The sequence below is a fragment of the Ramlibacter sp. genome, from assembly GCF_036383835.1.
In the GTDB taxonomy this organism is placed as follows: Bacteria; Pseudomonadota; Gammaproteobacteria; order Burkholderiales; family Burkholderiaceae_C; genus Ramlibacter.
On sequence record NZ_DASVNN010000074.1, the window covers coordinates 1 to 50735 of the forward strand.

Below are 50735 nucleotides of genomic sequence, written 5' to 3' on the forward strand. Positions count from 1 at the left end.
AGCGCGCTGGTCGCGCCGATGGAGATCCCGGCCGCGGCCGAAGTGCCGCCGGAGCGGCAGAGCTGGATGGAACGGCTCAGCGCCGGCCTGCGCAAGACCGGCAGCAGCATTTCGCAGGTCTTCACCGGCGCGCAGATCGACGACGCGCTCTACGAAGAGCTCGAGACGGCGCTGCTGCTGGCCGACACCGGAGTGGCCGCCACCGAATTCCTGCTCGGCGAAGTGAAGCGCAAGGTCGCCGCGTCCGGCGCCACGCGCCCGGTGCAGGCCAAGAACATCCTGGTGGACGCCCTCACGCAGCTGCTGCGCCCGCTGGAGAAGCCGCTGGAGATCGGCGAGCAGGTGCCGACGGTGATCATGGTCGCGGGCGTCAACGGCGCCGGCAAGACGACCTCCATCGGCAAGCTGACCAAGCACCTCGCCGACGACGGCGAAACCGTGCTGCTCGCTGCGGCCGACACCTTCCGCGCGGCGGCGAAGGAACAGCTGGCCGTCTGGGCGGACCGCAACAAGGTGGAGATCGTCAGCCAGGAAGGCGGCGATCCGGCGGCTGTGAGTTTCGACGCGGTATCCGCCGGCAAGGCACGTCGCAAGGACGTCGTGATCGTCGACACGGCCGGCCGCCTGCCGACCCAGCTGCACCTGATGGAGGAACTGCGCAAGATCAAGCGCGTGGTGACCAAGGCCGACGCGAGCGCGCCCCACGAGGTGCTGCTGGTGATCGACGGCAACACCGGCCAGAACGCGCTGCAGCAGGTGAAGGCCTTCGACAACGCGCTGCAACTCACCGGCCTGATCGTCACCAAGCTCGATGGCACGGCCAAGGGCGGCGTGCTGGCGGCGATCGCGAAGGAGAAGCCGGTGCCGGTGTATTTCATCGGCGTCGGGGAGAAGCTGGAAGACCTGGAGACCTTCAGCGCGCGGGAGTTCGCGCTGGCGCTGCTGTCCTGACTGCCTTCGGCTGAACGCTGGGGTTGCACCCCAGCCTACGGTTGCACACGTCCCTCGTAGGCTGGGGTGGAACCCCAGCATCGGCATCACATGGCCAGCTGCCCGCCCGCGATCGCCGGCGGCGTGACCTCTTCGCGAACCCACGCCGCATAGGCCTCGCTCGCCCGCATCGTCACCGCCACGAACTGCGGCACGTCGTACGGATGCTTGTCGCGAAACAGCGCCTGCAGCGCCCGCTCGCACTGCGGCACGGTCTTGATCGTGAGCCGCACTTCCGGGTCCTCGCGGTCCTGGCCCTGCCAGCGGTAGAAGGAGGTCAGCCCCTCTTCCAGCTGCACGCAGGCGGCCAGGCGCTGCTGCAGGATGTCGCGGGCGAGGGCCTGCGCATCCGGGAGGGAGCCGACGGTCGTCGTCACCGCCAGGATGTCGCAATCTTTACAGTCTTCCATGCTCCGGCCTCCCAGAATCCGCGCATTGTCAGCCGCCAGGAGCGCCCCATGTCCACCCTGACCGATGCCGGTTCCGCCGCCTCCCCGCGCAAGATCGACCAGCTGCTGGCGCACTACGGGGAAAGCCACCGGCACCCGACCAACGAGAAGATCCACTTCGTGGCGATCCCGCTGATCATGCTGAGCCTGCTGGGCCTGCTGTTCGCCATCCATCCGTGGGTGGCCTACGGCTTCGTGCTGGCCAGCTGCGTCTACTACGCCCGGCTGTCGCTGGTCTGGCTGGCGGCCATGGCGGTCGTGTCGATTGCCATGCTGGCCTTGGTCCACGCCATGGGTGGGCGCGTACTCATCATTTCGGCGGCGATCTTCGTCGCGGCCTGGATCGCCCAGTTCGTCGGCCACAGGATCGAAGGCAGGAAGCCCAGCTTCTTCGAGGACTTGCAATACCTCTGGGTCGGCCCCATGTTCGTGCTGAGCAAGCTGTTCCTGAAGCTCGGCATCCGCTGGTAGGCGGCGCTTTCCGGGGCAGCCCGCCCCAGCCGGCGCCGACTACGCCCCTTCGGCCCGTGCGCCTACGGAACCCTTTGCTTAGCAGTCTGTCCAACAGAGTGCTAATATTTTCACGAGCAAAAGGAGTTTCCGGTATGTCCTCATCCCTTGGAGCCTCGGGTACCACGGCATTGGCGGTCGCCAATCCCTGGGCCGTCGTTCCTTCGCTGGGCAACCTGGACGCATACATCTCGGCGGTCAATCGGCTGCCGATGCTGACGGCGGAGGAAGAGCAGGAGTTCGCCAAGAAATTCCGGGAAGAGAACGACCTGGAAGCCGCCGGAAAGCTGGTGCTGTCGCACCTGCGCCTGGTGGTCTCGGTGTCCCGCAAGTACCTGGGCTACGGCCTGCCGCACGGCGACCTGATCCAGGAAGGCAACATCGGCCTGATGAAGGCCGTGAAGCGCTTCGATCCGAACCAGGGCGTGCGGCTGGTCAGCTACGCCCTGCACTGGATCAAGGCGGAGATCCACGAATACATCCTGAAGAACTGGCGCATGGTGAAGGTGGCCACCACCAAGGCCCAGCGCAAGCTGTTCTTCAACCTGCGCTCGATGAAGCAGGGCTTCAAGGACGACGAGGACGCGCAGACGCACCGCGAGACGCTGACCGACGCGCAGATCGAAGTGATGGCCCGCCAGCTGAACGTCAAGCGCGAGGAAGTGATCGAGATGGAGACGCGCATGTCCGGCGGCGACGTCGTGCTCGATCCGGGCCCGGCCGACGACGGCGAGGAGGCCTACGGCCCCATCGCCTACCTCGCCGACGCCTCGCACGAGCCCACCGCGGAACTGGAAGGCCGAGAGCGCGACGCCATGGCCACCGACGGCATCGCCGCGGCCCTGGAGGAGCTCGATCCGCGCAGCCGCCGCATCGTGGAGGAGCGCTGGCTGAAGGTGAACGACGACGGTTCCGGCGGCATGACGCTGCACCAGCTGGCGGCCGAATACGGCGTGTCGGCCGAGCGGATCCGCCAGATCGAAGTGGCGGCCATGAAGAAGATGAAGAAGGCGCTGGCGGCCTACGCCTGATCCGCGCCTCGCATCCCAGGACAAGCCCGGCCTCCGCCGGGCTTTTTTTGTTGTTCCCTGGCCGCGTTCCGTCGCCCCGGCGGTGACAGCTCATCCATGGCCCTGCAACAATCAGTGCCCATGAGAAGGGGGCTCACAAGCGCCATCGGCGCCCTACTGATTTGGTGCGCCCTTTTGGGGGCCGCGACGGCGTCCCGTGCGGACGACGTTCCGCCGCGCCCGGCCCTTTTGCAACTGGCCGGCCAGTCGGTGATCCACCTCAACGGCAAGAGCCTGGCGTGGATGGACGACGGCGGCGGCGCGCGGGTCGAAGACCTGGAGGCGGGCGGCGACAAGGTGATCTGGCGCACGCGCAAGCGCGACTACCAGGCCCACCTCGACGGCGGCGCGCTGTGGATCCAGTTCGAAGCCGCCGCTCCCGCGGGCGAGCACTGGTACGTGGAAGTCGGCGGCTCCGTCTACGACAGCGTCAAGCTGTTCTACCGCGACGCGGGCGGCCGCTGGGTGGTGCAGGAAGCAGGCACCCAGCAGGAAGTCGCCCAATGGGCCGTGCCGGGCCGGCTGCCGACCTTCGCTCTGGCCGCCAGCGGCGCCGCGCCGGTGCGCTACTGGCTGCGCGTGGGCGACGAACGCGCCGACTTCTCGTCGCCGGTGACGCTGTTCCGGGAGGATGCGCTGCAGGCCAGCCGCGAGAAGGAACAGTTCCTGTTCGGTGCCTATTTCGGCCTCGCGGCGCTGGTGACGGCGGCTGCCATCGTCGTCGGCACCGTCTTCCGCGACAAGGGCTTCCTCGCCTTCGCGCTCTACACCGCGCTGCTGGTCGCCGGCCAGCTGGGACGCGTGGGCGTCGGCGCGCAATACCTCTGGCCCGAGTGGCAGATCTGGAACAACACGGTGCTGGGCCTGTGGCCCGGTGCCGCGGCCGCGGCGGCGCTGTGGTTCACCAAGGTGGTCACCAATCCGAGGCGGCTTTCGCGCACGCTGGACCTGGCCGTCTGGGGGGTGCTCGCGGCGGTGCTGGCCGGCGTCGCGCTCGACCTCGCGGTCGCTTCGCGCCTGACCATGACGCTGGTGCTGTCGCTGACGTCGCTGGCCCTGGTGGCGATCTTCGGCATGCTGCTGTGGGGCTGGGTCGACGGCGAGGACCGCCACCTGCGGCTGGTGGCGATCGGCTTCCTGCCGGTGCTGCTGATGGCGCTGTTCCCGCTGGCGCGCGGCTTCGGCCTGGTGCCCACGAGCGTGCTGACGCGCTTCGGCCTGTTCTTCGGCGCGGCGCTGGAGCTGCCGCTGATCTACTACGCGCTGAACATGCGCCTGATGGCACGGCGCGAGAGCGAACTGCGCGCCAGCGCGCTGTCCCGCACCGACGCCCTCACCGGCCTGCCGCACCGGCAGGCGCTGGTGGAGCGCCTCGACACCAGCCTGGCCCACGCCCGGGCGCAGAAGCAGAACTGCGCCTTGCTGGGCGTGCGCATCTCCAACCTGGAGGCCATCGCCGAGGAGTTCGGCAAGGAAGCCGTCGAGAAATCGCTGGTGATCGCGGCGTCGCACCTGCGCCGCTGCGCCGTCGGTTACGACATGGCCGCCCGGGTGGGCGAGCGCGAATTCGCGCTCCTGGTGGAAGCGCCCGTCACGCGGCAGGCCGTGACCTCGCGCGCGCAGCAGGTGGTGGCGAGCGGCCTGCGCCAGATGGAGTCGCTGCCCTCGGCGCTGACGCTGAAGTTCCACGTCACGGCCGCCATGCTGCCCGATCCGCAGCACGATGGCGCCGCCACCCTGCAGTGGGTCCACGAAGGCCTCGACGCGATCGAGCCGGACGCGCGCAAGCTGATCAAGCCGTTGAACTTCTAGCCGCCGCCGGCCGGCCATCGGCCTGGGCGCGGAACGGGGCCTCAGGCCTTGAGCAGCAGCCGGATGTCGTCGGCCAGCGCCTGCGGGCCGCTGCCGTAGCGCGAGTAGAGGCGCAGGCGTCCCTGCGGGTCGTAGACGAAGCTGGAGGCCGAATGGTCCATCAGGTAGATGCCCGGCTTCTTCGTCTCGACCTTCTTGTAGTAGACCTTGAAGTCCTTGGCGACCGCCGCGGTCTGCTCCGGCGTGCCGCGCAGCGCGATGAAGTCGGGACCGAAGTTGCCGACGTAGGCCTTGAGCACTTCGGGCGTGTCGCGCTCGGGATCCACCGTGACGAGCACCGGCTGCACCTTGTCGCCGTCGGCGCCGAGCAGCTTCTTCGCCTGCGCGATCTCGGCCAGCGTCGTCGGGCAGGCGTCGGGACACTGCGTGTAGCCGAAGAAGACCACGACCACCTTGCCGGCGAAGTCCTTGACGCTGCGCATCTTGCCGTCGACGTCGGGCAGCGGGAAATCCCGGGCGTAGTCGGCGCCGGTGATGTCCACCGCCTTGAACTGCGGCTTGCTTTCCGCGCAGCCGGCCAGCAGCGCGAAGGATCCGAGGGAGAGGAGGGCTTGGCGTCGCAGCATGGTCTTCAGAAAGGAAGGTAGTGGTCCAGCAGCAGCGCCGCGAACAGCGCGCTCAGGTGGATCAGCGAAAAACGGAAGGTCTGGCGCGCGAGCGCGTCGGAGTACTCGCGCCAGAGGCGGAAACCGTACCACGTGAAGCCCGCGCTGAGAACCAGAGCCGCAACCAGGTAGGTCCACGAGCTCATGCCGTAGGCGAAGGGCATCAGGCAGGCCGCGAACAGCACGATGGTGTACAGAAGGATCTGCAGCCGGGTGAACTCGTTGCCGTGCGTCACCGGCAGCATCGGCAGGCCCGACTTGCGGTAGTCCTCCACGCGGTACAGCGCCAGCGCCCAGAAGTGCGGCGGCGTCCACAGGAAGATGATCAGGAACAGGATCAGCGCCTGCGGCCCGACGTCGCCCGTCATCGCCGCCCAGCCGAGCACCGGCGGCATGGCGCCCGAGGCGCCGCCGATCACGATGTTCTGCGGCGTCAGCGGCTTGAGGATCACCGTGTAGACCACGGCATAGCCGATGAAGGTGGCCAGCGTCAGCCACATGGTGAGCGGATTCACCCAGGCGTACAGGATCCACGAACCGAGCCCGCACAGGCCCGCGGAAAAGAGCAGCGTCTGCCAGTCGCCCAGCTCGCCCTTGGCGGTGGGGCGCCAGGCAGTGCGGCGCATCTTGGCGTCGATGCCCTTCTCCACCAGGCAGTTGAAGGCGGCGGCGGCGCCGGCCACCAGCCAGATGCCCAGGCAGGCGATCGCCGCCACGCGCACGTCCCGCCAGGCCGGCACGCCGGGGACGGCCAGCACCATGCCGATCAGCGCGCAGAACACGATCAGCTGGATCACGCGCGGCTTCATCAGCGCGTAGAACTGGCGCACGATGCTGACGTTCATGCGCGCACCTCGCGCGCGGCCACGCTGTGCACGTTCAACGCTTTGTCCGCGCGGCTCTCGCGCAACGCCCAGGTGAGCGCCACGATGAGGGCGGCGGCACCACCGGTGTGCGACACCGCGGCCACCAGCGGCCAGCCGAGGACGACGTTCGACAGGCCGGTGGCGAACTGCCACAGCGCCAGGCCCGCGATCACGCGCGCGCTCGAACGGAGAGGCCCATTGCGCAGCTTCCACGCGAGCACGCCCAGCCCGACGAACACCAGGTAGGCGGTCAATCGGTGCACGTAGTGGATCGCGGTGAGCGCCGCGAGCGTCACGTGCTCGCCCGCGCCCGTCTTGCCCAGGTCGCGCCAGGGTTCGAAGCCCTCGCGGAAGTTCATCGCGGGCCACCACGCGCCCTGGCAGGTCGGGAACTCGCTGCACACCAGCACCGCGTAGTTGGTGCTGGTCCAGCCACCCAGCGCGACCTGCAGCCACACCAGCGCGAAGGCCGCGAGCAGCCAGGCGCGCGCGGGCGCCGGGATCGTCACCGGCCCGCTGCGGCGCTGCGCCTGCCGATAGGCGACGGCCTGCATGCACAGCAAGGCGAGCAGCACCATGCCGCCGAGCAGATGCATCGTGACGATCGCGGGGAACAGCTTCATCGTCACCGTGAGCGCGCCGAAGGCGCCCTGCAGGCACACCCAGGCCAGGGTCAATACCGGCCAGAACGAACTGACCGGCAAGCCCCGCTTGCGCTGCATCCACGTCGCGAGCGCCAGCGTCGTGATCAACACGCCGACACCGGTGGCCAGGTAGCGGTGGACCATCTCGACCCAGGCCTTGCCGTGCGTCACGGGTCCGGTGGGCATCGCGGCTTCCGCCGTGCGGATCTCGTGCAGCGCGCCGATCGGGCTCGCGTTGCCGTAGCAGCCGGGCCAGTCGGGACAGCCGAGGCCGGAGTCGGTCAGCCGCGTGAAGGCGCCGAACAGCACGAGGTCGAAGGTGAGGAACAGCGTCAGCACCGTGAGCGCCGCGAGCCGCTGCGCGGGCGCGGCCTGCCGGTTGCGCAGCCACACCCAGGCGAGCGGGCCGGCGGCCACCGCGATGCCGAGCAGCGCGACGCGCAGCACGGGTGCGAAGTCGTACAGGGCTTGGGCTTGCATGTCTCAGTCCAGGGCCGCCGCGGAACCGGCTTTGCCGGGCCGCTGGGGGCGCCCCCTTGAGGGGGAGGCGCCGAAGGCGCTTCGGGGGTGGGTCATCTCCCTTCCTTGTCCCAGCCGGCGGAAGCGCGCATCAGCCGCTCAAGGTCTTTGCGCGTCTTGGCGGCGCTGACAGTGTCCTGCCCCGCCGGGAAGCGCATCATCCAGTGGCCCATGGGGTCGATCACGTAGAGATGGTCGGGGAGCTGGTGGCCGCGCGCCGGCGCGAGCCATTGCGCGAGCGGCTCGCCCTTCACGCGCAGCACCGTCGCCTGCTGCAGCGCCGGCTTGAGGGAGTCGCGCACCGGCGCGTCGTCGGGGATCAGCCAGACCCAGTCGAGGCGGTCCTTGTCCTTGCCGAGGCCTTCGCGCAGCTGGCGCTGCAGGTACAGGTGGCGCTCGCACGGCGCGTCGCAGCCGCCGCCGGCCACGCTCACCAGCAGCCACTGGCCCTGCAGCGAGGGCAACGCCACCGGCTTGCCGGCGAGGTCGGTCGCGATCACCGAAGGCATGGGGCGCTGCGGGTCGATCAGCTCGCCGTAGTTGCGGCGGCCTTCCGGCCGGACGACGTAATACATGAAGTACGAGGCGATCACGGGGGCCGCGCACACGAGCATCACCGCCAGCATCTTCCAGCGGCCCGTGCGCGTGCGCTGCCCGTCGGCCATGGCGGCACCACCCGGCTCGGGCAGGGAGTGCACCGTCAGCCCGAGCGGCTGGTCAAGCGCGCCGGGCTTGGCGGCGGGGGAGGACGAGTTGGAACCAGACATACAGGATGGCGATCAGCGCGGCGATGGCCCACCACTGGAAGGCGTAGCCGATGTTCTTCTCGGCGCCGCTGGCAGCCTGCGGCCATTGCCGCAGGAGCCCTTCGGAGGGCGCTCCGGCCTGCTGCACCGACAGCGGCAGCAGGGGCAAGCCGGTTTCCGCGCGGAACCGGTCCAGGACGAGATTCTGCCGGATCGGCCCCGTCTCTTCCGTGTCGAAGTCATAAAGCTTGGCGGGCGGCGGGGCCAAGCGGCCGCGGACTTCCACCGCGCCGGCGGGCGTCTGCACCGGCGGCAGCTGCTCGCGCTTCGCGAAGTTGCGCTGCGCCCATCCGCGCTGCACCAGGATCGCGTCGGACCGGCCTTCCAGGCGCAGCGGCGTGACGACATAGAAGCCGGGCACCGCGTTCATCTGCCGGTTGTCGAGGAACACGGTGCGATCGGCGAGCCACTCGCCGCGCAGCACGATGGTCCGGTGCAGCAGCGATTGCGGGTCGCGCGCGGCCGCCGGCAGGTCGGCCGCCGACAACGCCGGCATGCGCTCGCGCGCGGCGATCGCGTCGTGCAGCGCATTGCGCTGCTGGGCCCGGCCCCATTGCCAGAAGCCGAGGTTCACCGTCAGCGCGATGGCCGCCAGCGCCGCGAGGGCGATCACGATCCGCTTCAGCATGCCGCGAAGCCCCCGCCGATAATCGCGGGAATGAAATACTTCGTGGCACTCGGCTTCCTCGCCATCATCGCCAGCCTCGGCTCGGCGCTGTACTTCATGATGAACGACGGCAAGGACGGCAAGCCCAAGACGAACCACATGGCCCGCGCGCTGGCGTTCCGTGTCGGCTTCTCGATCCTGCTGTTCCTGTGCATCCTGCTGGCCTGGAAGCTCGGGTACATCCACCCGACGGGCATTCCGCTGAAGTAGTCCGGTTTCTCAAGGACAAAGGGCCGCTCGCGCGGCCCTTTTCGTTTTCCATCATCCCCGCGAAGGCGGGGACCCAGGGCGCCCTGGCTTCCCGCCTCCGCGGGAATGACGATGCGTGCGTTACAGCCAGTACACCAGCGTGTACAGGAACAGCCACACCACGTCCACGAAGTGCCAGTACCAGGCCGCGCCTTCGAAGCCGAAGTGGCGGTCCGGGGTGAAGTGGCCCTTCATCAGGCGGATGGTGATGAACAACAGCATCAGCATGCCGACGACCACGTGGAAGCCGTGGAAGCCGGTGAGCATGAAGAAGGTCGAGCCGTAGGCGCCGGAGGTGAGCTTCAGGTTCAGCTCGCTGTAGGCGTGGAAGTACTCGTAGCCCTGCACGAACACGAAGGTCAGGCCCAGCAGCACCGTGGCCCACATCCACATCACCGTGGGGCCGCGCTTGCCTTCGCGCAGCAGGTGGTGCGCGATGGTCAGCGTGACGCCGGAGGACAGCAGCAGCGCGGTGTTGATCGTCGGCAGCCAGAACGGCGTCATCGTCTGGAAGGGCTCGACGATGCCGCCGGGCGATGCGGTGGCGCCGGCCTGCACGCTGGGCCACACGGCCTTGAAGTCGGGCCACAGCAGCGCGTTGTCGACGCCGCCGAGCGCGGGCACCGAGTGCGAGCGCATCCACCACAGCGCGGTGAAGAAGGCGCCGAAGAACATCACTTCCGAGAAGATGAACCAGCTCATGCTCCAGCGGAAGGACAGGTCGATCTTGCGGCCGTACTGGCCGGTCTCGCTTTCGCGGATGGCGTCGCCGAACCAGCCGAACAGCACCCAGAACAGCCACAGCAGGCCGAAGGCCACCGACCACTTGCCCCAGTCGACCCCGTTGATCCAGTTGGCCGCGCCGAAGATCACGAAGAACAGCCCGAACGCCGCGAACGCCGGGTGGCGCGAGGGCTGGGGCACGAAGTAATGGGGCGTGGTCCCCGGTGCGCTAGAGCTCATTTCGACTCCTGTACCTATTCCTAATTCTTGACGACCCAATTGACCAGGACGACCAGCCCGACCACGAACATCACGACGACGCCCAGCGCCACGGAGATGATCTGGAAGGGGCTCAGCTTGCCCAGGTCCTCCTCATATGCACTCTTCTTGCGGATGCCCAGGAACGCCCACAGCACCGCCTTGACAGTGCGGATCACGCTCATCCCGGCGCCCCCGTCCTCACTGCCGCCGTCGGCGCCGCCGGCGTCTTCGCGCCGACCTCGAAGAAGGTGTACGACAGCGTGATGGTGGTCACGTCCTTCGGCAGCTTCGGGTCGATGACGAATGCCACCGGCCACTCCTTCTTCTCGCCCGGCTCCAGCGTGTACTGGTTGAAGCAGAAGCACTCCAGCTTGTTGAAGTGCGGCGCCGCGTTGCGCGGGGCGTAGCTCGGGATCGCCTGCGCGGCCATCTTGCGGTCCTGCACGTTCTGGAACTCGTACATGACGGTGGCGAGCTGGCCGGGGTGGACCTGGATGGAGGCCTGCGCCGGCTTGAACTGCCACGGTCCGCGCGCGTTGGCGTCGAACTCCACGGTGATCGTGCGGCTGGCGTCCACCTGCGAATTGGCGGCGGCCTTCGAGGTGCCCGGCACCTGGCGCTCGCTCACCGCCAGGATGTTGATGCCCAGCGCCTCGCAGACGTGCTTGTAGATCGGGATCAGCGCATAGCCGAAGGCGAACATGCCGGCCGCCACGACGGCCAGCTTGCCCAGCATCTTCCGGTTCTCGGCGCCGCGACCCATCTACTTCCCCAGCAGGACCATCTTGACGATGAAGCCGACGAAGAACACCAGCGCGATGGACGCCAGGATCAGCGCCAGGCGCAGGTTGCCCTTCTTGCGGTCTTCGTCGGCCATTGTCACTTCCCTCAGTGAGCGGCCTTGGGGTTCTCGTGCATCACGCGGGCGTCGAGCACGCGCGTGGCGGTCGGGTCCAGGCGCGGGGGCGTCTCGAAGGTGTGGAAGGGCGCCGGCGACGCGACTTCCCACTCCAGGCCCTCGGCACCCTTGCCGTCCGGATCGTTCCAGGGGCGCTGCGGGGCGGCGGCGCCGCGGCCGCGCATCGTGGGCAGCACCACGAAGAAGAAGAAGTACACCTGCGCAAGGCCGAAGGCGAACGCGCCCACCGAGGCCACCGCGTTGAAGTCGGCGAACTGCATCGGGTAGTCGGCGTAGCGGCGGGGCATGCCGGCCAGGCCCAGGAAGTGCATCGGGAAGAAGGTGACGTTGAAGGCGATCAGGGTCCACCAGAAGTGGATCTTGCCGCGCGCCTCGTTGTACATCACGCCCGTCCACTTGGGCGACCAGTAGTAGAAGCCGGCGAACAGCGCGAACAGCGAGCCCGCCACCAGCACGTAGTGGAAGTGCGCCACCACGTAGTAGGTGTCCTGCAGCAGCAGGTCGATCGGCGCCATGGCCAGGATCAGGCCGGTGAAGCCGCCGATGGTGAACACGAAGATGAAGCCCACCGAGAACAGCATCGGGGTCTCGAAGGTCATCGAGCCCTGCCACATGGTCGCGATCCAGTTGAAGATCTTCACGGCCGTGGGCACCGCGATCAGCATCGTCGCGTACTTGAAGAACAGCTGGCCGGTCACCGGCATGCCGGTGGTGAACATGTGGTGCGCCCACACGATGAACGACAGGATCGCGATCGAGCTGGTCGCGTACACCATCGAGGCGTAGCCGAACAGGCGCTTGCGGGCGAACGCGGGCACGACCTGGCTGACGATGCCGAAGGCCGGCAGGATCATGATGTAGACCTCGGGGTGGCCGAAGAACCAGAAGATGTGCTGGTACATCACCGGGTCGCCGCCGCCCGCGGGGTTGAAGAACGTCGTGCCGAAGTGGCGGTCGGTCAGCGTCATGGTGATCGCGCCGGCCAGCACGGGCATCACGGCGATCAGCAGGTAGGCGGTGATCAGCCACGTCCACACGAACATCGGCATCTTCATCAGCGACATGCCGGGGGCGCGCATGTTGAGGATGGTCACGATGATGTTGATCGAGCCCATGATCGAGGAAGCGCCCAGGATGTGCATCGCGAAGATGCCGGCGTCCATCGACGGGCCCATCTGCAGCGTCAGCGGCGCGTACAGCGTCCAGCCGGCGGCGGGGGCGCCGCCGGGCATGAAGAAGGACAGCACGAGCATGAGGCCGGCAGGAATCATCAGCCAGAAGCTGAAGTTGTTCATGCGGGCGAAGGCCATGTCCGGCGCGCCGATCTGCAGCGGGATCATCCAGTTCGCGAAGCCCACGAAGGCCGGCATGATCGCGCCGAACACCATGATCAGGCCGTGCATGGTGGTGAACTGGTTGAACAGCTCGGGGTTGACCAGCTGCAGGCCGGGCTGGAACAGCTCGGCGCGGATGCCCAGGGCCAGCACGCCGCCGAACATCAGCATGAAGAACGCGAACAGCAGGTACAGCGTCCCGATGTCCTTGTGGTTGGTCGCATAGACCCAGCGGCGCCAGCCGGCGGGCGCGTGGTCGTGGTGGTCGTCGTGGCCGTGGGCGTGGCCGTGCGGGTCGAGAACTGCGCTCATGTGTTCCTCTGTTCTTTCCTCTGCCCGATCACTTGCCGCGCTGCGCCAGCACTTCGGCGGGCTGCACGACCTGGCCGGTCTTGTTGGTCCAGGCGTTCTTCGTGTAGCTGATCACGGCCGCGAGGTCGGTGTCCGACAGCTGCTTCCAGGCGGGCATCGCGCCCTTGCCGTTCAGCACGATGTGGATCTGCTTGGCCTTGTCGGCGTCCTGCACGATGGGAGAGCCGTCCAGCGCCTTGATCGGGCCCGCGCCCTTGCCGTTCGGCTGGTGGCAGGCGGCGCAGTTGGCGGCGTAGACCTTCTCGCCGCGGGCGGTGATGTCGCCCAGCGTCCAGACCTTGGCCGGGTCGTCCTGCTTGGCGGCCATGACCTTCTTCTGCTCGCCGGCCCACTTGACGTATTCGTCCTGCGTCACCACCTTCACGTGGATCGGCATGTAGGCGTGCTCCTTGCCGCACAGCTCGTAGCACTGGCCGTAGAAGTCGCCGGTCTTCTCGCTGCGGAACCAGGTGTCGCGCACGAAGCCGGGGATCGCGTCCTGCTTCACGCCGAACGCCGGGATGCCCCAGGCGTGGATCACGTCGTTGGCCGTCGTGATGATGCGGACCTTCTTGTTGACCGGCACCACCAGCGGGTTGTCGACCTTCAGGAGGTAGTCGTTCGGCACGGCGCCGGTGGCGCCTGCGTTGGAGATCTCGCGGTGCGTGGTGTCCAGCGTGGAGAGGAAGCTCACGCCCTGGGCGTCGCCGCTCAGGTAGTCGTAGCCCCACTTCCACTGGTAGCCGGTGGCCTTGATGGTCACGTCGGCGTTGGAGGTGTCCTTGGACGCGACCAGCACCTTGGTGGCCGGCAGCGCCATGACGATCACGATGATGAAGGGGATCAGCGTCCAGATCACTTCCACCGTCACCGACTCGTGGAAGTTGGCGGGCTTGTGGCCGACCGACTTGCGGTGCTTCCAGATGGAATAGAACATCACGGCGAACACCAGGATGAAGATCACGGTGCAGGTGATCAGCATGAACCAGTGCAGCCACGACTGCTCCACGGCGATGCGCGTGGCCGCGGCATGCAGGTTGAGCTGGCGCACCGCGGGGCCGCCGGGAAGGTCCTGCACCTGGGCTTGCGCCGCGCCGGCCAGACCAGCCGCGGCTACCAGGAGCGCCGCGATCTTCGATTCACTCTTCATCGTTTTCAGCCTCAAGCCTTCCAAAAAACCGTCCCGCGGACCGCCTCACGCCTCGCGCAGGGCCCTGCGGAGCTCCTGCGCCAGCATCGGCCGCAACTCCGGCCGCAGATAACGTCCCACGCTCACCCGCCGGCCCTGCCCCGACACCTCGATCAGGGACCGGTCGTCCGCGGCCGGCTCCACGCGGACCCAGTCGCGGTTGAACTCCGCCCGCTCCAGGTGTCCGGCGTTCTCCAGTTCCACCACCAGCCTGCCGCCCTGCAACAGGATGTGCTCGCGGTCGGCCGCGTGGCGCGCGTAGGCGAAGAAGGCGGCACCCACGGCCAGTACCTCGAGCCACGCGAAGGGGAGGATCATCACCGCACCCTGGAACCAGAAGAAGGTTCCGATTCCGAGCGACACGGCGCACAGCGAGGCGTAGAGCCAGCCCAGCTGGGCCGGCGTCACCGAGCAGTTGCGCCTCAGGAACCAGTGGATGGCCTGGCCCTGGACAGTGGCGAAACGGAATACGGAGTTCGACACGGGCGACGCACGAAAATCAACCGCGCATTGTAGCGCCGCGTTTTGTGCCACTTTTTCAGGCAGTTGCATTTGCGCCGCATCGAGCGCGGGCCGCATCCGCGCCCGATGCGGCGCAGGCCCCGCCGCTATTCCTTGCCGCGCTTGTCGGCGTGCAGCATGGCGCGCATGTCGGCCAGCGACACGGCGCTCTCCTCGCCCATCTTCGCCCGCGGCGCCGGCTTGAGCGCATGGCCGTAGATGACCTCGAAAGTCAGCGCCAGCTTGCCGTCCGCTCCGCGCAAGCGCTCGCCCAGCATGTCGTGCAGGCGATGGCGCCAGTGCCTTCCGCGCAGCGCCGGGAAGCGCCCCGGATGCAGGTTGGCCCCGAGCTCGCGCAGCTCCTCGAGCAGCCGCGCCGGCGTCTCGAAGCTCAGGGTGATGCGCTCCATGTCCATCACCGGCTCGGCGAAGCCGCCCTGCACCAGCATGTCGCCCCAGTCGTGCATGTCGGTGAATTCGTGGCCGGGCGGGGGCCAGCCCTCCGCGTCGTAGGCGGCGCGCAACTCCTTGAGGGTGTCGGGGCCGAGGCAGGAGAACATCAGGAAGCCGTCGACCGCCAGCGCCTGGTGCCAGCGATGCAGCATCGCCTGCGGGTCCGCCAGCATGTGCAGCTGCATGTTGGACCACAGCATCTGCACGCTGGCGTCCGGCACCGGGCCGAATTCGACCGGGCCGCCCTTGCCGAGGCGGCGCCACCAGGGCTTGCCCAGGCGCCCGCGCGCGGCCTGCGCCCGATCCGGCTGCGGCTCGACGATGTGCACTCGGGCCTGCGGATAGCGATGGGCCACCCGCGCATGGGCGTCGAAGCCGCCGCGCACCGGGTCCCAGTCGGCCCAGGCTTCCGGGCTGCGCCGGATCCACTCCAGCCGCTCCTCCATCCGGCGGCCCACCTCCTCGTGCAGCCAGGGGCTCGCCGCGGGCGCGGCACGGTCCCAGCGCGCGGCGGCGGCCGGATGGATGGTGGGCGGTCGATCGGAGGATGCCATCGCAGGGGTCGCCGAGTATATTGATCCGATGCCCCCTGCCTGGCTGCAGCGCCGGATCGCGGAGCCGCCCGGCAAGTGCGCGGTGTGCGGCGCTTGGCCGGCCCAGCCCTTGTGCCCGGCCTGTGTCGGGCGCTTCGCGGCGCCCTGTGCGCGCTGCCGATGCTGCGCCCTCCCCCTGCCCGGCGGCGTCGAGGTCTGCGGCGCCTGCGTGCGCGAAGCGCCTCCGCTCGATGCCTGCTTTGCCGCGGTGAACTATGCCTACCCCTGGTCCGGGCTGGTGGCGCGCTTCAAGTTCCAGGGCGAAGCAGGCTGGGCTGCATCGTTCGCCGCGCGCCTGCGGGACATCCCCGGTCTTGCCGGCGAACTGGGGCACTGCGACCTGCTGCTGCCCTTGCCGCTGGCGCCGCGGCGGCTCGCCGAGCGCGGCTTCAATCAGGCCCTGCTGCTCGCGCGCGCCCTGGATGCGCGCCGCACCGAGCCGCGCCTGCTGCTGCGCGTACGCGAGACCGGCGCGCAGGCGGCGCTCGACCGGCGGGCCCGGCAGGCCAACGTGCAGGGCGCCTTCGCGCTCGAGCCGCTGCGCGCCGCCGAGGTCCGCGGCGCATCGGTGCTGCTGGTGGACGACGTGATGACCAGCGGAGCTTCACTCCACGCCGCAGCCCGGGTGCTCGGGCAGGCCGGCGCGAGCCGCGTCAGCGCGGTGGTGCTGGCGCGGACGGACGAGCCATGACAATGCGGGCATGTTCCACATCGTCCTCGTCACCCCCGAGATCCCGCCCAACACCGGCAACGTGATCCGCCTCGCGGCCAACACGGGCTGCACGCTGCACCTGGTCGAGCCGCTGGGCTTCTCGATGGACGACAAGCACATGCGCCGCGCCGGGCTGGATTACCACGAGTACGCCGAGGTCCAGCGCCATGCCGACTGGGCTGCCCTGCTCGCCTCGCGGCGGCCGCCCGCGGACCGCATGTTCGCTCTGAGCACGCGGGGCACGCGCCGCGTGCACGAGGTCGCGTTCCAACCCGGCGACTGGCTCGTCTTCGGTTCGGAGACCAGCGGCCTGCCCGCGGAGCTGCTGGCGTCCTTCGCCGGGGAGCAGCGGCTGCGCCTGCCGATGCGCGCCGGCCAGCGCAGCCTCAACCTGTCGAACGCCGTGGCGGTGACGGTTTTCGAAGCCTGGCGGCAACAGGACTTCGCCGGTGCTGCCTGAGCCCTACCGTATGAGACACAAGCAATATTCCGTTTCTATCGGCTGGGTTTGAAACCTTTCGAACGGTCTCGCATCTGACCTCTAACCGGTCCCGAAAAGGACAGGCCAGGCAACCCAGACTCCTTTCCTTCCAGCCCGCCTCGCGCGGGCTTTTTTTTGCCCCGTCACCGCGCGTAGGGGCGTGGAAGCTCAGGCGTAGCGCCGCGTCAGCGACTCGGCGATGCACACCGGCTTGTCGCTGCCTTCGCGTTGCACCGTGACGAGCCAGGTCATCTGGTAGCCGTTGCCGGAAAGCGACTCGCACGCCAGCAGCTTGATGCTTGCGCGCAGCCGGCTGCCCACCGGCACCGGGTCCGTGAAGCGCACGCGGTTGAGCCCGTAGTTCACGCCCATGCGCGTGTCGCGGACCTCCAGCGCCGATTCGAAGAAGCGGGGCAGCAGCGACAGCGTGAGGAAACCGTGCGCGATCGGCCCGCCGAAGGGGCCGGACTTCGCGCGTTCGACGTCCACGTGGATCCACTGGTGGTCGCCGGTAGCTTGCGCGAACTGGTCCACCTGCTGCTGCGTCACGGTGATCCAGTCGCTGGTGGCGACCTCCTGGCCCACCAGCGCGGGCAGTTCGGCGAGCGATTCGAGCACTCTCATCGCCCGCAATGTAGCAAGCGAATCAGCTGTCCAGCCAGCGGTGGATGCCGCGCCACTGCTCCAGGTCGCGATCGACCTTGCCCGGCGCGACATCCGACAGCGTGAGCCCGCGCGCGGCGAGATGCACGTAGTTCTGCGTCGGCCGCAGGAAACCGAGCACCGGCAGGCCCAGCGCCGCCACGAACTCCTGCAGCTTGTCGGCCGAGATCGTGCGCGCGTCGACCCGCGTGCCGACGATCCCCACCTGCATCTTTCCCGCCTTGCGGTGGTGCGCGAGTTCGTCGAGGAAGGCCCGGGTGGCGTACATGTCGAAGATGCTGGGCGACAGCGGCACGAGCACCTTGTCGGCCGAACGCAGCGTGTCTTCCATCCACTTGCCGTGCATGCCCGCGGGCGTGTCCAGCACCACGTGCGTCGTGCCCCGGGGCGGCTTGGCGATCTGCCCTTCGCCCACTTCCCAGCTCGCGATCGGCCGCGCGTCGGGCGGACGCAGGCGCAGCCACAGGCGCGAAGACTGCTGGCGGTCGGCATCGCCTAGCATCACCTGGTGGCCCTGGCTGGCGTAATGGCCAGCGATGTTGGTGGCGACGGTGGTCTTGCCGACGCCGCCCTTGGGGTTCGCAACAACAACGACCGGCATTGCCCGCCCTCCAGTGCTGCGCGGCCGGGAAGCCGCAGATGGACTATTGTTACAGCCCATGGATGAGTTAGCAAACCAGGCTTCCCCAGGCGTCTACGTCCTGGCCGCCCACCCCAACTGGCGCGAGTCGCGCGTGAACCGCGTGCTGGCCGACCAGGCCCGCGCCACACCCGGGGTGCTGGTGCGGGACCTCTACGCCAGCTATCCCGACTACGACATCGACGTCGCCGCCGAACAGGCCGCCGTCGAAGCCGCGCAGCTGATCGTGCTCATGCACCCGATCCAGTGGTATTCCATGCCGCCGCTCATGAAACTCTGGATGGACGAAGTCCTCACCTACGGGTGGGCCTACGGTTCGCGCGGCATCGCCCTGAACGGCAAGGACTGCTGGCTGGTGGCGACCACCGGCGGGCCCGAGGGCTCGTACCACCCGCAGGGCTACAACCGCTACTTCTTCGACGCCTTCCTGCCGCCCTACGAGCAGACGGCCACGCTGTGCGGCATGCGCTTCCTGCCGCCGCTGCTGCTGCACGGCGCGCACCGCGCCACGCCGGAGGAGGTGCGCGCGCACGTCGGCGTCTTCGGCCAGCGTCTCGGCTCCTATCCGGAGTGGCCGGAGCTGGAGGAACTGGGCGCCTGCCCGATCACGGACGTTCCCGCCACCGACCGTCCCGTCCCGGGGAGAAGCTGATGGAGCACGCACCGGCCTGGCTGACCAACAGCCTGATCTACCTGTCGGCCGCGGTCATCGCGGTGCCGTTGTCCCGCGCCATCGGCCTGGGCTCCATCCTCGGCTACCTCGCCGCGGGCATCGCGATCGGTCCGTGGGGCCTCGGCCTCGTCACCAACGTGGAGGACATCCTGCACTTCGCCGAATTCGGCGTGGTGCTGATGCTGTTCCTGATCGGGCTGGAGCTGGAGCCGCGCCGCCTGTGGAGCCTGCGCCGGCCGATCTTCGGCTGGGGCAGCGCACAGGTGCTCGGTTGCGCGGTGCTGCTGTTCGCCGCCGGCGTCGCCGCCGGCGCGCCCTGGCGCACCAGCCTGGTCGCCGCGCTGGGACTGGCGCTGTCGTCCACCGCGATCGCGTTGCAGGTGATGGGCGAGCGCCACCTGCTGCCCACCAGCAGCGGCCAGGCGGGCTTTTCCATCCTGCTGTTCCAGGACGTCGCGGCGATCCCGATCCTCGCCTTGATCCCGTTGCTGGGGGGCGTGGTCGACGATGGCCATGCGCCCGGCGGCCCCGCCTGGCTGGAAGCGCTGCGCACCGTGGCCGTGATCGGCGGCATCGTCCTGGGCGGACGCCTGCTGTTGCGGCCGCTGCTGCGCATCATCGCCAGGAGCCGCACGCAGGAGATCTTCACCGCCGCGGCGCTGCTGCTGGTGGTGGCGATCGCGGCGCTGATGCAGATGGTGGGCCTGTCGATGGCGCTGGGCGCCTTCCTCGCCGGCGTGCTGCTGGCGGAGAGCGAATACCGGCGCGAACTGGAAACCGACATCGAGCCCTTCAAGGGCTTGCTGCTCGGGCTGTTCTTCATCGCGGTGGGCATGAGCATCGACTTCGGCGTGCTCGCCCGTTCGCCGGGCACGATGGCGCTGATCGTCGTGGCGCTGCTGGCGCTCAAGGCGGCCGTGATCTGGTCCATCGCCGGCCCCATGGGCATTCCGGCCGCGGAGCGTCCGGTGTTCACGCTGCTGCTGGCGCAGGGCGGCGAGTTCGCCTTCGTGGTGTTCCAGGCCGCCGCCGGGGCGCGCGTGTTCCCGGCGGAAACGTCCTCGCTGCTGATCGGCGCGGTGGCGGTCTCCATGCTGCTCACGCCGCTGCTGCTGGTGCTGGTCGACAAGTTCGTGCTGCCCCGCTACTCGAGCGGGCGCCGCACGCTGGAGGAGATCAGCACGCCGCAGGACGCGCCCGTGATCATCGCGGGCTTCGGCCGCTACGGCCAGATCATCGGCCGCCTGCTCAATGCGGAGGGCATCCGCGCGACCGTTCTGGACCACGACGCGGACATGGTGGAGGCGGCGCGCGCCTTCGGCTACAAGGTGTTCTACGGCGACGCCACGCGGCTGGACCTGCTGCGCACCGCCGGCGCGGAAACCGCGCACGTGCTCGTGGTGGCCGTGGACGACCAGGAGCAGTCGCTGCGCATCATCGACCTCGTGCGGGAGCATTTCCCGCATCTGGAACTCGTGGCCCGCGCGCGCGACGTCACCCACTGGAACGCACTGCGCGACCGCGGCGTGGTGCGCGTGGAGCGCGAGGTCTTCGAGTCCAGCCTGCGCAGCGGCCGCACGGTGCTGGAGCTTCTGGGCCACGCGCCCCACGAGGCGCGCCGCCAGGCGATGCGCTTTCGCCGCCACAACCTCGAGCTGTTCGAGAAGATGTATCCGCACCACCGTGACCGCGCGCGGATGATCGCGGTGGTCAAGGCGGGCCGCCAGCAGCTCGAAGAGCAGATGGCGCGCGAGCGGGCGGAGAACGAGGAGCGGAAGACGAAGGGCGACGAGAGAATGCCGGGATGGGACGAGGGTTCTACTTGATGAACCCGTCGTAGACCAGCTTGCAGCCGGTGAGGAACATGCCGATGTGCACCAGCCGGAAGAACAGCCAGGGCTGGATCCTGCGCGCCATGCGCACGCCGGCCAGCACGCCCACCGGGGCGAGCGGCAGCAGCGCGATCGAGGTCGCCATGTTGCGCATGTCCAGCAGGCCGAGCCAGGCATACGGCGCCCACTTGCTCAGGTTCATCACCGTGAAGAACACGCTCATGGTGGCCGCGAACGTGATCGGCGCGAGCTTCAGCGGCAGCACGTAGGCGCTGATCGGCGGGCCGCCCGCGTGCGCGACGAAGCTGGTGAAGCCGGAGGTGGTGGTGAGGATGGCGCCCCACCAGCGCGGCGGCGGCGGGCTGTCGGCCTTGGGCGGGAACAGCACGCGCTGCGCCAGGAACAGCAGCGTGAACACGCCCACCAGCCCGGCGACGAAGCGCGGATCCAGCGTCCTGAACAGCAGCGTGCCGATGACGGTTCCCAGCAGGCCCATGGGCAGCAGGAACTTCAGCAGCTTGCGGTCGAACTCCTTGCGGTAGGCCGCGAGCCCCAGCATGTCCATCACGAACAGGATGGGCATCAGGATGGCGGCGGCCTGCGGCACGGTGACCGACAGCGCCATGATGGGAACGGCCAGCGAGCCGAAACCGGCGCCGAACCCGCTCTTGCTGAGACCCAGGAGCAGGACGGCGGGGATGGAGACGGCGTAGAACTGCCAGTCGGTGATGAGGGGGAAATCCACCCCGCGATTCTCGCCTGTCGCAACTCGCAGGGTGGGCAAGCTCCGCTTGCCCACCATTCAGCGCATCACCCCACGCGCTTCTTCAACGCCTGCATCCCGAGCAGCAGGTCCACGATGAACTTCGCCGTCGCTTCGTCGGTCAGTTCGCCTTCGGCGTTGAACTTGGTCTGTGCATTGCCGATGAACACTTCCGGCTTGTTGACCGTGAACGTGTTCAGGTAGACCAGGATCTTGCGCAGGTCGTACTGGCCGCGCGCGGTGCCCAGCGGACCGCCGCTGGCGCCCATGATGCCCACCACCTTGCCGTCGAACGGCGGCTCGGGCGGGCGCGACATCCAGTCCAGCGTGTTCTTCAGCACGCCCGGCACCGAGAAGTTGTATTCGGGCGAGACCAGCAGCACGGCATCGGCGGCGCGCACCTGCGCCTTCAGCTCCGACACGGCGGCGGGTTCGCCGGCCAGGCGCAGGTCGTCGTTGTACAGCGGGATGCCGGAGATGTCGGCGATCTCCACCGTGATGCCGGCCGGCGCCAGCTTCTTCGCGGCGCGCAGCGCCATCGCGTTGTGGGAGGCCTTGCGCAGGCTGCCGCAGATGCCGAGGATCTTCATGGGTCGTCGTTGTGTTGTGAGAGTCGTTCTTATTCCGCGCGGATGCCCAGCGTCTTCACCAGCTTCGACCAGTGATCGACGTCGCGCTTCACGATCGCGCGCGCATCATCGCCGATCAGGGCCATCGGCTTGCCGCCGCCCTTGACCAGCGTCTCCTGCACGTCGGGCATCGCGGCGACCTTGGCGAAGTCGGCGCGCAGCTTCTGCAGCACCTCGGGCGGCGTCTTCGCCGGCGCGAACAGGCCGAACCAGGATTCGAGCTGCAGGTCCGCCGCGCCGCTTTCCAGCACCGTGGGCACCTGCGGGTGCATGGGGTTGCGCGCCACGCCGGAGACGGCGAGCGCCTTGGTGTTGCCCGCATCGACCTGCACGCGCGCGGTCGGCGACAGGTCGAAGAACAGGTCGACGCGGCCGCCCAGCAGGTCCTGGTAGGCGGGCTGCGCGCCGCGGTACGGCACGTGCGCGACGTCCACCTTGGCCAGGTGCCACAACGCCGCCGCCAGCACGTGCTGGCCGGAGCCGTTGCCCGCCGACGCGTAGTTCAGCTTGCCCGGATTGGCTTTCGCGTACGCCAGCACGTCCTGCAGCGAATTGAGCGGCAGGTCCTTGCGGCCCACCAGCGTGTAGCTGTAGCTCACGAGCAGGCCCACCGGCTCGAAGTCGCGCAGGCTGTCGTAAGGCAGGCTCGCGTACAAGCCGGGGTTCAGCGCGAGATTCGAGATCGAACCCACCAGCAGCGTGTAGCCGTCGGCCGGCGCCTTCGCCGCGAGGTCGGTGCCCACCAGCGTGCCGGAGCCGGTGCGGTTCTCCACCACGAAGCTCTGGCCCGCGACCTTGCCCATGCGGTCGGCGACGAGCCGCCCCACGCTGTCGAAGCCGCCGCCCGGCGGCTGCGGCACGATCACCCGCACCGGCTTGTTCGGATAGCCCTGCGCGAAGGCGGCGGACAATGCGATCGCCGTGGCGGCGACGGCGAGGGCGAGGCGGCGGGCGATCTGCATGTTCAGCGCTCCAGTGCGCCGCCGGCGAGCCAGCGCTCGCCGCGGCGGTACAGCTCTTGCACCACCGGACCCTTGAGCATCGGCATGTCCATCTTGACCTTGTAGCCGATGCGCGTCTGGATGTAGGCGAGGTGGCGATAGCCTTCCGGCATGGAGGCGAGCAACTGCTGGTCCAGCTTCAGCTGCGCCGTCGAATCCACGGGGTCGATGCGGTCCTTCTCGTAGATCGGCTGGCGGTGCAGCACCTTCCACTCGCCTTCGTGCTTCACGATGAAGTCGAAGAAGCGGCCGGTGCAGACGACGTCGCACAGCACGGGGCCGTCGGCGCCTTCGACCATGCCGCGCTGCGAGATGGTCATCTTGGTCTGCGCGATGGCGCGCTCGCCCTTCACCTCGATGGCGGAGCCGCCGAGGAAGTGCAGGATGCTCACGCCCTTGTCCCAGCCTTCCTGCGTCACGCGGATGAAATCGCGGAACGGCCCCTGGAACCAGGTGGCCATCATCACGCCTTCGGGGTGCCAGACGGTCGCGAAGCGCTCCCAGTCGCCGGCATCGCGCCAGACGGCCCAGCGCTCGACCAGCTCGCGGATCAGGAGCTTGTCGGTCATCGTGTTGTCCATGGGGGTCTCCTGCTGCTTGGAATCTGGGCGGAGACTGTAGAGGGCGCGAGGGGTTCCGGGAAGCGGGGGCGCGGGAAAGGACTTTTCCGCGGGACGCAAGACTCGCCCCGTCATCCCCGCGAAGGCGGGGATCCAGGGCGTCCGTCCGGCGCGCGGCGCCGGTTTCCAATGCTCTGGATTCCCGCCTTCGCGGGAATGACGACTAGTGCGTCTCGATCCCCAGGTAAGCCTTCTGGATCTCCGGCCTCTCCAGCAAATCCTTCGCCAACCCGTCCGCCACGATCCGCCCTTCCTCCAGCACATAGGCCCTGCGTGCGATCTCCATCGCCATCGCCACGTTCTGCTCCACCAGCAGCACCGAGGTGCCCTGCGCATTGATGTCGCGGATTGCCTTGAACATATCCAGCACCACGGCCGGCGCGAGGCCCAGCGACGGTTCGTCGAGCAGCAGCAGCTGCGGCCGGCTCATCATCGCGCGGCCGATCGCAACCATCTGCTGCTGGCCGCCGGACAGCGATCCGGCCGGGCTCTGCAGCTTCTGCTTCAGCGCCGGGAACAGCGACAGCACGCGCGCCAGCGAGGCGGAACGCTGCTGCTTCGCATGCGGCAGGAAGCTCCCCAGTTCCAGGTTCTCCAGCACCGTCATGCCGGTGAAGAGACGGCGGCCCTCCGGCACGATCGCGATCCCCGTGCTGCAAAAGCGGTGGCTGGGCAGCTGCGTGATGTCCTTGCCGTCGAAAGCGAGCTTGCCGCCTTTCGCACGATGCAGGCCGGCGATCACGTTGATCAGCGTGCTCTTGCCGGCGCCATTGGGGCCGACCACGCACACCAGTTCGCCCTTGGCGACGTTCAGCGATACGTCCCACAACGCCGGGGCGGCGCCGTAATTCGCCTGCAGGTTGACGACGTCAAGCATAGGCGGGCTTCCCCAGGTAGGCGTTCACCACTTCGGCGTCCTGCATCACCACGTTGGCTTCGCCCTGCGCGATCAGCTTGCCGTGGTTCAGCACCACGATGCGGTCGGTCAGGGCCATCACCGCGCGCATCACGTGCTCCACGAACACGATGGTGGAACCCTGGTCGCGGATGCGGCGGATCAGCTCGATCGCTTCGTTGATCTCGCCGGGCGTGAGTCCCGAGAGAACTTCGTCGAGCAGCACCAGCCGCGGCCGCGCCGCGAGCGCGCGGGCCAGTTCCAGAAACTTGCGCTGGTGCAGGTTGATGTCGTCGGGCAACGCCAGCGCGCGGTCCTGCAGGCCAGTGAACTCCAGCCACTTCCAGGCTTCGCGCTCCGCCGCCTTCTGGTCCAGAGAAGCGCAGCCGAACATCGCGACCATCTGCACGTTCCGCAGCACGTTCATGTGCTTGAACGGCCGCGGGATCTGGTAGGTGCGCGCGATGCCCGCATGCGCGATGCGGTGCGCGGGCAAGCCGGTGAGCGGCCGGCCGTCGAACACGACCTCGCCGCCGGACATCGGGTAATGGCCGCTGACGACGTTGATGAAGGTGGACTTGCCGGAGCCGTTGGGACCGAGCAGGCCGAGGATCTCGCCCTGGCGGACCTGGAGCGAGACCTTGTCGAGGGCCTGCACGCCCTTGAAGGCTTTCGACAGGCCGCGGACTTCGAGCAGCGGCACGCCGGGCTGGCGTCGGGGTTCGGCGCTGCGCGCGCTCACCGCCGACCTACCGGCTTCTTCCGCTGGCGAAGTTGTCCCCGTAGGGTGGGCAAGCTCCGCTTGCCCACCGCCCGCAGCCGCTTTCTTCCGCTTCAACACCTGTCCCAGGATCCCGTTCGGCATGAACAGGATCACCAGCACCAGGATCACGCCCACCGCGGCCTTCCCCGCCACCGCGTGATCGCCGGCCGTGAAGAGATACAGCAGTCCCGTGATCGCCGCCGCCCCCACCGCAGGCCCCGCCCAGTGCCGCGTGCCACCGAGCACGCTCATGAGCACCACCGTCAGCGGCACCGTGATGTTGAAGGTCTCGCCGGCCGTCACGTATTGCACGAACAGCGCGTGGATGCCGCCGGCCAGGCCCGCCAGCGCGCAGGAGATCGCGAAGGCCACCAGCTTGTAGCGGAAGGTCGGCACGCCCATCACTTCCGCCACGTCCTCGTCGTCGTGGATCGCGAACAGGCCGATCCCGAGCTTGGACGCATGCACCTTGTACGCGACCAGCACGGTCACGATCGTGGCGACCAGGATCATCAGGTAGATCGACGATGCCGGCGACGGCGCCAGCTTCGGCGTCTCCACCGCGTTGAGGTACACCCCCGGCCCGCCGTCGACCGGCGAGTTCAGGATCACCGTCGCCACCACGAAGGTCACGGCCAGCGTGAGCAGCGCGAACAATTCGCCGCGCACGGCCTTCACGCGGAAGACGACGAAGCCGAGACCCAGGCCGAGCAGCGCCGGCATCAGCGCGGCGAAAGGCAGCGTCGCGAGGAAGGGCCAGTCCAGCTTGCCCGCGAGCGCCGCCGTCGTGTACATGCCGATGCCGAAGAAGGCGCCGTGGCCGAAGGAGAAGTAGCCCGAATAGCCGGACAGGATGTTCCAGGACAGCGCCAGCACCGCCCAGTGGCACACGAGGTACAGGATCGATTCGTAGAAGGGCGGCAGCCCCAGCCAGGGCACGCAGGCCAGCGCCACGCCCGCCAGCAGGATCCCGGCGATGGTCTTGTTCATGTTCCAGCCTTCGCGGGACGGAAAAGCAGCATCACGATCAGCAGCGAGAAGGACACGATGGGCGCCCACGAAGGCGAGGCCACGGCCATGGTGATGGCTTCGCTGACGCCGATGATCACGCCGGCCACCAGCGGACCGAGCGCGCTGCCCAGGCCGCCGAGCATCACCGCCGCGAACACCACGCCCACCCACGCGAAGATCTGCGAGGGCGCCAGCGTGAACATCAGCGCCAGGCACACGCCCGCCACGCCGGCCAGCGCGGCGCAGAGGCCCGCCAGGAGCAGCGCGAGCCGCTTCGAATTCACGCCGTAGGCCGCCGCGATCGGGCCGTCCTCGGCCATCGCGCGCAGCGCCTTGCCGAGATCCGTGTAGCGCATCGCCGCCCACACGCCGAAGGCGACCGCCAGCGACAGCAGCAGCGTCACCAGTTCCGGCACCGGCACGTACAGGCCGCCGACGGTGAACTTCATCTGGTTGTAGCCCGACTCCAGCCGCCGGTAGTCCGCCGTCCAGATGCCCTGGATCGCGCTCTCGATCACCACGGTGATGCCGAAGGTCACGAGCAGCGAGTTGAAGGGCGTGATGGAGAACTTCGACAGCAGCCACTGCATGCCGACGCCGACCCCGAAGAACAGCGGCGGCACCACCAGCAGCGCGAGCAGCGGGTCGAGGTGCCACACCGTTCCCATCTGGTAGCTCAGGTAGCCGCCCAGGAACACCAGCCCGAAGTGGGACAGGTTGATCTGGCGCAGCAATCCCCAGGTGAGCCCGAGCCCCAGGCCGATCAGCCCGTACAGGCTGCCGATGAAGATGCCCGAGAGGATCGCCTGCGCCAGCAGGTTGAAGCTCGGAAGCGTCATGGACGGAATTTCGCTCCCGGCGCCGCGAAGGATTCGGGCCACACCACCTTCCACTGGCCGCCCTGCACCTGCTTGATCTTCATCAGGTCGTCGCCGTAGTTGCCGGGACCGTCGAAGCGCAGCCGCCCCTGGATGGTGTCGATGCGGTTCTTCTTCAGGTACTCCGCGATCTTCTTGTCGTCCAGGCTGTTGGAGCCGCGCACGCCGGCTTCGAGCAGCTGCCAGGCGGTGAAGGATGCCGCCGCCTGCACTTCCACAGAGCTGTCGGGCAGGCCCGCCGCCTTGGCGCGCTCGTTGAAGAGGGCCACGAACTCGGCCGCCGTGCCGCTGTTGGTGAAGGGCGGGTGCTCCTCGAAGATCGTCAGGGCCAGCGCCTTGTCGCCCTCGGGCGACTTGGTCATCGGGCCGGGCGCGGGATACAGGTGGAAGTGGACCGGCGGCACGTAGTCGATCTTCTTCATCGCCTCCAGCAGCATGTTGCCTTCCAGCGCGATGTCGCCGATCCACAGCAGGTCGGGCTTCGCGTCCTTCACCCGCGCGGCGATCGGGCCGAAGTCGCGGTTGCCGAAGTCCCATTCGAGGAACAGCACTTCCTTCAGGCCGCGCTTCTTGGCGATCTCGCGGCCGCCCAGCGACATGAAGTGGATCGACGGGAACTTGCTGGTGACGATGGCGATCGTCTTCGGCGGATTGCGCTGCGCCGCCAGCATGTCGAACAGCGAGTTCGACACCGTGGTCTGCGGGTTCGCGCCCAGCGACCACGCCGGGAACTGCATGTCGTACTTGGCCAGCGAGGGGATGCCGAAGGTGTGGTGGATCAGCACCTTGTTGTAGCGCTGGGCCACGCCCATCGCCGACAGGATCGCGCCGGTGGCGTACGGGCCCATCAGCAGGTCGACCTTGTCGGCGGTCACCAGCTGCTCGTACAGCGTGCGGGCGAGGTCCGGCTTGGACTGGTCGTCCTTCACGATCCACTCGACGCGGCGACCGAGCAGGCCGCCGCGCTTGTTCAACTGGTCCACGTAGATCTCGCCCACCAGCTTGTGGGTGAGCGCCGTGGCCGACAGCGGCCCGGTGAGCGCCAGCGTGCTGCCGATGCGGACCGGCTGGCCGGCGGGGGCCTGCGCCCAGGCGGGCAGCGCCATTGCACCGGCGGCGGCGCCGATGGCGGAGAGGGTACGGCGGCGAGAAAGTGTCATGGCTTGTCTCCTGTCGTTGGTCTGTTGGCTGAACTCAATCCACTTGCGCGCCCGAGCGCTTCACCAGCTCGGACCACTTCGCGATCTCGCCGCGGCCGAAGGCGGTGAGCTCGTCGCCCTTGAGCAGCGGCACTTCCAGGCCCTGGCCGGCGAGCCTGGCCTTCACCTCGGGATTCGTCACCGCCTGCGCCACCGCGTCGCGCAGCCTGGCGAGCACCGGCGCGGGCGTGGCGGCCGGCGCGTACAGCATGAACCAGGCGGTGAGGTCGAAGTCGCCCACGCCCTGCTCCGTGATCGTCGGCACGTCGGGCGCGGCCGAGGCGCGCTTCGCGCTGGAAGCGCCGAGCGCACGCAACTTGCCGGACTTGATGTGCGGCATCACCGCGGCCGGGTGGTAGAACATGAACTGCGCCTGGCCGGACATCACGTCCGACATCGCGAGGCCGCCTTCCTTGTACGGCACGTGCACCATCTCGCCGCCCAGGCGGGCCTTCAGCAGCTCGCCGGCCAGGTGGCCGGAAGTGCCGTTGCCGGCCGAGGCGAAGCTCACGCCGCCGCTCCTGCCCGCCTGCGCCTTGAGGTCGGCCAGCGACTTGATGGGCGAATTCGAGGCGACCACCAGCAGCGTCGGCGTGTAGCCGGCGAAGCCGACCGGCGCGAAGTCCTTCATCGCGTCGTAAGGCATCTTGCGGTACAGGCCCGGGTTGATCGCGTGCGTGCCGACCGTGCCCATCACGATGGTGTAGCCGTCGGCCGGTGACTTGGCCACGAGGTCGGAGCCGATGTTGCCGCCGGCGCCGGACTTGTTCTCCACCACGATCGTCTGGCCGAGCGGCCTGGACATCGCGTCGGCATAGATGCGCGCGATGATGTCGGTGGTGGTGCCGGGGCCGAAAGGCACCACCATGCGGATCGGCCGGTTCGGGAAATCGTTCTGGGCCGCGGCCATGAGCGGCACGCCGGCGGCGAACACGGCGATGGTGGCGAGGACGGTACGGCGGATGTTCACTTGCGGGTCTCCTTCTGCGACGTCTTGCGCGGCTTCCATCCGCGCGACAGTTCTTCGTTGTGCTCCCCGAGGACGGGCGGCGCGCTCACTTCGAGCGGGCGCTCGCCGTCGAACGAAACCGGCGAGCGCACGGTGCGGAAGCTGCCCACCACCGGATGCTCGGTTTCCACGAACAGCTGCAGGTGCTGCGCCTGCGGATCCTGCGGCACTTCCTCGGTGGTGTACATCGGGGAATGCGGCACGTCGTTGGCCTCCAGCCGGCGGCACCACTCGGCGCGATCCTGCAGGCGGAAGATCGGCCGCAGCACGGCGATCAGCGCTTCCTGGTGGTCGATGCGGCCCTGCCGGCTGGCGAAGCGCTCGTCCTGGAAGATGTCCGGCTTCTCCATCGCGGTGGCCAGGCCCTGCCAGAACTTCTCCGGCGAGGACATGTGCAGCGCCACCCACTTGCCGTCCCGGCACTCCAGCACGTAGGACTGCGACACGCTCGGCCGGCTGAACGGGCCCATCACCTCGTTGGCGGAGAACAGGTGCTGGAAGGCGTCGAGGTTGAAGTGCGACATCGCCTCGAACATCGACAGCTCCACCTTGCGGGCGGTGCCGCGCTTCTCGCGGTCGTACAGCGCGCCGAGGATGCCGTAGGCGGCATAGAAGCCGGTGACGAGGTCGGCGATCGCCGGACCGGTGACGCGCGGGTTGCCCGGGTTCACCAGCAGGCCGAGGAAGCCGCTGGCCGCCTGGGCCACGCTGTCGTAGGCGGGACGCTGCGCCGCCGGGCCGGTGGAACCGAAGCCGCTGATGGCGCAGTAGATCAGCTTGGCGTTGAGGCCGCGCAGGCGCTCGAAGCCGCAGCCGATCTGCTCGGCGAAGCCGGGCCGGAAGTTCTGGATGTAGACGTCCGCGTCCTTCACCAGCGTGTCGAACCGCTCCAGGTCGGCCGGCTGCCTGGTGTTGAGCGTGATGCTGCGCTTGTTGCGGTTGACCGTCTGGTAGTGCGGCGAATACAGGCCGCCCTTGAAGGCGCGGAAGGGATCGCCCGTGCCTGGCAGTTCCACCTTGACGACGTCGGCGCCGAGGTCGGCCAGCAGCATGGAGGCTGCCGGGCCGGTGATGAAGGTGCCGTGCTCCAGCACGCGCACGCCTTCGAGGACCTTGATCACTTCGGGCCCTCCGGCATCGCGCCCGTGTACTCGTACTCGCGCATGGCCTGGTAGGACAGCGCAAAACCGATCGGGTCGCTCATCTCTTCGTTCAGGTGCGCGATGAGGCTGGCGGTGCGCGCGAGGATCGGCACGCCCTTGAGCGCGCCGACCGGGAAGCCGACGCCCAGCAGCACCGCGGGGATCGCCGCCGAGACATTCAGCCGCAGGTCCTTGCCGACGATGCCGGGGATCAGTTCCTCGACGATCGTCGCGATCTCGACGAAGTGCTGGCCGCCGCCGACCTTCTTCGACACGTCGAACAGCGCGTCGACGCGGCGGTCGCGTTCCTTGTGTTCCGGGTGGCCGTAGCCGGGGATGGCCTGCTTCTTCTCGCGCCGCGCGGTCACCACCGCGCGCGCCGCTTCGCGCAGGTCGCCGCCGCGCTTCTTCGCTTCCTCGTCGATCTCCACGAACAGGCGGCCGGCGGTTTCGGAGGCGCCGAGGATGACGGATCCGCAACCGAGGATGCCGGCGGCGACGGCGCCTTGCAGCGCTTCGGGCGCGGCCGCATAGGTCATGCGCGCCGCCTGCACGCTGGGCACCAGGCCGTGGTCCGCGATCGCGACGAGCGTCGCATTCAGCACCGCGCTGGCGGCTGCATCGGGCCTGCGGCCGGTGAGCAGGAAGTGGAAGTAGTCGCCGAAATTCACCTGCCCGATCAGGTCGCGCGACAGGTCCTGCCCGCGCACGACGATGGTGTCCGCGTTGGACGTGGTGATGGCGGAGCGCGGCACGGTGGCCTTGCCGATCTTCAATTCAGTTCTCCCGGTTTGGAATGGCGTCAGCGCGACGAAGGCACCAGCCTGAAGTCGTACTCCGCCGTGTAATACGGCCTGTTCATCGAGCGCCCATCCGGTGCCTTGCCCGGCGGGTGCCTGGGAAACTCCACGATCAGGCTTTTGCGCACCCCGAACACCGCATCGGAATCGAGATAGGGGCTGTCCTTCACGAAGATGTGCGTCACCAGCCGCTCGTGCCCCGGCGCGTTGAGCATCATGTGCATGTGGCCCGGGCGATTGAGGTGCCGGCCCATCCGGTCCAGCATCGCGCCGACGGGTCCATCGCCCGGCACCGGATAGAACGTGGGCTTGATCGACCAGAAGCGGTAGTTGCCGTCGCCGTCGGTGCGGAACTGCGCGCGCAGGGACATCTCGTTGCCCTTCTGCATGTCGTAGAAGCCGTCCTCGTCGCCCGACCAGACATCGAGCTCGCAGTTCGCGATCGGCCGGCCATTGGTATCGGTGACCTTGCCGTGATAGAGCGTCGGCTCGCCGAAGCCCTCGCCGATGTCGTCGCCGAGATCGTGCTGCGGTGCGCCGGGCCAGAAGAAGGGACCCTGCACCGTGGCCTCGGTCGGCTTCTCGCCCGCCTTGCCGGCCAGCGCCTTGGCGCCGCGTGCCTGCTCGAGCGCGACGACCAGCATCGAGAGCCCGAGCGTGTCCGACAGCAGGATGAACTCCTGCCGCTTCTCGTCGCACTTCTGGCCGGTGGCCGTGAGGAACTGGATGCCGGCCATCCACTCGTCCGGCGTGAGGTCGACCTCGCGGGCGAAGGCATGCGCGTGCTTCACGAGCGAAGTCATGACCTGCTGGAACCGCGGGTCCTTGCACTCGGCCATGCGGTCGATCACGGCCTGCGCGAAATCGCTCACTTCGAGTTGCGGCATGGTTTGTCTCCTGTGATGCGGCCGCACTCTAGCCCCGCCCCGCCGGGCTGGAAAGTGATGAATTTCAACCGTTATGATCGATGCCATCGATGGCAATACGGGTGAACCCGGACATGGAACTGCGCCACCTCCGCTACTTCGACGCGATCGCCGAGACCCTGAACTTCACGCGCGCGGCCGAGAGGCTGCACGTCACGCAGTCGACGCTGTCGCACCAGATCAAGCAGCTGGAAGACGAGGTCGGCGCGCCGCTGTTCGACCGCGGCGGCAAGCGGGTGCGTCTCACCGAAGCCGGCGAGATCCTGCGCAGCCACATGACGCCCGCGCTGGAACAGATCGACCTCGGCCTGCAGGCGCTGCGCGCGCCCGCCGAGGCGATCACCGGCAGCATCCGCCTGGGCACCACGCCGAGCTTCAACACGCAGATGGTCCCGACCTGCGTGGCCACCTTGCTGAAGTCCTATCCCGGCGTTCAGGTGAACGTGGAGGAACTCGCCGCCGGCCAGATCCTCAAGCGCCTGCGCTCGGGCCATCTCGACATGGCGGTCTCCTACCCGCCCGGCGACGGCGGCGACCTCTGGTTCGAGCCGCTCTACAAGGAGGAACTGCGGCTGGTGGTCGCCGTGAACCATCCGCTCGCGCGCCGGCGCAAGGTGCGCATGGTCGAACTGCACAACATCCGCATGGTGCTGCTGCCCGGCCAGTTCGTGACGCGCAAGCTGGTGGACGATTGCTTCGCCGCGGCGGGCGCGAAACCGATCGTGGTCGCGCAGCTCAATTCGGTCGCGCCGATGATCGAACTGATCCGGCAGACCGACCTGGCCGGGATCATCGCGGAGAGCGCGGTCTCACAGAGCGCCGACCTGCGGGTGATCCCGCTGGAGGATCCGACGCCGATCCGCACGCCGGGGATGCTGTGGCCCAAGGGCGCGACGCGCTCGCCGGTGCTCAAGCACTTCGCGGAGATCATCCGCAGGGCGGCGGGGGAAGCGGCCTAGCAAGCCGGCAGGCTCGCGGCATGGCTTTTCGGGAAGCTCTCCTGGAGGCTCGGCATCGCCACGGCCACCGAGGGCCGGCGTTTCTGCAGGTTCAGGTGGTCGACCCGCCGGGCCAGCGAGCGGTGGATCTGCCGGGCGACGAGGACCCCGGGTTCCGAGGCCGAATCCGAACGGACGTCGCTGCTGATGGCGGTCGCGTGCGGCACCGACGAATAGAGCGCCACGAGGAGGTCGGCGGCCAGCACCCCCGTCGCGAGCGCCAGGTCCGTCGTGTACGCAGTCGCGCGCTCCGGCACATGGATGCTCACCCGGTGGACCCTCGCGCAGAAGTACACGTTGCCGGGCTGGCGCCGCACGGTCGTGGTGAGGTGGACATAGCCGAAGGGTTGTTCGCGCTCCATGCCGGCCAGCAGCAGCGAACTGCCCTCGCTCGGATAACGCTCCGGCCCGCGCTCCGGGGCGGCCGTCCACCGGGCGAGCGGTGCCGAACAGTGCGCCTCGCTTCCGCTGCCGGGCGGGTGGATGAGCCTCGTGAGATTCGGGATGTTCATGCCCGCGCAGTCCAGGGTCGCCAGCGTGGGGGCGGCATCGGCCAGCAGCGTGCGCAGCGGGTCGGCCCCCAGGCCGGGCGGCTGAAAGAGCTCCGCCTCGCGCATGTTGTGATCGACCCGCACGTCGAAACGCAACTGGCCCTGCGAGATGGAGAGCGCCTGGCAGAGGGCGAAGGAGCTTTCCTTCAGCAACAGGCGTGGCGATGGTCCCGGCCTGGCATCGCCCGCTCCGCGTCCGGATGCGGATTCGGGGCCGGGCGGAGCTTTCGACTTCAGCTCGGAGGTGTTCATGGCTGCGACTCGCGGTGGTTCCGGACGCCGTTCGTGGGCGCACCGCCGATCCGCAATCGCCACAGGGGTGGACTGGGGCGCTGGCGATGTCGGCCCAAGACATGGAGAGCACGCTTCGTGCCATGCCGTCGCGCACGCGGAAGCACGGGTGCCGCCCCTGGCGCGGACCGCCACGGGCCGGGCCCGGGCAGGCCTGTCGTGTGAAGTCCACCAGCACTGGGTGACTACACCCACCCAACTTTCCTGCAGGATGTCACGGCTCCACGTCCCGCTGCAGCCGGTGCTTGGCCATCCGGTAACGCAGCGTGTCGCGCGTGATCTGCAGTTCGCGTGCCGCCAGGCTCACGTTCCAGCCGCTGGCCTCGAGCGCATCGAGCAGGTGCTGCCGCTCCATGCTTTCGAGCGACGCCGGGCCGGCCGCCGCAACGGGCGCTTGCGGCGGCGCGTGCCGCTCCTCCGCGGCGGCCGGCAGCCCGAGGTCGTCCGCGCCCAGCTTCGGTCCCCTCTGCATCAGGACCGCGCGTTCGAGGCAGTTGCGCAGTTCCCGGACATTGCCGGGCCAGGCGTAGGTGAACAGGGCCTGGACGGCATCGGCCTCGAGCGACAGCGCCGGCCGGCCATAGCGGGTGGCGAGTCGCTGCAGGAATTCCCTGGCCAGCAGGATCACGTCGTCGCCCCGATCGCGCAGGGGCGGCACGCGCAGGTGGAGGACACTGAGGCGGTACAGCAGATCGGAACGGAAGCGGCCGGCGCGGGTATCGCGCGACAGGTCGCGGTTGGTCGCGGCGACGACGCGGACGTTGACGCGGCGGTCGTGCAGCGCCCCGATGGGGCGGACCTTCAGGTTCTCCAGCACGCGCAGCAGCTTGGCCTGCAGCGACAGTTCCAGCTCCCCGATCTCGTCGAGGAACAGCGTGCCGCCGTCGGCCGCTTCGACCAGGCCGGGCTTGCGGGTGCGGGCGTCCGTGAAGGCGCCTTTCTCGTGGCCGAACAGCTCGTCTTCCATCAGCGCGTTGGGCAGCGCCGCGCAGTTCACCTCGATGAACGGGCCCGCGCTGCGCGGGCTGGCCAGGTGGCAGGCCCGGGCCACCAGCTCCTTGCCCGTGCCGGTCTCCCCCTCGATCAACACCGCGGGAAGCGGCGATCCGTCGCTGGGTTCGGCCTGCGCCAGGGCCTCGACCAGGCGGCGCAGCTCGCGCATGCAGGGGGCGTCCCCGAGCAGCGCATGGATGCTCGCGTGCTGCTGCTCGCGATGCCGGTAGTAGCGCAGCATGGTGCGCCCGGCGCGTTCCTGCAAGGCGCGCTGCACGACGTTCGCGAGCGATCCCAGCGAAAGAGGCTTGGTGAGGAGGTCCATGGAGCCGGCCTTCATCGCCTCCACCGCGACGTCGATGCTTCCGTGCCCCGTGATCATCACGATGCGCAGTTCCTCGTCCAGCCGGCGCAGTTCGCGCACGACTTCGATGCCGTTGAGGCTGGGAAGCTGGAAATCGACGATGGCGACGTCCGGCGGGTTCTCCTGCGCCAGGCTGAGCCCGTGGTGGCCATCGTGCGCCAGGGTGACGACATGGCCCTGGCGCTCGAAGTAACGCGCCACGTTCTTCGCCAGTACCTGCTCGTCCTCGATGACCAACAGGTGCGCCATGTCACCCGTCCGCTTCGTTGCCCGCGAGCGGCAGCGTGATCGTCACGCGGCTGCCCGCACCGCCGCGTGCACGCAGGTCGATGGTTCCGCCCCACTGGGCCAGCGTGCGGCGTGCCAGCGCCAGCCCGATCCCGAGGCCGCCGTTCTTGGTGCTGAAGAAGGGGCGGAAGAGCGCCTTGCGCGCCTCCTGCCCGATGCCCTCCCCGGCGTCGTCCACGGTCATGCGCAGCTCGCGCCGGTCGGCGGTCCAGCCGATCTCCAGCTCGCCGCCATGCGGCATGGCCTCGATGGCGTTGGCCAGCACGCTCAGCAGGATCTGGCGCAGCATCGCCGGATGGGCCAGCACGGCGGGCGCCTGCTCGCCGCGGACCTGCCAGCCGACATGCTGGCGCAGCATCTGGGGCTGCAGTTCGCTCAGGCAGTCGTGCCACATGGGGGCGGTCGCGACGGGACCGAGGGGAAGCTGGGGGGAATTCGACACCCGGACCAGCTCGGTGATCCAGCGGTCCGCGCGGTCCACCGAGGCGATGATGTCCTCGCGGTGCTCCAGGTAGTCGGCCGGGGAGCTGCAGGCCGTATCCATCATTTCGGCCGCCGTCCGGATCGATGCGAGCGGGTTGCGCAAGTTATGCGCCACCGCGCCCGCCAGGGCGACCGCGCTGGAGAGCGCCTGCGATTCCGCCAGCTGCGACTGCTGCTCGCGCATGATGCGATCCACCCGGCCGACGATGCCGTTGAGCGCGAGGAACAACACGATCGCGGAGCCCGCGCACGCCAGCCAGAGTTGCAGCACCGCGTTGCGGATCGCGGCACTCAGCTTCACCGGCACCTTGTACAGCTCGATCACGCCGAGGACGTGCAGGGGGTCTTCCGGGTGGAGCACCGGCACGTAGCTTTCGACGTAATAGGTGGTCACCAGGCCTTCGTGCTCCTCCTTTTCGCGCCACCGGCCCAGGGATCCGCTGTCGACCACCAGCTCGCCACGCAGTGCGTCCCGCAACTCTTCGTTGTCGTGGTAGCGCCGGCCGATCAGGGCGGCGTCGGTGGACCAGAGCACCCGGCCATCCGAGCCGAAGGCGTTGGCCCGCATCGGCTCGGTCATGGTGGACAGGTGGCGCATGGAGGCCAGGAAGCGCTCGCGCAGTTCCGGGTCGGTGGGCGATTGCAGGAATCCGGCGGAACCGTCGGTGATCAGGAGATTGCGGATGAACTCCATGCTCACCTCGCCCTCCCGCCGCAACATGCGGTCGGTCAGCATGTCCGACAGCAGCCAGCCGAGCCCGAGCGCCATCCCGACGATCACCACGAGGCTTCTCGCCGCGAACCGGCGCCGCAGGCTGGGCATGTTGGACCCGTCCATGCTGAAACATTCTGCAGCACGCTCCCCACCGGCGCCATCCCGTTGGGCGCTCCCGCCCAGCCCGGCAATAACTTCGCCTAGGCGGCGCCCGCCAGCATCGCGGCCAACCTGAACAGCCCGGCCGCGATCAATGCCGCGCCGAGCACCAGCGCCAGCCGCTCCCCGTGCGGCGCCATCTTCTCGATGCCCACCACCACCGTCAGCGCCGCGACCCAGGCGAGGTTCATCGCGCCGCCGACGAACAGCAGCGCCATCAGCGCCCAGCAGCAACCGAGGCAGTGCAGCCCGTGGCGCCATCCCATCGCGAACGCGCCGCGCACGCCCGGCCGCCAGTCCCCCAGCAGGAAAGCGACGGGCGTGCGGCACTTCCCGAGGCAGGTGCGCTTGAGCGGCATGAACTGGTAGATGCCGCCGATGAGGAGCAGCAGCGCCGTCAGCAGCGGCGAGGTGCTGACGATCATCGGGTCCACCCAGTCGCCCCACTGCAGCATCCATTGCAAGGCGGTGGCCAGCACGCTGAAGGCGCTCCAGGCGAGCAGGTAGGCGGCGACGAAAGCCCGTGCGCGGCCCCGCTCGCCCTGGCGCGTGTTCAGGCGCACGAACGTGGACACGACCGGAAGCGCCGACGGCAGCATCATCGCGGCCATCATGACCGCCCACATCACGAACATCGCGGCCACGTTCAGCGCCGACCACTCCGCGTTGCCCGGCATGGTGAGCTGCACGAGGGGATGCCCCATGTCGAAGGCCATCCAGGCGAGCAGCGCCCAGCCGGCAACGATCGCTCCGGCGATCAATCCGAAGCCGGCAAACCGGCGAACGTCCGCATGCATGGAACGCGACCATCCGCGCCTTCGCCGGCGCTGTCAACCGCGCCTTGAAATCCGCAGGCCGGCAACTATGCTGGGCCATCGCACACTCTGCGAGGAGGGTTCCCATGGCTTGGCAGATCTCCGGTCAATACATGGAGACGTGCAACTGCACCTTCCTGTGCCCCTGCATCGTCACCAACCTCCAGGGCCAGCCCACCGAGGGCGACTGCAAGGCGGCCCTGGCCCTGCACGTGGAGAAGGGCAGCAAGGACGGCGTGCCGCTGGACGGCATCGACTTCATCGCCATCCTGCAGTCCGGGGGACCGATGGCTGCGGGCGGCATGACGGTCGGCCTGATCGTGGACGAGGCGGCGAGCGACGCGCAGGTGGAGGCGATCACCGCCATCGCGAGCGGCGCCGCGGGCGGCCCGATGGCGATGATGGCGCCCCTGGTGGGCCGGTTCGCCGGCGTCGAGCGGGCGAAGGTCTCCATCGTGCGTGACGGCGAGAAGTGGACGGCGCAGGCGGGCGACCTGGTCGACCAGACCTGCGAAGGCGTCCTCAACATGGATGGCCGGCCGCTGGTGATCGACAACGCCTCGCACCCCGTGAATTCGCGCCTCGCGCTGGCCCGTGCCGGGCGCAGCCTGTTCGACGCCTTCGGCATCCAGTGGCGCGACGACAGCGGCACGCGCAACGGCCACTACGCGCCGTTCTCGTGGTCCGGTTGATGCGGGGGAGGCGGCGCAGGCAGCGGCGCTCCCCCGGATGATCGACCTACTTGGTGGTGGCCGTGCCGGCGCCGGGACTCGCCGCGGCCGGGTTGTTCGCCTTGTTGGCATCGGTGCTGTTCTTGGTCTCCGAGGTGTTGCCCATGGACTGGGGCGGCGTGCGGGACATCGAGGAGCAGGCGGTGAGGGCGATCGCCACGAAGGTGACGGCAAGCAGCTTGGTCATGATGAGATGGAGCAACCGCCTCGGCCCCGGCGGTGTGGGAGCGGCGGCAGGCCGCCTCCACATTAAGGCGGCCGCGTGCGGGACGGCTCGTAAGAGGACATGGGCGGAGCCGGCAAGCCGCGGCCGACGCGAGGCGCTCCTCTCCGTCCTACCTTTCGCGCCCCGGTCCGGCTCCTGGACCGCCTGGCTCTGCGCCAGCACGCAGCGACCGCCGGGCTCAGCGACGCGAGTGGCCGCCGAATGAATGTCCGCCGCGGGAAGGCCCGTCGCGGACGCCGTCGCGCGAGTGCCCATGCCGTGAATGCCCGCGGTGGAAATGCCCGCGCGAGCAGCAGCCATCGAAGACCGTCAGCCCGAAGGTGGGCCAGTACGCTTCGTAGTACGGGTACGGGTACGGGTACGCGTACCCCGGAGGATAGGCATAGACGTACGCGGGGTCGTACGGCACCACCGGCACCGGATATGCGACGTTCGGGTCGATGTAGGGGTACGGCTCGTACACGGCGCAACCGGGCAACGCGCACAAGGCCAGCGATAGGAGAAGGGACTTCATGCAGCTCTCCTGGCGGGTGGACTGCCCCGCTGGTCCCTTCATACGCTCCGCCGGGTTTCGTCGCAAGAGGGAGCGTCGTGCTTTACCGAGCCCGTCGTCGCCGCGGGAGCGGCCCGGCGCCCCAAGGAAAAAGCCTCCCGCAAGGGAGGCTCCAGGTCGATCGCCGGATCAGCGGCTCGAAGAGCGATTGCCCGACGGCTTGCTGCTGGACGAACGGCTGCGGCCCGAGCTGGCGGAGGCGCTGCTGCTCGACGACTTGCTGGTGGAGGCGCGCTTGCTGCCCGAGCTCGCCGCAGGACGGCTGCTGGACGTCTTGCTCGTGCTGGAAGAACGCTTGCTGCCCGAGCTCGCCGACGCGCGTCCGCTGGAGGACTTGCTGCTGGAGGACTTGCCGCTGGAGGACTTGCTTGCGGACGGCTTGCTGCCGGAAGTCTTGCTCGCGGACGGCTTGCTGCCGGAAGACGTCCGGCTGCGGCTCGTGCTCGCCGAGGCGCGGCTGGACGTGGAACGGCCGCGCGGGCTCTTGCCGGTGCCGCCTTCGCTCTTGGCCTCGCCGGATTCGGCACGCTCCTTGTTCACCGTGCGCGCGGCGATCTCCTCGGCGCGTCCCTTCTGGCCACGCTTCTCGTAGCTGTCCTTGATGTGCTCGTATTGACGTTCGCGCTTGCTGCTGGAACCTGCTGGCATGTCATCTCCTTCGCGCACTATGCGCAGTTGCGTGGGCGAAGGATCAACCCGCGCCCGAGGAACTCCTTGTAGGCGCAGGCTGGCGAGCAACGCAGGATCGCGCCGATGCGCGCGCGGCATCGGCATGCGGTTGCGGCCGCGAAAGTTCGACGGCCTGGAAGGGAGGCGGCATGCGCACGGACACCACGTCGTCGGCGATGCGCGCGATCGCGCCGCGGCTCCCGCGCTGGCCGATCTTGCGGACGACCATCACGTCGAGAGGCGCGTGCAAGGCGCGTGCGACTTCCGCGCCGATCGGAACGCCGCCGCGCGGCAGCGCGAGCACCAGCGGATCGGGCGCGATGCCGCTGTAGGCATCCCGGTCGACGTGCGACCCGTGTTGTGCGACGCGTCCTACAAACTGCCGGGCGAAGAGGTAACGATTGCAATCCATCGTATGCATGCCAACTCCGTCACGCTGGAATTTCGCCGGATTGCGGTGAGAATGCGCGCCATGGATCCAGCTGACCAACTCCTGTCCGCGGTGCAACGCCTCGAAAGCGCGCTCCAGTTGGCGGAGAACCGTGCGGCCGGCGCGAGCGACGATCACCCCGCCGCCCGCGCGCTGCGCCGCGCGTTCGAAGCCGACGTCTCCCGCATGCGCAGCGAACTGCAGCGGCTGCGGCGCGAGTACGCCGCCAACGTGGCCGCCTACCTGCGCTGCTGAAGGCCCATCGCCCGCGTGATCTTCTCGCCCGAGGCGCGCAGCCTGGCGAGATCGCCCGTCAGGTCCCCGGCCAGCAGCCGGCCGCCCCGTTTCTTCCAGCGTCCCGCGACCATCACGCTGTCGATGTTCGCCAGCGAGGTCTGGAACACCACGCTGCTCACCGCGTCGTGCACCGGCTGCATGTTGAGGTCGCTCGCACGGATCACGACGAGGTCGGCCTGCTTGCCGGCCGCCAGGGTGCCGATGCGATCGAGCTGCTGCAGCATGCGAGCGCCTTCCACCGTCACCCACGACAGCGCTTCGCGCGTGCGGATGGTGGAAGTCGAGGGGATCGTGCCGTGCTGCTCGCGGTGCGCGACGTTGTCGAGGCTGCGCTGGATGCCCAGCGCCACCCGCGCCTGCGTGAGCATGTCGCCCGACAGCACGCTTTCCAGGTCGACACCCAGCGAAGGCGCGCGGCCGAACTGGCGCAAACGTCCGGTGAGCGGATGGCCGTGCCCCTGCGACATCTCGCTCTCCGCTGCCGCCGAGAAGCTCATGCCGAGATCGCAGAAGCGTTTCAGCTGCGCGTCCGACAGCGCGTGGCCGTGCACGATGTTGACGTGGGACCCGAGCAGGCCTTCGGCTTCCAGCCGCTCCCAGCCGTCCGGCGTGCGCGCGGCGCCGCCGCCCTGGTGCAGCGAGGCGATCAGGCCCAGCTCGCGCGCCATGCGGAAATCGTGCAGGGCGACGTCCAGCGTCGAGTAGTGCGGGCCCAGAACGGCCGCGTGGATCGCCAATAGCGCATGGCCCTGGTGTGCCTTCAACAGCCGCTCCACTTCCCGGCGCGGATGCGGCACTTCCCAGAACGGCACCTGCCCCGGCTTGGGATCCGGCTTGGGCGTGCCGTGGAAGAAGGCCGCGCGGATGCCGGTGGTGAGCAGGCCTTCGATCGCGGCGTCGTTGTGCTGCGGCGTCGGGTTGTTGTGGCACCAGTCGGCCAGCGTCGTCGTGCCGCAGTTCAGCTGGTTCAGCGCACCGACGCGCGTCGCGATGAACAGGTCTTCCGGCTGGAAGGCGGTGGCCAGGCCCGCGTGCATCTTCTGGAAATACTCCAGCAGCGTCCAGTTCGCGGCCACGCCGCGCAGCGCCGTCTGCCAGGTGTGCATGTGCGCGTTGACCAGCCCCGGGATGACGATGCAGCCGGCGGCATCGACCACTTCGGCATCGTCCACCTGCAGCGAAGGCGCGATGTCGGCGATGCAGTCGCCACGCACCAGGATGTCGGCGTGCGGCAGGTCGCCCTGCCGGTCCATCGTGATGACGGTCGCGCCGCGGATCAGCGTATCGGCCATGTCAGCGTTCCCCGGTCTGGTAATCCACCTGGTAGCGGTGCGTGCGCATGTCGCCCAGCTCCTGCTTGACGCGCAGGTGCTCGGGGTGCGCCGCATAGGCGTCCAGCGCCGCCTGCGATTCGAACTCGCTGTACAGCACGACGTCGCAGGCGTAGTCCACGCGGCTGTGGTCGACACCGATCTCGATGTGCAGCAGGCCCGGCACGCGGCCGCGCAGGCCGTGGAAAGCGCGCTGCAGCCGCTCGATGTTGGCGGCCTTGTGCGCGGGCGTGTCGCCGCGCACGTTCCACATCACGATGTGCCGGATCAACGCTGGCCTTCCGCGGGATTGAGCACGAAGTCGTATTCGACGAGGTAGTTGCCGTCCGGCTGCTGCGTCCAGTCGGCGACCAGCGACTGCCGCACGCCGAACACCGCGTCGGAATCGAGGTAGGGATCGCCGTCGCGGAATACATGCGTGATCAGCGTCTCGTAACCCGGCGCCTTGATCATGAAGTGCAGGTGCGCCGGCCGCCAGGGATGGCGCTTCGTCGCCCGCAGCATGTCGCCCACCGGCCCGTCGTCCGGGATCGGGTAGGCCTCGGCGAGGATGGAGCGGAAGTGGTACTGGCCCTTGCCGTCGGCATGCAGCACCCCGCGCGCCTGGTGTTCGGCGTCCGCGCGCTGCACGTCGTACTTGCCCTCGGCATCGGCCTGCCAGACGTGGATCTCGGCGCCGGGCACCGGTTCGCCGTTCAGGCCGCGCACGGTGCCGCGCACCTGGCAGGGCATGCCGGCGGCGCCGTTGGCGACGTCCTCGCCCAGGTCGAAGCCGGGGGCGCCTTCCACGTAGAACGGCCCGAACACGGTGGCCTCGGTGCAGCCGGCCGGCTTGTCGTTGTTCATCGCCACCGTGAGCATCGACAGGCCCAGCGTGTCCGACAGCAGGATGAATTCCTGCCGCTGTTCGTCGGTGATGTGGCCGACGCGGGTGAGGAACTGGATGCCCTGGAACCACTCCTCCTCGGTCAGCTTCACCTCGCGCGCGAACGCGTGCAGGTGCTGCACCAGGCTGGTCATGATCTCCTTCAGGCGCGCATCCGGCGTGTCGGCGAAACGGGCGAGGACCGCCTGGGTGATGTTGTCCTGGGTGAGGTTGCGCATCCGGGCACTGTAGGGGCGCCCTCGCGGCGCCTCAAGCACCCGCGGACAAATGAGTTTTCCGCGGCACGGAAGAAAGGCCGGGCTCAGGCGGCCTTGCGCTTGTCCTGCTTGCCGGCGGCGTCCTGTTCCAGCACCCGGCGCGACACCTGCCAGCCGGCGCGATGGTGCTGGCGCAGGATCTCGCGCAGCACGGGGCCGGCGCGCTCGCGCAGCGCGTCCAGGATGCTCTCGTGCTCGCGCACGGCGCGGCCCCAGCGCTCGTTCTGCTCGTTGCCCGCATAGCGGTAGCGCCGGATGCGCGCGCATTCGCTGGCGTAGATGCGCGACAGCACCGGGTTGCGCGCGGCGTCCACGATGCACTGGTGGATCGCCTGGTTCAGGTGGAAATACGCCATCAGCTCACCGGCGCGCCGCGCCTGCGCCATCCGCTCGTGCAGTTCGGCGATGGCCGCGACTTCGGCGTCGGTGATGCGCGCGCAGGCCGGTTCGGCGGCGAGCGTCTCCAGGCCGATCAGCACCTCTATCGCGGCTTCGACTTCCTCGATCGACAGGGCCGTCACGACGGCCCCGCGGTTCGGCTCGATCTTCACCAGGCCTTCGGCTTCCAGGATCTTGAAGGCCTCGCGCAGCGGCGTGCGCGACATGCCCTCGACGTGGTCGGCCACCAGCCGCTCCGTGATGCGCTGGCCCGGCGCCAGCTGGCCCGAAACGATCAGCTCGCGCAGCCGGCGCGCCGCCACGACGGTGCGCTGCCCGCGGTCTTCCAGCGAAATGCTCATGCCGCTATTCTGGCCGAAGTGCATGCAATCTCTGCGTCTTTCCGCGGCGGTTCGGGTAATTACGTACCGATTCTCTCAAGATTGCATGCAACACTGCGGCGCAAATCGGGAGTGCCGCCCATCCGCGGGCCCGCATCCCCGTCCCATTGCATGCACCCGCCCCGCTTTCCCCGATGAATCACGAGACCCATTACGCCAGCGTCCAGCGCCCCGTCGAAACCTGCGTGGTGGGCAGCGGCGGCTTCGGCCGCAGCTTCCTTGCCCAGGCGCTGCGCATCCCGCTGGTGAACTGCCGCGTGGCCATCGACCGGGAAGCCGGCATCGCCGCGGCGGCGCTGCGCTCGATCGGCCTGAAGGACACGCAGTTCGCGGTGTGCGACACGCCGGCGCACGCCGCGCAGGCCTGGGAGCGCGGCCTGCACATCGCCGCCAGCGACGTGTCGGTCGTGCTCGGCTTGCCGCTGGACCTGCTGATCGAAGCCACCGGCCACCCGGAGGCCGGCGCCCGCCACGCGCGACTCGCGATCGAAGCGGGCCTGCATGTCGCCATGGCGTCCAAGGAAGTCGACAGCGTGATCGGCTGCGAGCTGGCGCGCCGCGCGCAGGCGAAGGGCCGCGTGGTGACGCCCGTCGACGGCGACCAGCCTTCCCTGCTGATCGGCCTGGTCACCTGGGCGCGCACGCTGGGCCTGGAGATCGTGGCGGCCGGCAAGTCCAGCGAATACGACTTCGTGTTCGATGCCGCGAGCGGCCAGATCGACAGCAACGGCAACCGCATCCCGGCGCCCGGCTTCGACGCCTTCTGGACCCTGGGCGACGGCGACGTGGCCGCGCTCGCCCGCGCCCGTGCGGAGGCCTGCGCTGGTCTGCCGCAGCGCGCCGTGCCCGACCTGTGCGAGCTGCTGGTGGTGGCCAACGCCACCGGCCTGGTGCCGGACCGCAAGGACCTGCATGCGCCGATCGCCCGCATCTCCGAGGTGCCGACGATGTTCGCGCCGCGCGCCGCGGGCGGCCTGCTCGCGCGCAGCGGCACGCTCGACGTGTTCCACTGCCTGCGCGCGCCGCAGGAGATCAGCCTCGCCGGCGGCGTGTTCGTGGTGGTGCGCTGCGAGGACGAGGAGAGCTGGCAACTTCTCGCGGGCAAGGGCCACATCATGAGCCGCGACCGCCGCCACGCCATGCTGCCGATCCCGCGCCACCTGCTGGGACTGGAGGCCGCCACCAGCGTGCTCGATGCGGTGGTGCACGGCCGCTCCAGCGGCGCGCAGCAGCCGCATCCGGTGGTGGACCTGGTGGCGCGTGCCACCCGCACGCTGAGCGCCGGCACCCGCCTCGAGATGGGCGGCCACCACCACACCATCGCCGGCACCGCCGCCGAACTGCTGCCCGCCGCGGCGCTGGGCCCCGGCGTGCCCGTCCCCTTCTACCTCGCGGCCAACCGCAAGCTGGTGCGCGACGTCGCCGCCGGCAACGCGATCTGCTTCGACGACATCGAGATCGAGTCCGGCTCCGAGCTGCTCGCGCTGCGCCGCGCGCAGGACGCCGCCTTCTTCCCGCCGGCGCGCTGAGCCGGACCCTACAAACCAGGAGACACCATGAACACGATCCCCCTCACCCGCATCGCCGCCGCCCTCGGCCTCGCCGCCTGCGCGCTGCCGGCGCTGGCCGCCGACTGGAAGCCCTCGCGCCCGGTGGAATTCATCGTCACCGCCGGCCCCGGCGGCGGCACCGACCAGTTCGCCCGCGTGGTGCAGTCGGTGGTGCAGAAGTACAAGCTGGTGTCCGTGCCCGTGGTGGTGAGCAACAAGGGCGGCGGCGCCGGCACCGAAGGCCTGATCTACGCCAAGTCCGCCAAGGGCGATCCGCACAAGCTGGTGTTCTCCACCAACCTCGCCTACCTGATGCCCATGATCACCAAGGTGGGCTACAGCATCGACGACCTGACGCCGGTGGCGATCATGGCGGCCGACGAGTTCATCCTGTGGTCCAACGCCGACGGCCCGTACAAGAGCGCGCGCGACCTGGTCGCCGCGGCCAAGGCCAGGAACGGCGGCTTCAAGATGGGCGGCGCGCAGTCCAAGGACACCGACCACATCCTGACCCGCCAGATCGAAAAGGCGGCCGGCATCAGCGTGACCTACGTGCCCTTCAAGTCGGGCGGCGAGGTGGCGGTGCAGCTGGCCGGCGGCCACGTCGAGGCCAACACCAACAACCCCTCGGAGAACGTGTCGCACTGGCGCGCCGGCAAGGTGCGGCCGCTGTGCGTGTTCGCCAGGCAGCGCATCCCGCTGAAGGACAAGGTGGCCGGCGACATGAGCTGGAACGACATCCCCACCTGCAAGGAACAGGGCATCGCGGTCGACGAGTTCCGCATGCCCCGCACCGTGTGGGCCGCCGGCGAGATCACGCCGGAGCAAAGCGCGTTCTTCGGCAAGCTGATGGCGCAGGTGCGCGAGAAGCCGGAATTCAAGGAGTGGCTGGCCAAGGGCGTGCAGTCCGGCATGTTCCTCACCGGCACCGAGCTGGCGCGCTACATCGCCAACGACAAGGCGAACCACAAGGTGCAATTCAGCCAGGACGGCTGGCTGCTGAAAGACTGAGGCGATGGTCCTCTCGCGCCGCACGCTGGAGATCGCCACCGCCAGCACGCTCGCCGCATTCGCCGGTACGGTGATCGCGGGCAGCCTGCAGCTGGATACCGGCTGGGCCGCGACCGGGCCGCAGTCGGGCTACGCGCCGCTGCGCCTGGGCGTGCTGCTGCTGGCGGTGAGCGTGCTGCTGCTCCTGCAGGCGGCGCGGCCGGCGGCGCACGAGGTGTTCGCCACGCGCGAGCAGCTGGCGCGCAGCCTGTCGCTGCTGCTGCCCACGCTGCTGCTCGTGGCGGCCATGACCTTCCTCGGGATCTACCTGCCCGGCGCGATCTACCTGGCCTTCATGGCGCGACGCCACGGCGGCTGGTCGTGGCCCAGGGCCGCGATCCTCGGCGCTGCGACGACGATCCTCTTCTTCCTGATCTTCGAACTGTGGTTCGGCGTGCCGCTCGCCAAGGGCCCCATCGAGCACGGGCTGGGCTTCTGACATGGCGGACCAACTGCAACTCCTGGCCGGCGGCTTCCAGACCGCCTTCAGCTTCTACCACTTGAGCCTGATGGTCGCCGGCGTGCTGCTCGGCATCCTGGTGGGCGTGCTGCCCGGACTCGGCGCGCCCAACGGCGTGACGCTGCTGCTGCCGCTGACGTTCACCATGACGCCGGTGGCGGCGATCATCCTGCTGTCGTCGATGTACTGGGGCGCGCTGTTCGGCGGCTCCACCACCTCGATCCTGTTCAACATCCCGGGCGAACCCTCGTCGGTGGCGACCACTTTCGACGGCCACCCGATGGCGCGCAAGGGCGACGCGGCACGCGCGCTGGCCACCGCCTTCCTCGCCGCGGGCTTCGGTGCGCTGGCCGGCGTGATGGTGGTGACGCTGGTGGCCAATGCCATCGCCGACTTCGCCCTGAAGTTCAGTCCCGCCGAATACTTCGCCGTGTACCTGCTCACGTTCTGCAGCTACGCCGGCATGAGCGGCGGCAAGCCGCTGAAGACGATCGCCGCGCTGCTGCTGGGCCTGATCCTCGCCGGCGTCGGCACCGACACCGTGTCGGGCGAGATGCGCCTGACCTTCGGCTCCGACCTGCTGGTGGGCGGCGTGTCCTTCCTCGCGGCGGTCGTGGGCCTGTTCGGCATCGGCGAACTGCTGGTGACCGTGGAGGAAGGCCTGGCCTTCAAGGGCCTGCATGCGCGCATGAGCTGGCGCGTGATCTGGCAGACGATGAAGGAGATGCCGGGGCATGCGTGGGCGCTGCTGCGCTCCACGATCATCGGTTGCTGGATGGGCATCACCCCCGGCGGCCCGACCGCCGCCTCGTTCATGTCCTACGGCATCGCCAAGCGCTTCTCGAAGAAGCGCGCCCACTTCGGCCAGGGCGAGCCCGAAGGCGTGGTGGCGCCGGAAGCCGCCGACCATTCCGCCGGCGTCTCCGCGCTATTGCCGATGCTGGCGCTCGGCGTGCCGGGTTCCGCCACCGCGGCGGTGATGATGGGCGGCCTGATGATCTGGGGCCTGCAGCCCGGGCCCATGCTGTTCATCGAGCAGAAGGACTTCGTCTGGGGCCTGATCGCTTCCATGTACATGGCCAACGTGGTGGCCATCGTCCTGGTGCTCGCGACCATCCCGCTGTTCGCCTCCATCCTGCGCGCGCCCTTCGCCATCATCGGCCCGCTGATCGTGCTGGTGTGCCTGATCGGCGCCTTCACCATCGGCGGCAAGATGTTCGACGTGTACCTGGCGCTCGGTTTCGGCGTGGTGGGCTACGCGTTCAAGAAGCTCGATTACCCGATCGCGCCTCTGATCCTGGCCATGGTGCTGGGCGACAAGACCGAAGACGCCTTCCGCCAGTCCATGCTGTTGTCCGACGGCTCGCTGCGCATCTTCTTCGCCAACGGCCTGGTGGGCACGCTGATGACGGCGGCGCTGCTGCTGCTGGCGTGGAGCTTCGTCAGCCCGCTGTTCCGGCGGCGCGCGCCGGCCGCGACGCCCGCCTGAGCGGTCCCGCGCACCGCGGCCATAATCCGGGCCGTGGATCGCTGGACCGAAATGGCTTTGTTCGTGCAGGTGGCCGAAACCGGCAGCCTGAGCCGCGCCGCGGAAGAACTGGGACTGTCGAACGCGGCGGCCAGCCGCCATCTCTCCGCGCTGGAGGAACGCCTCGGCGCGCGGCTGGTCGAGCGCAACACGCGGCGCCTGTACCTCACCGAGCCGGGACAGGAGTTCCTGCGCCGCAGCAAGGCGATCCTCGCGGAGTTGCAGGACGCCGAGTCGGCGGTGAATGCCTCGACGCTCAATCCGACCGGCACGCTGCGGATCACCGCCTCGCTCTCGTTCTCGATCCAGCACATCGCGCCGCTGCTGCCGGAGTACACGCGCCGCTATCCCAACGTGACGGTGCACGTCGAGACGGCCAACCGCTACGCGGACCTGATCGACAGCAACACCGACGTGGCGATCCGCACGCGCGAGTTCGAGCCCGATTCCAACATCACGATCCGGCGGCTGGCGGAGACGCGGCGCGTCCTGGCGGCCTCGCCCGCCTACCTCGGCCGCGCCGGCACGCCCCGTGACCTGAACGAGCTGGCGAAGCACGAGCTGCTCGTCTACACCTACGCCAACAACCCGCACGAACTGCGCTTCACCCGCGACGGCGAGAGCACCAGCGTGGCGATCAAGGGCGTGCTGGAATCGAACGACGGCCAGGTGCTGCGTGCCGCGGCTCTCTCGGGCATGGGCATCCTGGTGCAGCCCACCTACATCCTCTACGACGACATCGTGGCCGGCCGGCTGGTGCCGGTGCTGGATGCCTGGGACCTTCCGCGCCTCACCATCAACCTCGCCTACCCCAGCCGCAAGCACCTGACGGCCAAGGTGCGGACCTTCATCGACTTCATGGCCGAACACTTCGACCGCATGGAGTACGAGCGCAAGTGGACGCAGCGCTTCGGGTTCTGAGCGTCGACTTGCCGGTCGCCGGCGGCGGGCCGTGCAGGCGGCGAAAGCGCTGGCGCTGGCCCTGCAAGTGGTGCACCATGCCGGTCCCGGCAAGAGGAACCTCATGAGCAAACTCGTCGTCCGCGCATTCGCGATCTCCCTCGACGGTTACGGCGCCGGCCCGCGCCAGAGCCTGAAGACCCCGCTGGGCGAAGGCGGCGAGGAGTTGCACCGGTGGTTCTTCCCGACCCGCACCTTCCGCCGCATGCATGCCGGCGGCGCGGACGGCAGCACCGGCGTCGACGACGACTACGCTCGCCGCAGCTTCGACAACATCGGCGCCTGGATCCTGGGCCGCAACATGTTCGGTCCGGTGCGCGGCCCGTGGCCCGATGAGCAATGGAAGGGCTGGTGGGGCGAGGAGCCCCCGTACCACGTGCCCGCGTTCGTGTTGACGCACCACCCGCGACCGCCGCTGGAGATGAAGGGGGGCACCACTTTCCACTTCGTCACGGGCGGCATCCAGGATGCCTTGCGCCGCGCGCGCGAGGCGGCCGGAGACAAGGACGTGCGCGTCGGCGGCGGTGTGTCCACCGTGCGGCAATACCTGCAGGCCGGCCTGATCGACGAGATGCACCTGGTGGTCTCGCCGACCCTGCTCGGCGGCGGCGAAGCGCTGCTCGCCGGCATCAACCTGCCGCAGCTGGGCTTCCGCTGCGCCGAGCACGTGGGAACGGAAAGCGCGCAGCACGTCGTGCTGTCGAAATAGCGCGGCGTGTCATCGCGACAAGGTTGAGCCACAGTTGTAGCCTTTCAGGTCGGCGGTGTAGTCGGCTGCAACAAACGTCGCCCGACCGTGGCGAACGGAGCTCCGTACAGACGACTTCTTACAGGCGAGCTGGGGCGCCGCGGTACACATGCGGTCCCGCAACATCCACCTTCGTGGAAAGGAACCCCAGCTTGAACAAACTCGCTATCGCCCTCACCACTGCTTTCCTCGCAAGCCAGGCCATGGCGCAATCGTCGCTGTCGATCGGCGGCAACGTCGATGCCGGAGCCGCCGTCGGCGGCGCCGTGCGCGGCACCACGCAGGCCATCGGCGCAGCCGGGACGGCGGTCCAGGGCACGGCCGGCAGCGCCACCACGGGCGTGCAGGCCACCGTTCCGGCGCCGCGCGTCGAAGCCGGTGTCGACGCCAATGCCGGCGCCGACGCGAAGGCAGG

The 50735-nt window shown here is 68.9% G+C and carries 57 protein-coding genes and 2 pseudogenes; 20 read left to right on the forward strand and 39 right to left on the reverse strand.

The genetic code is table 11. The annotated features are described in order from the left end of the window. Window positions 1-18 precede the first annotated feature (18 nt). Window positions 19-951 (forward strand): signal recognition particle-docking protein FtsY, encoded by a 933-nt coding sequence (gene ftsY / locus VF522_RS12470; RefSeq protein ID WP_330908648.1) that lies wholly within the window; start codon window positions 19-21, stop codon window positions 949-951. An 86-nt stretch (window positions 952-1037) separates the two neighbouring features. On the opposite strand, the gene cutA is transcribed toward ftsY, so the two are convergent. After that, window positions 1038-1400, reverse strand: a complete 363-nt coding sequence (cutA, locus tag VF522_RS12475) for a divalent-cation tolerance protein CutA (RefSeq protein ID WP_330908593.1) — start codon at window positions 1398-1400, stop codon at window positions 1038-1040. Window positions 1401-1448: 48 nt separating this feature from the next. On the opposite strand from cutA, the gene VF522_RS12480 reads away from it, so the two are divergent. The 3 genes from VF522_RS12480 to VF522_RS12490 all read left to right on the forward strand — a co-directional run bounded on the left by VF522_RS12480 (window position 1449) and on the right by VF522_RS12490 (window position 4831). After that, window positions 1449-1910 (forward strand): DUF962 domain-containing protein, encoded by a 462-nt coding sequence (locus tag VF522_RS12480; protein ID WP_330908594.1) that lies wholly within the window; start codon window positions 1449-1451, stop codon window positions 1908-1910. Between the two features lie 134 nt (window positions 1911-2044). Next, window positions 2045-2980: an RNA polymerase sigma factor RpoH gene (gene rpoH / locus VF522_RS12485; protein WP_330908595.1), complete on the forward strand. Its 936-nt coding sequence runs from the start codon at window positions 2045-2047 to the stop codon at window positions 2978-2980. Between the two features lie 228 nt (window positions 2981-3208). Continuing rightward, window positions 3209-4831, forward strand: a complete 1623-nt coding sequence (locus VF522_RS12490) for a sensor domain-containing diguanylate cyclase (protein ID WP_330908596.1) — start codon at window positions 3209-3211, stop codon at window positions 4829-4831. Window positions 4832-4872: 41 nt separating this feature from the next. Here VF522_RS12490 and VF522_RS12495 read toward each other — a convergent pair whose 3' ends face one another. The 5 genes from VF522_RS12495 to VF522_RS12515 form a co-directional block, all read right to left on the reverse strand. After that, a complete protein-coding gene (locus tag VF522_RS12495; RefSeq protein WP_330908597.1) occupies window positions 4873-5457 on the reverse strand; it encodes an SCO family protein in 585 nt (194 codons plus the stop codon). A 5-nt stretch (window positions 5458-5462) separates the two neighbouring features. Next, entirely contained in the window at window positions 5463-6341 is an 879-nt protein-coding gene (gene cyoE, locus VF522_RS12500; protein WP_330908598.1) for a heme o synthase, read from the reverse strand. Continuing rightward, window positions 6338-7486: a COX15/CtaA family protein gene (locus VF522_RS12505; protein WP_330908599.1), complete on the reverse strand. Its 1149-nt coding sequence runs from the start codon at window positions 7484-7486 to the stop codon at window positions 6338-6340. Before VF522_RS12505 ends, cyoE begins: the two co-directional genes overlap by 4 nt. Before the next feature lie 92 nt (window positions 7487-7578). Next, complete coding sequence (locus VF522_RS12510) at window positions 7579-8292, reverse strand: hypothetical protein (RefSeq protein WP_330908600.1); 714 nt, start codon at window positions 8290-8292, stop codon at window positions 7579-7581. Continuing rightward, window positions 8243-8959: an SURF1 family protein gene (locus VF522_RS12515; protein WP_330908601.1), complete on the reverse strand. Its 717-nt coding sequence runs from the start codon at window positions 8957-8959 to the stop codon at window positions 8243-8245. The genes VF522_RS12510 and VF522_RS12515 overlap by 50 nt, the downstream gene beginning before the upstream one ends. A gap of 30 nt (window positions 8960-8989) precedes the next feature. Here VF522_RS12515 and VF522_RS12520 point away from each other — a divergent pair, with 30 nt between their 5' ends. After that, window positions 8990-9208 carry a twin transmembrane helix small protein gene (locus VF522_RS12520; protein ID WP_330908602.1) on the forward strand — a complete coding sequence of 73 codons (219 nt, stop codon included), beginning with the start codon at window positions 8990-8992 and terminating at the stop codon, window positions 9206-9208. Window positions 9209-9328: 120 nt separating this feature from the next. On the opposite strand, the gene VF522_RS12525 is transcribed toward VF522_RS12520, so the two are convergent. The 8 genes from VF522_RS12525 to VF522_RS12560 form a co-directional block, all read right to left on the reverse strand. Continuing rightward, window positions 9329-10210 (reverse strand): cytochrome c oxidase subunit 3, encoded by an 882-nt coding sequence (locus tag VF522_RS12525; RefSeq protein WP_330908603.1) that lies wholly within the window; start codon window positions 10208-10210, stop codon window positions 9329-9331. A gap of 20 nt (window positions 10211-10230) precedes the next feature. After that, entirely contained in the window at window positions 10231-10413 is a 183-nt protein-coding gene (locus tag VF522_RS12530; RefSeq protein ID WP_330908604.1) for a DUF2970 domain-containing protein, read from the reverse strand. Further along, window positions 10410-10994 carry a cytochrome c oxidase assembly protein gene (locus VF522_RS12535; RefSeq protein ID WP_330908605.1) on the reverse strand — a complete coding sequence of 195 codons (585 nt, stop codon included), beginning with the start codon at window positions 10992-10994 and terminating at the stop codon, window positions 10410-10412. Before VF522_RS12535 ends, VF522_RS12530 begins: the two co-directional genes overlap by 4 nt. Beyond that, entirely contained in the window at window positions 10995-11108 is a 114-nt protein-coding gene (locus tag VF522_RS12540; protein ID WP_330908606.1) for a cytochrome oxidase small assembly protein, read from the reverse strand. 11 nt (window positions 11109-11119) lie between these two features. After that, window positions 11120-12796: a cytochrome c oxidase subunit I gene (ctaD, locus tag VF522_RS12545; protein ID WP_330908607.1), complete on the reverse strand. Its 1677-nt coding sequence runs from the start codon at window positions 12794-12796 to the stop codon at window positions 11120-11122. Between the two features lie 28 nt (window positions 12797-12824). Beyond that, the gene (coxB, locus tag VF522_RS12550; RefSeq protein ID WP_330908608.1) at window positions 12825-13985 is read right to left on the reverse strand and encodes a cytochrome c oxidase subunit II; all 1161 of its coding nucleotides are present in this window, start codon (window positions 13983-13985) and stop codon (window positions 12825-12827) included. Window positions 13986-14030: 45 nt separating this feature from the next. After that, window positions 14031-14507, reverse strand: coding sequence for a DUF2244 domain-containing protein (locus VF522_RS12555; RefSeq protein WP_330908609.1), 477 nt, complete (start codon window positions 14505-14507; stop codon window positions 14031-14033). 125 nt (window positions 14508-14632) lie between these two features. Beyond that, a complete protein-coding gene (locus VF522_RS12560) occupies window positions 14633-15532 on the reverse strand; it encodes a methyltransferase domain-containing protein (RefSeq protein WP_330908610.1) in 900 nt (299 codons plus the stop codon). A gap of 28 nt (window positions 15533-15560) precedes the next feature. Between VF522_RS12560 and VF522_RS12565 the strand changes: the two genes are divergently transcribed. Continuing rightward, complete coding sequence (locus VF522_RS12565; protein WP_330908611.1) at window positions 15561-16262, forward strand: ComF family protein; 702 nt, start codon at window positions 15561-15563, stop codon at window positions 16260-16262. A 10-nt stretch (window positions 16263-16272) separates the two neighbouring features. Continuing rightward, window positions 16273-16743, forward strand: coding sequence for a tRNA (uridine(34)/cytosine(34)/5-carboxymethylaminomethyluridine(34)-2'-O)-methyltransferase TrmL (gene trmL / locus VF522_RS12570; RefSeq protein ID WP_330908612.1), 471 nt, complete (start codon window positions 16273-16275; stop codon window positions 16741-16743). A 189-nt stretch (window positions 16744-16932) separates the two neighbouring features. Here the strand turns inward: trmL and VF522_RS12575 are convergent, their stop codons facing one another. Together VF522_RS12575 and VF522_RS12580 are read right to left on the reverse strand one after the other, a co-directional pair. Beyond that, window positions 16933-17388: a MaoC family dehydratase gene (locus tag VF522_RS12575; protein ID WP_330908613.1), complete on the reverse strand. Its 456-nt coding sequence runs from the start codon at window positions 17386-17388 to the stop codon at window positions 16933-16935. A gap of 22 nt (window positions 17389-17410) precedes the next feature. Beyond that, on the reverse strand, window positions 17411-18028 hold the full coding sequence (locus VF522_RS12580) for a ParA family protein (protein ID WP_330908614.1): 618 nt from the start codon (window positions 18026-18028) through the stop codon (window positions 17411-17413). Between the two features lie 58 nt (window positions 18029-18086). On the opposite strand from VF522_RS12580, the gene VF522_RS12585 reads away from it, so the two are divergent. Beyond that, window positions 18087-18719 (forward strand): NAD(P)H-dependent oxidoreductase, encoded by a 633-nt coding sequence (locus VF522_RS12585; protein WP_330908615.1) that lies wholly within the window; start codon window positions 18087-18089, stop codon window positions 18717-18719. Continuing rightward, the gene (gene kefC, locus VF522_RS12590) at window positions 18719-20566 is read left to right on the forward strand and encodes a glutathione-regulated potassium-efflux system protein KefC (protein ID WP_330908616.1); all 1848 of its coding nucleotides are present in this window, start codon (window positions 18719-18721) and stop codon (window positions 20564-20566) included. The genes VF522_RS12585 and kefC overlap by 1 nt, the downstream gene beginning before the upstream one ends. On the opposite strand, the gene VF522_RS12595 is transcribed toward kefC, so the two are convergent. From VF522_RS12595 to VF522_RS12650, 12 genes are all read right to left on the reverse strand, one after another. Further along, on the reverse strand, window positions 20559-21317 hold the full coding sequence (locus VF522_RS12595) for a sulfite exporter TauE/SafE family protein (protein ID WP_330908617.1): 759 nt from the start codon (window positions 21315-21317) through the stop codon (window positions 20559-20561). The two genes, kefC and VF522_RS12595, sit on opposite strands and share 8 nt — an antisense overlap. Before the next feature lie 65 nt (window positions 21318-21382). Then, entirely contained in the window at window positions 21383-21925 is a 543-nt protein-coding gene (locus VF522_RS12600) for an NAD(P)H-dependent oxidoreductase (protein ID WP_330908618.1), read from the reverse strand. Between the two features lie 29 nt (window positions 21926-21954). Further along, window positions 21955-22926, reverse strand: coding sequence for a tripartite tricarboxylate transporter substrate binding protein (locus VF522_RS12605; protein ID WP_330908619.1), 972 nt, complete (start codon window positions 22924-22926; stop codon window positions 21955-21957). A 2-nt stretch (window positions 22927-22928) separates the two neighbouring features. Then, on the reverse strand, window positions 22929-23546 hold the full coding sequence (locus VF522_RS12610; RefSeq protein WP_330908620.1) for a nuclear transport factor 2 family protein: 618 nt from the start codon (window positions 23544-23546) through the stop codon (window positions 22929-22931). Window positions 23547-23748: 202 nt separating this feature from the next. Further along, complete coding sequence (locus VF522_RS12615) at window positions 23749-24462, reverse strand: ABC transporter ATP-binding protein (RefSeq protein ID WP_330908621.1); 714 nt, start codon at window positions 24460-24462, stop codon at window positions 23749-23751. After that, window positions 24455-26233, reverse strand: a complete 1779-nt coding sequence (locus VF522_RS12620) for a branched-chain amino acid ABC transporter ATP-binding protein/permease (RefSeq protein ID WP_330908622.1) — start codon at window positions 26231-26233, stop codon at window positions 24455-24457. Before VF522_RS12620 ends, VF522_RS12615 begins: the two co-directional genes overlap by 8 nt. Further along, window positions 26230-27093 carry a branched-chain amino acid ABC transporter permease gene (locus VF522_RS12625; protein WP_330908623.1) on the reverse strand — a complete coding sequence of 288 codons (864 nt, stop codon included), beginning with the start codon at window positions 27091-27093 and terminating at the stop codon, window positions 26230-26232. The genes VF522_RS12620 and VF522_RS12625 overlap by 4 nt, the downstream gene beginning before the upstream one ends. Further along, a complete protein-coding gene (locus tag VF522_RS12630) occupies window positions 27090-28292 on the reverse strand; it encodes an amino acid ABC transporter substrate-binding protein (RefSeq protein ID WP_330908624.1) in 1203 nt (400 codons plus the stop codon). Before VF522_RS12630 ends, VF522_RS12625 begins: the two co-directional genes overlap by 4 nt. A 34-nt stretch (window positions 28293-28326) precedes the next feature. Further along, a complete protein-coding gene (locus VF522_RS12635; protein WP_330908625.1) occupies window positions 28327-29301 on the reverse strand; it encodes a tripartite tricarboxylate transporter substrate binding protein in 975 nt (324 codons plus the stop codon). Next, window positions 29298-30461, reverse strand: a complete 1164-nt coding sequence (locus tag VF522_RS12640; RefSeq protein WP_330908626.1) for a CoA transferase — start codon at window positions 30459-30461, stop codon at window positions 29298-29300. The genes VF522_RS12635 and VF522_RS12640 overlap by 4 nt, the downstream gene beginning before the upstream one ends. Beyond that, the gene (locus VF522_RS12645) at window positions 30458-31258 is read right to left on the reverse strand and encodes a citryl-CoA lyase (RefSeq protein ID WP_330908627.1); all 801 of its coding nucleotides are present in this window, start codon (window positions 31256-31258) and stop codon (window positions 30458-30460) included. The genes VF522_RS12640 and VF522_RS12645 overlap by 4 nt, the downstream gene beginning before the upstream one ends. 26 nt (window positions 31259-31284) lie before the next feature. Continuing rightward, window positions 31285-32169 (reverse strand): dioxygenase, encoded by an 885-nt coding sequence (locus VF522_RS12650; protein WP_330908628.1) that lies wholly within the window; start codon window positions 32167-32169, stop codon window positions 31285-31287. 113 nt (window positions 32170-32282) lie between these two features. Between VF522_RS12650 and VF522_RS12655 the strand changes: the two genes are divergently transcribed. After that, on the forward strand, window positions 32283-33167 hold the full coding sequence (locus VF522_RS12655) for a LysR substrate-binding domain-containing protein (RefSeq protein WP_330908629.1): 885 nt from the start codon (window positions 32283-32285) through the stop codon (window positions 33165-33167). On the opposite strand, the gene VF522_RS12660 is transcribed toward VF522_RS12655, so the two are convergent. The 4 genes from VF522_RS12660 to VF522_RS12675 all read right to left on the reverse strand — a co-directional run bounded on the left by VF522_RS12660 (window position 33164) and on the right by VF522_RS12675 (window position 37847). Beyond that, the gene (locus VF522_RS12660) at window positions 33164-34009 is read right to left on the reverse strand and encodes a hypothetical protein (protein WP_330908630.1); all 846 of its coding nucleotides are present in this window, start codon (window positions 34007-34009) and stop codon (window positions 33164-33166) included. The two genes, VF522_RS12655 and VF522_RS12660, sit on opposite strands and share 4 nt — an antisense overlap. A gap of 253 nt (window positions 34010-34262) precedes the next feature. Then, window positions 34263-35654, reverse strand: coding sequence for a sigma-54 dependent transcriptional regulator (locus VF522_RS12665; protein ID WP_330908631.1), 1392 nt, complete (start codon window positions 35652-35654; stop codon window positions 34263-34265). A gap of 1 nt (window position 35655) precedes the next feature. After that, a complete protein-coding gene (locus VF522_RS12670) occupies window positions 35656-37014 on the reverse strand; it encodes a HAMP domain-containing sensor histidine kinase (protein WP_330908632.1) in 1359 nt (452 codons plus the stop codon). Between the two features lie 77 nt (window positions 37015-37091). After that, on the reverse strand, window positions 37092-37847 hold the full coding sequence (locus tag VF522_RS12675) for a DUF2182 domain-containing protein (protein WP_330908633.1): 756 nt from the start codon (window positions 37845-37847) through the stop codon (window positions 37092-37094). Between the two features lie 104 nt (window positions 37848-37951). Between VF522_RS12675 and VF522_RS12680 the strand changes: the two genes are divergently transcribed. Then, window positions 37952-38557 carry a DUF1326 domain-containing protein gene (locus VF522_RS12680; protein WP_330908634.1) on the forward strand — a complete coding sequence of 202 codons (606 nt, stop codon included), beginning with the start codon at window positions 37952-37954 and terminating at the stop codon, window positions 38555-38557. Between the two features lie 46 nt (window positions 38558-38603). On the opposite strand, the gene VF522_RS12685 is transcribed toward VF522_RS12680, so the two are convergent. Both VF522_RS12685 and VF522_RS12690 read right to left on the reverse strand, forming a co-directional pair. Further along, a complete protein-coding gene (locus VF522_RS12685) occupies window positions 38604-38783 on the reverse strand; it encodes a hypothetical protein (RefSeq protein WP_330908635.1) in 180 nt (59 codons plus the stop codon). A 217-nt stretch (window positions 38784-39000) separates the two neighbouring features. Continuing rightward, a complete protein-coding gene (locus VF522_RS12690) occupies window positions 39001-39336 on the reverse strand; it encodes a hypothetical protein (RefSeq protein WP_330908636.1) in 336 nt (111 codons plus the stop codon). Window positions 39337-39523: 187 nt separating this feature from the next. Between VF522_RS12690 and VF522_RS24540 the strand changes: the two genes are divergently transcribed. Next, window positions 39524-39967: a hypothetical protein gene (locus tag VF522_RS24540; protein WP_414709517.1), complete on the forward strand. Its 444-nt coding sequence runs from the start codon at window positions 39524-39526 to the stop codon at window positions 39965-39967. Between the two features lie 258 nt (window positions 39968-40225). Here VF522_RS24540 and VF522_RS12700 read toward each other — a convergent pair. Then, window positions 40226-40456 (reverse strand): annotated as a pseudogene (locus VF522_RS12700) (hypothetical protein); the annotation flags it as partial. Window positions 40457-40516: 60 nt separating this feature from the next. Here VF522_RS12700 and VF522_RS12705 point away from each other — a divergent pair. Beyond that, the gene (locus tag VF522_RS12705) at window positions 40517-40729 is read left to right on the forward strand and encodes a hypothetical protein (protein WP_330908637.1); all 213 of its coding nucleotides are present in this window, start codon (window positions 40517-40519) and stop codon (window positions 40727-40729) included. Here VF522_RS12705 and VF522_RS12710 read toward each other — a convergent pair. The 4 genes from VF522_RS12710 to VF522_RS12725 all read right to left on the reverse strand — a co-directional run bounded on the left by VF522_RS12710 (window position 40714) and on the right by VF522_RS12725 (window position 43985). Then, window positions 40714-42063 carry an amidohydrolase family protein gene (locus tag VF522_RS12710; protein ID WP_330908638.1) on the reverse strand — a complete coding sequence of 450 codons (1350 nt, stop codon included), beginning with the start codon at window positions 42061-42063 and terminating at the stop codon, window positions 40714-40716. The two genes, VF522_RS12705 and VF522_RS12710, sit on opposite strands and share 16 nt — an antisense overlap. 1 nt (window position 42064) lies before the next feature. Continuing rightward, the gene (locus tag VF522_RS12715; RefSeq protein ID WP_330908639.1) at window positions 42065-42373 is read right to left on the reverse strand and encodes a Dabb family protein; all 309 of its coding nucleotides are present in this window, start codon (window positions 42371-42373) and stop codon (window positions 42065-42067) included. Beyond that, complete coding sequence (locus tag VF522_RS12720) at window positions 42370-43206, reverse strand: intradiol ring-cleavage dioxygenase (protein ID WP_330908640.1); 837 nt, start codon at window positions 43204-43206, stop codon at window positions 42370-42372. Before VF522_RS12720 ends, VF522_RS12715 begins: the two co-directional genes overlap by 4 nt. A gap of 83 nt (window positions 43207-43289) precedes the next feature. Continuing rightward, window positions 43290-43985: a GntR family transcriptional regulator gene (locus VF522_RS12725; RefSeq protein ID WP_330908641.1), complete on the reverse strand. Its 696-nt coding sequence runs from the start codon at window positions 43983-43985 to the stop codon at window positions 43290-43292. 173 nt (window positions 43986-44158) lie between these two features. Between VF522_RS12725 and VF522_RS12730 the strand changes: the two genes are divergently transcribed. From VF522_RS12730 to VF522_RS12760, 7 genes and pseudogenes are all read left to right on the forward strand, one after another. Beyond that, window positions 44159-45553 (forward strand): homoserine dehydrogenase, encoded by a 1395-nt coding sequence (locus VF522_RS12730; RefSeq protein ID WP_330908642.1) that lies wholly within the window; start codon window positions 44159-44161, stop codon window positions 45551-45553. A 27-nt stretch (window positions 45554-45580) separates the two neighbouring features. Next, the gene (locus VF522_RS12735; RefSeq protein WP_330908643.1) at window positions 45581-46585 is read left to right on the forward strand and encodes a tripartite tricarboxylate transporter substrate binding protein; all 1005 of its coding nucleotides are present in this window, start codon (window positions 45581-45583) and stop codon (window positions 46583-46585) included. A 4-nt stretch (window positions 46586-46589) separates the two neighbouring features. Next, entirely contained in the window at window positions 46590-47063 is a 474-nt protein-coding gene (locus VF522_RS12740) for a tripartite tricarboxylate transporter TctB family protein (RefSeq protein ID WP_330908644.1), read from the forward strand. Between the two features lies 1 nt (window position 47064). Next, window positions 47065-48573, forward strand: coding sequence for a tripartite tricarboxylate transporter permease (locus VF522_RS12745; RefSeq protein WP_330908645.1), 1509 nt, complete (start codon window positions 47065-47067; stop codon window positions 48571-48573). 33 nt (window positions 48574-48606) lie between these two features. Beyond that, window positions 48607-49533 carry a LysR family transcriptional regulator gene (locus VF522_RS12750; protein ID WP_330908646.1) on the forward strand — a complete coding sequence of 309 codons (927 nt, stop codon included), beginning with the start codon at window positions 48607-48609 and terminating at the stop codon, window positions 49531-49533. Window positions 49534-49636: 103 nt separating this feature from the next. Next, window positions 49637-50281 (forward strand): dihydrofolate reductase family protein, encoded by a 645-nt coding sequence (locus tag VF522_RS12755; protein WP_330908647.1) that lies wholly within the window; start codon window positions 49637-49639, stop codon window positions 50279-50281. A gap of 191 nt (window positions 50282-50472) precedes the next feature. Continuing rightward, window positions 50473-50735 (forward strand): annotated as a pseudogene (locus VF522_RS12760) (hypothetical protein); the annotation flags it as partial.

Coding starts and splice junctions, on each gene's coding strand:
- ctaD (WP_330908607.1), bottom strand. CDS start 12,796: ATGAGCGCAGTTCTCGACCCGCACGGCCACGCCCACGGCCACGACGAC.
- VF522_RS12600 (WP_330908618.1), bottom strand. CDS start 21,925: ATGAAGATCCTCGGCATCTGCGGCAGCCTGCGCAAGGCCTCCCACAAC.
- cutA (WP_330908593.1), bottom strand. CDS start 1,400: ATGGAAGACTGTAAAGATTGCGACATCCTGGCGGTGACGACGACCGTC.
- coxB (WP_330908608.1), bottom strand. CDS start 13,985: ATGAAGAGTGAATCGAAGATCGCGGCGCTCCTGGTAGCCGCGGCTGGT.
- VF522_RS12670 (WP_330908632.1), bottom strand. CDS start 37,014: ATGGACGGGTCCAACATGCCCAGCCTGCGGCGCCGGTTCGCGGCGAGA.
- VF522_RS12665 (WP_330908631.1), bottom strand. CDS start 35,654: ATGGCGCACCTGTTGGTCATCGAGGACGAGCAGGTACTGGCGAAGAAC.
- VF522_RS12675 (WP_330908633.1), bottom strand. CDS start 37,847: ATGCATGCGGACGTTCGCCGGTTTGCCGGCTTCGGATTGATCGCCGGA.
- VF522_RS12620 (WP_330908622.1), bottom strand. CDS start 26,233: ATGAACAAGACCATCGCCGGGATCCTGCTGGCGGGCGTGGCGCTGGCC.
- VF522_RS12630 (WP_330908624.1), bottom strand. CDS start 28,292: ATGACACTTTCTCGCCGCCGTACCCTCTCCGCCATCGGCGCCGCCGCC.
- VF522_RS12740 (WP_330908644.1), top strand. CDS start 46,590: ATGGTCCTCTCGCGCCGCACGCTGGAGATCGCCACCGCCAGCACGCTC.
- VF522_RS12690 (WP_330908636.1), bottom strand. CDS start 39,336: ATGAAGTCCCTTCTCCTATCGCTGGCCTTGTGCGCGTTGCCCGGTTGC.
- VF522_RS12625 (WP_330908623.1), bottom strand. CDS start 27,093: ATGACGCTTCCGAGCTTCAACCTGCTGGCGCAGGCGATCCTCTCGGGC.
- VF522_RS12535 (WP_330908605.1), bottom strand. CDS start 10,994: ATGGGTCGCGGCGCCGAGAACCGGAAGATGCTGGGCAAGCTGGCCGTC.
- kefC (WP_330908616.1), top strand. CDS start 18,719: ATGGAGCACGCACCGGCCTGGCTGACCAACAGCCTGATCTACCTGTCG.
- VF522_RS12515 (WP_330908601.1), bottom strand. CDS start 8,959: ATGCTGAAGCGGATCGTGATCGCCCTCGCGGCGCTGGCGGCCATCGCG.
- trmL (WP_330908612.1), top strand. CDS start 16,273: ATGTTCCACATCGTCCTCGTCACCCCCGAGATCCCGCCCAACACCGGC.
- VF522_RS12605 (WP_330908619.1), bottom strand. CDS start 22,926: ATGCAGATCGCCCGCCGCCTCGCCCTCGCCGTCGCCGCCACGGCGATC.
- VF522_RS12720 (WP_330908640.1), bottom strand. CDS start 43,206: ATGCGCAACCTCACCCAGGACAACATCACCCAGGCGGTCCTCGCCCGT.
- VF522_RS12680 (WP_330908634.1), top strand. CDS start 37,952: ATGGCTTGGCAGATCTCCGGTCAATACATGGAGACGTGCAACTGCACC.
- VF522_RS12580 (WP_330908614.1), bottom strand. CDS start 18,028: ATGCCGGTCGTTGTTGTTGCGAACCCCAAGGGCGGCGTCGGCAAGACC.
- VF522_RS12745 (WP_330908645.1), top strand. CDS start 47,065: ATGGCGGACCAACTGCAACTCCTGGCCGGCGGCTTCCAGACCGCCTTC.
- VF522_RS12560 (WP_330908610.1), bottom strand. CDS start 15,532: ATGGCATCCTCCGATCGACCGCCCACCATCCATCCGGCCGCCGCCGCG.
- VF522_RS12650 (WP_330908628.1), bottom strand. CDS start 32,169: ATGCCGCAACTCGAAGTGAGCGATTTCGCGCAGGCCGTGATCGACCGC.
- VF522_RS12540 (WP_330908606.1), bottom strand. CDS start 11,108: ATGGCCGACGAAGACCGCAAGAAGGGCAACCTGCGCCTGGCGCTGATC.
- VF522_RS12505 (WP_330908599.1), bottom strand. CDS start 7,486: ATGCAAGCCCAAGCCCTGTACGACTTCGCACCCGTGCTGCGCGTCGCG.
- VF522_RS12495 (WP_330908597.1), bottom strand. CDS start 5,457: ATGCTGCGACGCCAAGCCCTCCTCTCCCTCGGATCCTTCGCGCTGCTG.
- cyoE (WP_330908598.1), bottom strand. CDS start 6,341: ATGAACGTCAGCATCGTGCGCCAGTTCTACGCGCTGATGAAGCCGCGC.
- VF522_RS12615 (WP_330908621.1), bottom strand. CDS start 24,462: ATGCTTGACGTCGTCAACCTGCAGGCGAATTACGGCGCCGCCCCGGCG.
- VF522_RS12730 (WP_330908642.1), top strand. CDS start 44,159: ATGAATCACGAGACCCATTACGCCAGCGTCCAGCGCCCCGTCGAAACC.
- VF522_RS12755 (WP_330908647.1), top strand. CDS start 49,637: ATGAGCAAACTCGTCGTCCGCGCATTCGCGATCTCCCTCGACGGTTAC.
- VF522_RS12660 (WP_330908630.1), bottom strand. CDS start 34,009: ATGAACACCTCCGAGCTGAAGTCGAAAGCTCCGCCCGGCCCCGAATCC.
- VF522_RS12725 (WP_330908641.1), bottom strand. CDS start 43,985: ATGAGCATTTCGCTGGAAGACCGCGGGCAGCGCACCGTCGTGGCGGCG.
- VF522_RS12480 (WP_330908594.1), top strand. CDS start 1,449: ATGTCCACCCTGACCGATGCCGGTTCCGCCGCCTCCCCGCGCAAGATC.
- ftsY (WP_330908648.1), top strand. CDS start 19: ATGGAGATCCCGGCCGCGGCCGAAGTGCCGCCGGAGCGGCAGAGCTGG.
- VF522_RS12685 (WP_330908635.1), bottom strand. CDS start 38,783: ATGACCAAGCTGCTTGCCGTCACCTTCGTGGCGATCGCCCTCACCGCC.
- VF522_RS12610 (WP_330908620.1), bottom strand. CDS start 23,546: ATGGACAACACGATGACCGACAAGCTCCTGATCCGCGAGCTGGTCGAG.
- VF522_RS12565 (WP_330908611.1), top strand. CDS start 15,561: ATGCCCCCTGCCTGGCTGCAGCGCCGGATCGCGGAGCCGCCCGGCAAG.
- VF522_RS12525 (WP_330908603.1), bottom strand. CDS start 10,210: ATGAGCTCTAGCGCACCGGGGACCACGCCCCATTACTTCGTGCCCCAG.
- VF522_RS12510 (WP_330908600.1), bottom strand. CDS start 8,292: ATGTCTGGTTCCAACTCGTCCTCCCCCGCCGCCAAGCCCGGCGCGCTT.
- VF522_RS12520 (WP_330908602.1), top strand. CDS start 8,990: ATGAAATACTTCGTGGCACTCGGCTTCCTCGCCATCATCGCCAGCCTC.
- VF522_RS12705 (WP_330908637.1), top strand. CDS start 40,517: ATGGATCCAGCTGACCAACTCCTGTCCGCGGTGCAACGCCTCGAAAGC.
- VF522_RS12710 (WP_330908638.1), bottom strand. CDS start 42,063: ATGGCCGATACGCTGATCCGCGGCGCGACCGTCATCACGATGGACCGG.
- VF522_RS12530 (WP_330908604.1), bottom strand. CDS start 10,413: ATGAGCGTGATCCGCACTGTCAAGGCGGTGCTGTGGGCGTTCCTGGGC.
- VF522_RS12575 (WP_330908613.1), bottom strand. CDS start 17,388: ATGAGAGTGCTCGAATCGCTCGCCGAACTGCCCGCGCTGGTGGGCCAG.
- VF522_RS12585 (WP_330908615.1), top strand. CDS start 18,087: ATGGATGAGTTAGCAAACCAGGCTTCCCCAGGCGTCTACGTCCTGGCC.
- rpoH (WP_330908595.1), top strand. CDS start 2,045: ATGTCCTCATCCCTTGGAGCCTCGGGTACCACGGCATTGGCGGTCGCC.
- VF522_RS12655 (WP_330908629.1), top strand. CDS start 32,283: ATGGAACTGCGCCACCTCCGCTACTTCGACGCGATCGCCGAGACCCTG.
- VF522_RS12735 (WP_330908643.1), top strand. CDS start 45,581: ATGAACACGATCCCCCTCACCCGCATCGCCGCCGCCCTCGGCCTCGCC.